Source organism: Flavobacterium caseinilyticum (genome assembly GCF_004349085.1).
GTDB lineage: Bacteria > Bacteroidota > Bacteroidia > Flavobacteriales > Flavobacteriaceae > Flavobacterium > Flavobacterium caseinilyticum.
In genome coordinates this window covers 57,672-115,342 of the sequence record NZ_SMFM01000009.1, presented here as the reverse complement: position 1 = coordinate 115,342, position 57,671 = coordinate 57,672, and the positions used below count along the sequence as shown (strand labels likewise).

General features: G+C 33.3%; 56 protein-coding genes and 2 pseudogenes (2 of these 58 cut by a window edge). 42 read left to right on the top strand and 16 right to left on the bottom strand.

From position 1 onward, the window contains the following. The 9 genes from E0F89_RS15250 to E0F89_RS15215 form a co-directional block, all read left to right on the top strand. A protein-coding gene (locus E0F89_RS15250) for an efflux RND transporter periplasmic adaptor subunit (RefSeq protein ID WP_024981662.1) crosses the window boundary here: on the top strand, positions 1–836 show its 3' portion. Its footprint begins 415 nt before the window's first position; only the last 836 of its 1,251 coding nucleotides appear in the window; its start codon lies beyond the left edge, outside the window; the stop codon is at positions 834–836. A 61-nt stretch (positions 837–897) separates the two neighbouring features. Beyond that, the gene (locus tag E0F89_RS17185) at positions 898–1,071 is read left to right on the top strand and encodes a hypothetical protein (protein WP_165930050.1); all 174 of its coding nucleotides are present in this window, start codon (positions 898–900) and stop codon (positions 1,069–1,071) included. Next, entirely contained in the window at positions 1,052–1,726 is a 675-nt protein-coding gene (locus E0F89_RS15245; protein ID WP_086454894.1) for a DUF1345 domain-containing protein, read from the top strand. The genes E0F89_RS17185 and E0F89_RS15245 overlap by 20 nt, the downstream gene beginning before the upstream one ends. A 194-nt stretch (positions 1,727–1,920) precedes the next feature. Then, on the top strand, positions 1,921–2,178 hold the full coding sequence (locus E0F89_RS15240; protein WP_024981664.1) for a heavy metal-binding domain-containing protein: 258 nt from the start codon (positions 1,921–1,923) through the stop codon (positions 2,176–2,178). A gap of 290 nt (positions 2,179–2,468) precedes the next feature. Next, the gene (locus E0F89_RS15235) at positions 2,469–3,101 is read left to right on the top strand and encodes a phosphatase PAP2 family protein (protein ID WP_086455356.1); all 633 of its coding nucleotides are present in this window, start codon (positions 2,469–2,471) and stop codon (positions 3,099–3,101) included. Positions 3,102–3,380: 279 nt separating this feature from the next. After that, positions 3,381–5,342: an LTA synthase family protein gene (locus E0F89_RS15230; protein ID WP_131910602.1), complete on the top strand. Its 1,962-nt coding sequence runs from the start codon at positions 3,381–3,383 to the stop codon at positions 5,340–5,342. Positions 5,343–5,403: 61 nt separating this feature from the next. Continuing rightward, positions 5,404–6,273, top strand: a complete 870-nt coding sequence (locus E0F89_RS15225; RefSeq protein ID WP_131910601.1) for a bestrophin family protein — start codon at positions 5,404–5,406, stop codon at positions 6,271–6,273. 10 nt (positions 6,274–6,283) lie between these two features. After that, complete coding sequence (locus tag E0F89_RS15220) at positions 6,284–6,751, top strand: MgtC/SapB family protein (protein ID WP_086452997.1); 468 nt, start codon at positions 6,284–6,286, stop codon at positions 6,749–6,751. Between the two features lie 36 nt (positions 6,752–6,787). Continuing rightward, positions 6,788–8,884, top strand: a complete 2,097-nt coding sequence (locus tag E0F89_RS15215) for a heavy metal translocating P-type ATPase (protein WP_131910600.1) — start codon at positions 6,788–6,790, stop codon at positions 8,882–8,884. A gap of 237 nt (positions 8,885–9,121) precedes the next feature. Here E0F89_RS15215 and E0F89_RS15210 read toward each other — a convergent pair whose 3' ends face one another. From E0F89_RS15210 to E0F89_RS15190, 5 genes are all read right to left on the bottom strand, one after another. Continuing rightward, positions 9,122–11,092 carry a protein-disulfide reductase DsbD family protein gene (locus tag E0F89_RS15210; protein WP_131910599.1) on the bottom strand — a complete coding sequence of 657 codons (1,971 nt, stop codon included), beginning with the start codon at positions 11,090–11,092 and terminating at the stop codon, positions 9,122–9,124. Between the two features lie 155 nt (positions 11,093–11,247). After that, a complete protein-coding gene (locus tag E0F89_RS15205; protein ID WP_113634451.1) occupies positions 11,248–12,054 on the bottom strand; it encodes a hypothetical protein in 807 nt (268 codons plus the stop codon). Between the two features lie 2 nt (positions 12,055–12,056). Continuing rightward, a complete protein-coding gene (locus E0F89_RS15200; RefSeq protein WP_225876014.1) occupies positions 12,057–12,584 on the bottom strand; it encodes a heavy-metal-associated domain-containing protein in 528 nt (175 codons plus the stop codon). Position 12,585: 1 nt separating this feature from the next. Then, positions 12,586–13,074: a TlpA family protein disulfide reductase gene (locus tag E0F89_RS15195; protein WP_113634453.1), complete on the bottom strand. Its 489-nt coding sequence runs from the start codon at positions 13,072–13,074 to the stop codon at positions 12,586–12,588. A gap of 28 nt (positions 13,075–13,102) precedes the next feature. Beyond that, positions 13,103–13,465: a heavy-metal-associated domain-containing protein gene (locus E0F89_RS15190; protein WP_086452991.1), complete on the bottom strand. Its 363-nt coding sequence runs from the start codon at positions 13,463–13,465 to the stop codon at positions 13,103–13,105. A 1,227-nt stretch (positions 13,466–14,692) separates the two neighbouring features. Here E0F89_RS15190 and E0F89_RS15180 point away from each other — a divergent pair. From E0F89_RS15180 to E0F89_RS15055, 26 genes and pseudogenes are all read left to right on the top strand, one after another. After that, positions 14,693–15,061 carry a hypothetical protein gene (locus E0F89_RS15180; RefSeq protein WP_086452989.1) on the top strand — a complete coding sequence of 123 codons (369 nt, stop codon included), beginning with the start codon at positions 14,693–14,695 and terminating at the stop codon, positions 15,059–15,061. 153 nt (positions 15,062–15,214) lie between these two features. Then, a complete protein-coding gene (locus tag E0F89_RS15175; RefSeq protein WP_131910598.1) occupies positions 15,215–16,060 on the top strand; it encodes a DUF3347 domain-containing protein in 846 nt (281 codons plus the stop codon). Positions 16,061–16,080: 20 nt separating this feature from the next. Further along, positions 16,081–17,133, top strand: coding sequence for a YncE family protein (locus E0F89_RS15170; RefSeq protein WP_131910597.1), 1,053 nt, complete (start codon positions 16,081–16,083; stop codon positions 17,131–17,133). Between the two features lie 103 nt (positions 17,134–17,236). Continuing rightward, entirely contained in the window at positions 17,237–17,863 is a 627-nt protein-coding gene (locus E0F89_RS15165; protein WP_099715379.1) for a heavy metal-binding domain-containing protein, read from the top strand. Between the two features lie 190 nt (positions 17,864–18,053). Continuing rightward, on the top strand, positions 18,054–18,788 hold the full coding sequence (locus E0F89_RS15160; protein ID WP_099716324.1) for a DUF3347 domain-containing protein: 735 nt from the start codon (positions 18,054–18,056) through the stop codon (positions 18,786–18,788). Position 18,789: 1 nt separating this feature from the next. Beyond that, positions 18,790–19,260 (top strand): heme-binding domain-containing protein, encoded by a 471-nt coding sequence (locus tag E0F89_RS15155; RefSeq protein WP_131910596.1) that lies wholly within the window; start codon positions 18,790–18,792, stop codon positions 19,258–19,260. Positions 19,261–19,265: 5 nt separating this feature from the next. Continuing rightward, positions 19,266–20,564, top strand: coding sequence for an efflux RND transporter permease subunit (locus tag E0F89_RS15150; protein WP_131910595.1), 1,299 nt, complete (start codon positions 19,266–19,268; stop codon positions 20,562–20,564). Further along, on the top strand, positions 20,561–22,498 hold the full coding sequence (locus E0F89_RS15145) for an efflux RND transporter permease subunit (RefSeq protein ID WP_131910594.1): 1,938 nt from the start codon (positions 20,561–20,563) through the stop codon (positions 22,496–22,498). Before E0F89_RS15150 ends, E0F89_RS15145 begins: the two co-directional genes overlap by 4 nt. Next, the gene (locus E0F89_RS15140; protein WP_099715376.1) at positions 22,485–23,738 is read left to right on the top strand and encodes a TolC family protein; all 1,254 of its coding nucleotides are present in this window, start codon (positions 22,485–22,487) and stop codon (positions 23,736–23,738) included. Before E0F89_RS15145 ends, E0F89_RS15140 begins: the two co-directional genes overlap by 14 nt. 2 nt (positions 23,739–23,740) lie before the next feature. Continuing rightward, a complete protein-coding gene (locus tag E0F89_RS15135; protein WP_099715375.1) occupies positions 23,741–24,988 on the top strand; it encodes an efflux RND transporter periplasmic adaptor subunit in 1,248 nt (415 codons plus the stop codon). Between the two features lie 2 nt (positions 24,989–24,990). Beyond that, on the top strand, positions 24,991–26,205 hold the full coding sequence (locus E0F89_RS15130; RefSeq protein ID WP_131910593.1) for an efflux RND transporter periplasmic adaptor subunit: 1,215 nt from the start codon (positions 24,991–24,993) through the stop codon (positions 26,203–26,205). A gap of 165 nt (positions 26,206–26,370) precedes the next feature. Next, positions 26,371–26,847: a 5-fold beta-flower protein gene (locus tag E0F89_RS15125; RefSeq protein ID WP_131910592.1), complete on the top strand. Its 477-nt coding sequence runs from the start codon at positions 26,371–26,373 to the stop codon at positions 26,845–26,847. Between the two features lie 130 nt (positions 26,848–26,977). Then, entirely contained in the window at positions 26,978–27,538 is a 561-nt protein-coding gene (locus tag E0F89_RS15120) for a helix-turn-helix domain-containing protein (protein ID WP_131910591.1), read from the top strand. A gap of 472 nt (positions 27,539–28,010) precedes the next feature. Next, positions 28,011–28,322 (top strand): heavy metal-binding domain-containing protein, encoded by a 312-nt coding sequence (locus E0F89_RS15110; RefSeq protein ID WP_131910589.1) that lies wholly within the window; start codon positions 28,011–28,013, stop codon positions 28,320–28,322. A gap of 82 nt (positions 28,323–28,404) precedes the next feature. Continuing rightward, positions 28,405–28,965, top strand: coding sequence for a helix-turn-helix domain-containing protein (locus E0F89_RS15105; RefSeq protein ID WP_131910588.1), 561 nt, complete (start codon positions 28,405–28,407; stop codon positions 28,963–28,965). Between the two features lie 78 nt (positions 28,966–29,043). Then, positions 29,044–31,581: a heavy metal translocating P-type ATPase gene (locus E0F89_RS15100; protein ID WP_131910587.1), complete on the top strand. Its 2,538-nt coding sequence runs from the start codon at positions 29,044–29,046 to the stop codon at positions 31,579–31,581. Positions 31,582–31,615: 34 nt separating this feature from the next. Next, positions 31,616–32,860 (top strand): hypothetical protein, encoded by a 1,245-nt coding sequence (locus tag E0F89_RS15095; RefSeq protein WP_099715372.1) that lies wholly within the window; start codon positions 31,616–31,618, stop codon positions 32,858–32,860. Between the two features lie 11 nt (positions 32,861–32,871). After that, entirely contained in the window at positions 32,872–33,936 is a 1,065-nt protein-coding gene (locus E0F89_RS15090; protein ID WP_131910586.1) for a Vgb family protein, read from the top strand. Positions 33,937–34,049: 113 nt separating this feature from the next. Beyond that, a complete protein-coding gene (locus E0F89_RS15085) occupies positions 34,050–34,760 on the top strand; it encodes a PepSY domain-containing protein (protein ID WP_099715370.1) in 711 nt (236 codons plus the stop codon). A 67-nt stretch (positions 34,761–34,827) separates the two neighbouring features. Then, positions 34,828–35,697 carry a DUF2911 domain-containing protein gene (locus tag E0F89_RS15080; protein WP_099715369.1) on the top strand — a complete coding sequence of 290 codons (870 nt, stop codon included), beginning with the start codon at positions 34,828–34,830 and terminating at the stop codon, positions 35,695–35,697. 28 nt (positions 35,698–35,725) lie between these two features. Beyond that, entirely contained in the window at positions 35,726–36,211 is a 486-nt protein-coding gene (locus E0F89_RS15075) for a DUF305 domain-containing protein (protein ID WP_243699535.1), read from the top strand. Positions 36,212–36,250: 39 nt separating this feature from the next. Further along, a complete protein-coding gene (locus tag E0F89_RS15070; protein ID WP_220485218.1) occupies positions 36,251–38,842 on the top strand; it encodes a multicopper oxidase domain-containing protein in 2,592 nt (863 codons plus the stop codon). 205 nt (positions 38,843–39,047) lie between these two features. Beyond that, positions 39,048–39,395 carry a four-helix bundle copper-binding protein gene (locus tag E0F89_RS15065; protein WP_099715367.1) on the top strand — a complete coding sequence of 116 codons (348 nt, stop codon included), beginning with the start codon at positions 39,048–39,050 and terminating at the stop codon, positions 39,393–39,395. 86 nt (positions 39,396–39,481) lie between these two features. Continuing rightward, positions 39,482–39,904, top strand: a complete 423-nt coding sequence (locus tag E0F89_RS15060) for a membrane or secreted protein (RefSeq protein WP_099715366.1) — start codon at positions 39,482–39,484, stop codon at positions 39,902–39,904. 45 nt (positions 39,905–39,949) lie between these two features. Continuing rightward, positions 39,950–40,042, top strand: a pseudogene (locus tag E0F89_RS17495) (heavy metal-binding domain-containing protein); the annotation flags it as partial. Beyond that, positions 40,042–40,485 carry a universal stress protein gene (locus E0F89_RS15055; RefSeq protein ID WP_158234602.1) on the top strand — a complete coding sequence of 148 codons (444 nt, stop codon included), beginning with the start codon at positions 40,042–40,044 and terminating at the stop codon, positions 40,483–40,485. The pseudogene E0F89_RS17495 and the gene E0F89_RS15055, both read left to right, overlap by 1 nt. Positions 40,486–40,654: 169 nt before the next feature. Here E0F89_RS15055 and E0F89_RS15050 read toward each other — a convergent pair whose 3' ends face one another. The 4 genes from E0F89_RS15050 to E0F89_RS15035 all read right to left on the bottom strand — a co-directional run bounded on the left by E0F89_RS15050 (position 40,655) and on the right by E0F89_RS15035 (position 42,610). Further along, positions 40,655–41,029, bottom strand: coding sequence for a DUF4136 domain-containing protein (locus E0F89_RS15050; RefSeq protein ID WP_086452971.1), 375 nt, complete (start codon positions 41,027–41,029; stop codon positions 40,655–40,657). Beyond that, positions 41,016–41,288 (bottom strand): DUF4136 domain-containing protein, encoded by a 273-nt coding sequence (locus E0F89_RS15045; protein ID WP_086452970.1) that lies wholly within the window; start codon positions 41,286–41,288, stop codon positions 41,016–41,018. The genes E0F89_RS15050 and E0F89_RS15045 overlap by 14 nt, the downstream gene beginning before the upstream one ends. 65 nt (positions 41,289–41,353) lie before the next feature. After that, positions 41,354–41,905, bottom strand: a complete 552-nt coding sequence (locus E0F89_RS15040) for a hypothetical protein (protein ID WP_086452969.1) — start codon at positions 41,903–41,905, stop codon at positions 41,354–41,356. 96 nt (positions 41,906–42,001) lie between these two features. Then, a complete protein-coding gene (locus tag E0F89_RS15035; protein WP_086452968.1) occupies positions 42,002–42,610 on the bottom strand; it encodes a c-type cytochrome in 609 nt (202 codons plus the stop codon). A 489-nt stretch (positions 42,611–43,099) separates the two neighbouring features. Between E0F89_RS15035 and E0F89_RS15030 the strand changes: the two genes are divergently transcribed. The 5 genes and pseudogenes from E0F89_RS15030 to E0F89_RS15010 all read left to right on the top strand — a co-directional run bounded on the left by E0F89_RS15030 (position 43,100) and on the right by E0F89_RS15010 (position 46,834). Next, positions 43,100–43,480, top strand: coding sequence for an ArsR/SmtB family transcription factor (locus E0F89_RS15030; protein WP_099715364.1), 381 nt, complete (start codon positions 43,100–43,102; stop codon positions 43,478–43,480). Continuing rightward, the gene (merTP, locus tag E0F89_RS15025; RefSeq protein ID WP_099715363.1) at positions 43,477–44,109 is read left to right on the top strand and encodes a mercuric transport protein MerTP; all 633 of its coding nucleotides are present in this window, start codon (positions 43,477–43,479) and stop codon (positions 44,107–44,109) included. Before E0F89_RS15030 ends, merTP begins: the two co-directional genes overlap by 4 nt. An 81-nt stretch (positions 44,110–44,190) precedes the next feature. After that, positions 44,191–45,849 (top strand): mercury(II) reductase, encoded by a 1,659-nt coding sequence (gene merA, locus E0F89_RS15020; RefSeq protein ID WP_099715362.1) that lies wholly within the window; start codon positions 44,191–44,193, stop codon positions 45,847–45,849. 35 nt (positions 45,850–45,884) lie between these two features. Then, positions 45,885–46,196, top strand: a pseudogene (locus tag E0F89_RS15015) (heavy metal translocating P-type ATPase); the annotation flags it as partial. Between the two features lie 314 nt (positions 46,197–46,510). Beyond that, on the top strand, positions 46,511–46,834 hold the full coding sequence (locus tag E0F89_RS15010) for a helix-turn-helix domain-containing protein (RefSeq protein ID WP_099715361.1): 324 nt from the start codon (positions 46,511–46,513) through the stop codon (positions 46,832–46,834). A gap of 400 nt (positions 46,835–47,234) precedes the next feature. On the opposite strand, the gene E0F89_RS15005 is transcribed toward E0F89_RS15010, so the two are convergent. From E0F89_RS15005 to E0F89_RS14995, 3 genes are all read right to left on the bottom strand, one after another. Then, complete coding sequence (locus E0F89_RS15005) at positions 47,235–49,787, bottom strand: PAS domain-containing sensor histidine kinase (RefSeq protein WP_131910584.1); 2,553 nt, start codon at positions 49,785–49,787, stop codon at positions 47,235–47,237. 613 nt (positions 49,788–50,400) lie between these two features. Continuing rightward, positions 50,401–50,883: a hypothetical protein gene (locus E0F89_RS15000; protein ID WP_131910583.1), complete on the bottom strand. Its 483-nt coding sequence runs from the start codon at positions 50,881–50,883 to the stop codon at positions 50,401–50,403. 285 nt (positions 50,884–51,168) lie between these two features. Beyond that, positions 51,169–51,417: a hypothetical protein gene (locus tag E0F89_RS14995; RefSeq protein WP_131910582.1), complete on the bottom strand. Its 249-nt coding sequence runs from the start codon at positions 51,415–51,417 to the stop codon at positions 51,169–51,171. A gap of 210 nt (positions 51,418–51,627) precedes the next feature. Between E0F89_RS14995 and E0F89_RS14990 the strand changes: the two genes are divergently transcribed. Then, entirely contained in the window at positions 51,628–52,767 is a 1,140-nt protein-coding gene (locus E0F89_RS14990) for a saccharopine dehydrogenase family protein (protein ID WP_131910581.1), read from the top strand. A 173-nt stretch (positions 52,768–52,940) separates the two neighbouring features. Here E0F89_RS14990 and E0F89_RS14985 read toward each other — a convergent pair whose 3' ends face one another. Beyond that, positions 52,941–53,795: an EamA family transporter gene (locus E0F89_RS14985; RefSeq protein WP_131910580.1), complete on the bottom strand. Its 855-nt coding sequence runs from the start codon at positions 53,793–53,795 to the stop codon at positions 52,941–52,943. 180 nt (positions 53,796–53,975) lie between these two features. Between E0F89_RS14985 and E0F89_RS14980 the strand changes: the two genes are divergently transcribed. Beyond that, complete coding sequence (locus tag E0F89_RS14980; RefSeq protein ID WP_131910579.1) at positions 53,976–54,971, top strand: metal-dependent hydrolase; 996 nt, start codon at positions 53,976–53,978, stop codon at positions 54,969–54,971. Positions 54,972–54,990: 19 nt separating this feature from the next. Here the strand turns inward: E0F89_RS14980 and E0F89_RS14975 are convergent, their stop codons facing one another. From E0F89_RS14975 to E0F89_RS14965, 3 genes are all read right to left on the bottom strand, one after another. After that, positions 54,991–55,584 carry a 2OG-Fe(II) oxygenase gene (locus E0F89_RS14975; protein ID WP_131910578.1) on the bottom strand — a complete coding sequence of 198 codons (594 nt, stop codon included), beginning with the start codon at positions 55,582–55,584 and terminating at the stop codon, positions 54,991–54,993. A gap of 406 nt (positions 55,585–55,990) precedes the next feature. Beyond that, positions 55,991–57,454, bottom strand: coding sequence for an AAA family ATPase (locus tag E0F89_RS14970; RefSeq protein ID WP_131910577.1), 1,464 nt, complete (start codon positions 57,452–57,454; stop codon positions 55,991–55,993). 85 nt (positions 57,455–57,539) lie between these two features. After that, positions 57,540–57,671: the 3' end of a vWA domain-containing protein gene (locus E0F89_RS14965; protein ID WP_131910576.1), read on the bottom strand. It continues 987 nt past the right edge of the window; 132 of the gene's 1,119 nt are visible here — the last part of the coding sequence; the start codon falls outside the window, past its right edge; the stop codon is at positions 57,540–57,542.

Below are 57,671 nucleotides of genomic sequence, written 5' to 3'. Positions count from 1 at the left end.
AATACAATCGCCAGAAGACATTAACTGATGAAAATGTAAACCCTAGAAAAGTACTTCAGGAAGTAAAATCAAAACTAGCTGTTGAAAGAGCCAGAGCAAAAGCTGCAAAAAACAAATTGCAAGCCCTGAATATGAGTACAAGCGGATCAAGTTTGGTACCGATAGTTTCACCAATATCCGGTTATGTTGGAAAAATCAGCATTGCCAAAGGAGCATTTGCCGAAACAGGAATAACCCTTTTTGAAGTCGTGGATAATAGCCAGATGCACTTGGACTTAAACGTTTATGAAAAAGATTTGGAATCAATTTCTGTGGGGCAAACGATAGACTTTATTTTGACTAATCAAGGAAACAAATCCATTAAAGGAAAAATATTTGGTATCAATAAATCCTTTTCAAATGAAAGCAAAACCGTTGCTGTTCACGCCAAAATTAATCCAGCTGATTCCAAAGATTTAATTTCTGGAATGTATGTTTCTGCCAATATCAATATTAAAAATGCAACCGTCCCTGCCCTACCCAAAGATGCTGTTGTAAAAAATGGAGATAAATACTTTGTCTATATCCAAGAAGAACACGAAGAAAAAGCCACAGGTAAAAAAGCAGAAGCTCACGAACACAAAGAAGGCGAAGCACATTCTGAAGAAGCTGTTGGCGAGGAAGAAGGACACAACGAAGTACATTTCAAAGCAATAGAAGTTGTACCAGGAACAACAGATTTAGGGTATACCGAAGTGAAATTTGTTGAAGCAATTCCTGCCGATGCAAAAATTGTAATTAAAGGAGCTTTTTATTTACTGTCTGCTATGAAAGGTGGCGGTGAGCATACACATTAATAAGTAGTTTAAGAAGCATTAGTAAATTTTATTCACAACAATAGCTCGAATCGAACGAAGTGTGATAAAAAATATCCTAAAACGTTATGGGCAATTAGAAAATTTAAGACTATCTAAAACTGCTAGTATTATTTGTATTGGCGGTTGTGATAGTAAATTAATTGATGAAGACTATGCCCCCAAAATAATATTAGAAAAATCATTAATTGCTGAATATGAAAACAACAAAATATAGTTTTCTGCGAAATACTAGCGGAATAAAAAAGATAATAATTTGTCTTACCTTATCATTATTGTTGTATTTCATTTTACTGTTTTTTAAAATTGATATTAAAAACAGGATAATTTTATCCTGGGATATCTTTTGTCTTTCTCTAATTATATTTAGCTGGGCATTGTTTTTTACTACCACAAATAAAGATCTATGTGAGGTGGTAGATCGTCAGGATGATGGACTTAAAGTGATTTTTACGATAGTGCTCATTGCTGTTTGTGTTAGTTTGTTTGGTACTTTACTTCTTTTAAAAGGTACAGAAGAATCGTCCTTTAACAGAATATTTGATGCAATCGTTTCATTATCGCCCATTTTAGTGTCGTGGACATTGCTTCATACAATTTTTACAATTCGGTATGCACACTTATATCACGACCATAATCAATTAAAAACGGGTAGTAATGTTGGAGGTATCAAATTTCCTTGTAAGGAGGAGCCTGATTATATTGATTTCGCCTATTTCTCATTCGTAATTGGTATGACATTTCAAGTTTCAGATGTCCAAGTAAGCTCAAAGGTTATCAGAAGATTTGTTTTGTTGCACAGTCTAATTTCATTTGCGTTCAATACAATTATTGTGGCACTGACTATTAATAGTATTGCCAGTTTTAAATAACTATTTAATATAAAAAATTTAGAAAATGAACAAAAGACTCAATTGTTGGAAGTGTGTATTAATGCTTTCAGGTTTGCTTGGAATGGCTACCATTTTTTCATAATAACATTAACGAAGGATCAAATTAGGGTTTTAAATAATTCCTATTTGCACTCTCTTTTATATAATTTAAGAAACATTTTAAATCTAATTTGATGAAAAAATTAATCATACTAGGAATTATAAATATTGCAATAATGACGATTGTTTTTTCCTGTAAAGAAGAGAAAAAAGTACAAAAGGTTCATATTCACAAAAAGGCAGAAGCCCATAAGATAGTCTACGAATGCCCTATGAAATGTGAAAAAGGGAAATTTTATGACATTTCTGGAAAATGTCCTGTTTGCAAAATGTCATTAATAAAAATTGAACACGAAGAAAATAAAAACCATTTAGAACATAATCATAAATAACTAAAAAAGAAACACCAACACAAATATGATGCAAACAGTAAACAGCTTTGGTGCAGACAGGAAGAAAAAATAAATCACCAAACAAACAATCAGGTTGTTCTATTCACAATGATTCAGAAAATCATTCTGATGATGTTCATAAACGCTAAAGCGAAAGAAATGTCTGCCGAAGATAAATAAAACGGCTGTTCGCACGATCTAGAGCACAAGCATTAAAAAGTAGAACATAAATGAGTATTGTTTTCTGTATCCATTTGCATTATAAAAATTTTGATTAAAAAGACAGAAGAATGAAAAACAAAATAAATTTGTTACAAATAACCAATTTAGCGGTGTTGTTTTTTTGCATAAACTTTGCAAATGCCCAGAATTTAGACATTGATGTTTTAAGAAACATAAATCATAATAGGAACAAATCACTGGATCCAGCATCAAAAGGAATTACAAATAGTCTAGCTCCTGTAAGTATTGGAACTCCAATTATTATGTACTCTGTCGGATTGATAATGAAAGATAGTACAGTCAAAAAGAAAGCTATTTTTATTGGAGAAGCCTTTTTGGCTTCAGGATTTATAACATTTGCTTTAAAAAAAACAGTAAATAGAGAACGACCATTTGTAACTTATCCAGATATTGAGCAAGTTACAACAGCAACCGGACCTTCTTTCCCATCAGGGCACGCTTCTTTAGCTTTTGCAACTGCCACTTCCTTGAGTATGGCGTATCCAAAATGGTACATTATTGCTCCTTCGTTTGCGTGGGCAAGTGCAGTAAGCTATTCTCGTATGGTATTGGGTGTTCATTATCCAAGTGACGTGTTAGCTGGCGCAATCATAGGAAGCGGATCAGCTTATCTTTCCTATAAATTGAATAAATGGGTTAATAAAAAACAGAGGAAAAAAATCCCACAACTTTGGGAATAAATAGTTCTTTTTATTTAAAATCAAATACTTATGTTTTATATATAGTAAAAATAAAAAGGTTACAAACATTCTAAAACGAAAGAAATACCCAACATCTGCAATGAAGTCTTTAAAAAACTTAAACCTATCCCAAACTGCCAGTATCATTGATGATTTTGAAAACTATTTCAAGGCAGTAGAACCGATTAGGCAATGCTTTTAGGAAGTACATTTCTTTTAATAAAAGATGAAGGAGAAATGGTCTCTGGATTCTCATAACTAAAAATACAATTTAAAAAAATGAAAAATATATTTAACAAACGATTTTCATTACTATATTCATTTATATCAACTTATGTTCTGATTTCTTTCGGGATAAGAATTTCCCTTTATGCTTTATCATTTGATGATATTGATTTTTCTCTTATTTCAATTATCAAAATTTTCAGTTTAGGATTTTTCTTTGACCTATCAGTAGCTTTGTTTTTTTCTACAATTTATTATTCATATCTACTTGCTTTACCTTCAAAACTTGTCGGTGGCATACTTGATAAGGTAATTACTTATTTTTTAATGGGTATTTTACTATTCATTAGTATTTTTTCTTTTGTTGCGGAATTTCCATTTTGGGAGGAATTCAATACAAGGTTTAACTTTATTGCTGTTGATTATTTAATATATACTTACGAAGTTTTTGAAAATATAAATCAATCCTATCCAATCCCATTAATAATTTTGGTTCTATTTACTTTAATCTTCATTATATATGTCATTTATAAGAAGAAAAATGTTTTTAGGGAAACATTCACAGAAAAACCAAAATTTAAAGAAAGGCTTTTTAATGTTTTACCTTTATTACTAGTAACATTACTTTTCGCTTTTTTTGCAAAAAATAAACTTGCAGAATGGAGCATCAATAATTATGAAAATGAATTAAGCAAAAATGGTGTTTTCTCTTTTTTTTCAGCATTGCATTCAAACGAGTTAGATTATACAACATTTTATAAAACATTGCCTAACAAAGAAGCATATAAAATAGTAAAAAAGGAATTGCTTCAAAACAATCAAGAATTTACAAATCAAGAAAAAGATGCGATTACAAGAAACGTAAGTGGCTCAAAAGAACAAGCCCCTAACATAGTTTTAATTGCTATTGAAAGTTTTAGTGCCGATTTTTTAAAACAATTTGGAAACCAACAAAATCTAACACCTAATTATGAAGCATTAGCAAAAAACAGCATATTCTTTACTAATATGTATGCTACAGGTACAAGAACTGTTCGAGGTATGGAAGCACTCACTCTCTGCGTTCCACCAACACCAGGAAACAGTATTGTAAGAAGACCAAATAATGAAAGTATATTTTCAATAGCTACGATATTAAAAAAGAAAAATTATGATTTAAGTTTTATATATGGAGGCGATGGCTATTTTGATAATATGAACACTTTTTTTGGCGGTCAAGGGTTTAATATAATAGATAGAAACAGAGGAAATCCGCTATCTGATAATATTAAAACAAAACGATTTGCAATAGAAGACAACGAAGTAACATTTGAAAATGCTTGGGGAATTTGTGATGAAGATAGTTATACTCAATCTATAAAATATGCCAATATAAATTCAAAAAAAAACAAACCTTTTTTTCAATTTATAATGACAACATCTAACCATAAACCCTATTCATTTCCTAATGGAAGAATAAATATGGTACAAGGAAGTAGAGAAAGTGCAGTAAAATATACTGATTTTGCTTTAGGACAATATATCAAAAAAGTGAAAACAAAACCTTGGTTTTCAAATACAATTTTTGTAATTGTTGCTGACCATTGTGCCAATAGTGCTGGTAAATGGGAAATAAATATTGAAAATCATCATATTCCAGCAATGATTTACAATTTGAATAATCAAAAACAAAAAATCAATAAACTTGTATCGCAAATTGACCTAATGCCAACAGTATTTGGATATTTGAATTGGAATTATCAAACAGAACTTTATGGCAAAGATATTAATATAATGAAACCTAATGAAGAAAGAGCTTTAATTGGAAATTATAGAACATTAGGATTATTAAAGAATAAATATTTTACAGAAATAAATGACCGAAAAAAAGTAAATAATTATATATGGGATGCAGAAAAGAAAATAATGAAAAAAATAGAAAATAAAAATTTAATTGATTTAGAAAAATTAACTGTTTCTTATTACCAAACTGCGAGTGAACGATTCAAAAATGGTAAGATGAAACAAAGTAATTAATTATAAATGATTATGTTTTTGTTCTAGATGGATTTTGTCTAAATAATTAAAAAATTAATTTATGCTATTAAATAAAAGAATATCAATATTCACATTTTTGAAACAAATAAAATTTGACATAACTGCCATTCTAATCTATGCTATAGTAGTAGGAATTGCTGACCAGTACGGTTTTCTGTCAAAAATAGAAATACCAATTGCTATGAGTGCCATAATCGGAACTGCATTATCATTATTACTGGCTTTTAGAACAGCCCAAGCTTATGAAAGATGGTGGGAAGCAAGAATAATTTGGGGTGCAATAGTAAACGATTCAAGAACTTTAATACGTCAAGTAAAGCAATTTTTACCAGAAAAAGACACTAAAATTGTGCAGGATTTTGCGTACCGTCAAATAATTTGGTGTTATGTTTTAGGAGAATCGTTGCGAAAATTATCGTATTCAAAAAAAGTATACGACTATGTTAAAGAACATAAATTATCAAAAAACAACATCCCAAATGCAATAATTAATCAACATAGTGAAGCACTATCTAAACTAGAAATTAGCGATTTCAAGCAAATACAGATTGACAGTACTTTAAGTCGCTTGTGCGACTCTATGGGAAAATGCGAACGTATTAAAAACACCGTTTTTCCAAAATCATACAGCTTATTGGTACATTTTTTTATTTATGTTTTTGCCACGCTTTTACCATTTGGGTTAGATGATAAATATGTTTTAGTAGAAATATTTTTAACAGCTTTGATACCTATAATATTTATAGCCATAGAACGAACGGCAATTATATTACAAGATCCGTTCGAAAATGTAACAACCGACATTCCAATGACAAGTCTTGCAATAACAATAGAAATAAATATTAAAGAATTGATAGGCGATACAGATTTACCAATTGTAGAAAAGCCAAAATCGTTTTATATAATGTAATATATAAATTATGGATATAAATGCAGAATTAATTATTGTTTCCAAACTGATTGTCTCCTTTTTATTAGGAGGATTTATTGGTTTAGATAGAGAAAAACACTGTCAAGATGCAGGAATAAGAACGTATGCAGCCGTATGTATTGGCGCAACTTTGTTTACAGCTATTACAGCCCATTTGGTAAATAACCCAGCGGATACTTCAAGAGTAATTGCAAATATTGTAACAGGCGTTGGTTTTCTAGGTGCTGGAATTATTTATCGCAATTCTACTGCAGGAACATCACACGGATTAACAACAGCAGCAACCGTATGGTGTACATCAGCAGTTGGTGTTGCGGTAGGATTAGATATGTTTATTATAGCTATAATAGGTGCTTGCGCATTGTATTTTCTACTTTCATTACACCATCAAAAATGGTATATAAAATGGAAGCAAAATATGATAATAAAACACGGTAAGGAAAACGAAAATGATTAAATAAAATATTCTTAATTAATTTAAAATGATTAAAAAATGAAAAATACAGATCCAAAACACAAGCACACTTATGATGCTCAAGGTAAAATGACTTGCTGTTCACAAGAAGAAAAAATAAATAAAATGGCAGATAAGCAGGTAAAAAAGAAAACTAAAAAAGAAAGCTGTTGTAGCAACGAACACGATGATACAAAGGCTAAAAAAATAGTAAAGGACCAGCACAATCACGATGAGCATTCGGATGATGACGGACACGACCATTCAGGCGGTAATCAAACGACGTTTCAAATGTTCTTGCCAGCAGTTATAAGTTTTGTGCTATTACTCATTGCTATTGGTTTTGATAATTATTTTCCACAAACTTGGTTCACTGGCTGGGTCCGTATTTCTTGGTATGTAGTAGCTTATGCTCCTGTTGGTTTTCCGGTAATAAAAGAAGCTTTTGAAAGCATACGTAAAGGCGAAATCTTTTCAGAATTCCTATTAATGAGTATTGCTACAATCGGAGCATTCGCTATTGGTGAATATCCCGAAGGTGTTGCCGTAATGCTATTTTATGCCGTTGGCGAAGTATTTCAAACACTGGCAGTTCAAAGAGCAAAAAACAACATCAAATTATTGTTGGATCAAAGACCAGATACCGCTACAGTTATCAAAGAGGGCAATACTATTGATAAAAAAGCAGCTGAAATTGTCATTGGAGAAATAATCCAATTACGCCCAGGAGAAAAATTAGCACTCGACGGAAAATTACTTTCAGATAATGCTTCCTTAAACACAGCAGCATTAACAGGAGAAAGCAAACCAGATACAAAACAAAAAGGAGAAACCGTTCTTGCAGGAATGATTAACCTGAATACAGTTGTTCAAGTCGAAGTGACAACGGCTTACACTGATAGTAAGTTGTCAAAAATCCTTGAGATGGTGCAAGATGCCACGGCTAAAAAAGCACCTACCGAACTATTTATTCGAAAATTTGCTAAAATATACACCCCAATAGTTGTGTTTTTGGCAATCTGTATTTGTTTAGTTCCAATGATATTCATAGAAAATTATATCTTCAACGATTGGTTATACCGAGCTTTAGTTTTCTTGGTTATTTCCTGTCCTTGTGCGCTGGTAATTTCTATTCCTTTGGGATATTTTGGAGGTATTGGTGCAGCAAGTAAAAATGGAATTTTAGTAAAAGGCTCGAATTTTCTAGATATAATGGCATCTATTCAAACAGTAGTTATGGACAAAACTGGAACGCTGACCAAAGGCGTTTTTAAAGTTCAAAAAGTGGTAGCCGTTGATATTCCGGAAGCTGATTTAATAAAATTCACAGCAGCATTAGAAACCAAATCCACACATCCGGTAGGAACTGCTATTATTGAATATGCCAAAGGTTCAGAAAAAGAGGTAACAGTTACCGATGTCGAAGAAATTGCAGGACACGGATTGAAAGGTAATGTAGAAGGAAAAGAAATATTGGCAGGAAATGTAAAATTAATGAAGAAATTCAATATCAGTTACGATGCTGAAATCGACAACACACCATTTACAATAATAGTTATTGCCATCAATCAAAAATATGCAGGATACTTTCTAATTGCTGACGAAATAAAAGAAGATGCAAAAACAGCTATCGAAAGTTTGCATAAAATAAACATCAAAACCGTAATGCTTTCGGGAGATAAACAAGCCGTTGCAGATGCTGTTGCAAAAGAATTAAATATCGATCAAGCCTATGGCGATTTGTTACCTGAAAACAAAGTAGAAAAAGTAGAAGAATTGAAAAAGCAAAACCTTAAAATTGCCTTTGTTGGTGATGGTGTAAATGATGCGCCGGTTGTAGCCCTTGCCGATGCCGGAATTGCAATGGGTGGTTTAGGAAGCGATGCCACTATTGAAACTGCAGATATTGTTATTCAAAATGACCAGCCTACAAAAATTTTTACAGCTATAAATATTGGTAAAAAAACAAAACAAATAGTGTATCAGAACATTGGATTAGCATTCGCTGTAAAAGCAGTTGTTTTGGTTCTTGGTGCAGGAGGTTTAGCTACAATGTGGGAAGCCGTTTTTGCAGATGTTGGTGTGGCTTTATTAGCTATTTTGAATGCAGTTAGAATACAGCGAATGAAGTTTTAAATCTGATATTAATAAGAAGCGTCCATTAATAGGGACGCTCTTTAAAATATTTATGATTTTTTTGGAGGTGCTTTTCCTCCTGCACAACAAGAACCATCTACACTACAAGATTTTTTCTCATTAGAGACTAGAACCATTACCCAATAAAATCAAAGTATTTTAAAAGTTATTATTTTTAACCCTAAAAATATTGCGTTATAAAAAAAGCTGTCCAAATCATTTTTAGACAGCTTTTTTCTATTTTTGAAACTGTTTAATGCCATATTTCAGCCATTGTTCATATTCAGTAATGTCTGGCATATATCCAACTGGTTGGTTTAAACTTTTCTCTTTTGTATCCAATATGATATAATACGGCTGAGCGTTTGCCTTATAACGAGTGATTTGGAAATCACTCCATTTGTTTCCTATTGATTTTATCTTTTTGCCAGTTTCTTTAGAGACATATTGTTCCTCGATAGGCAATTCTCTTTTGTCATCAACATATAGTGAAATAAGAACTACTTCATTATTTAAAATAGATAAAATGCGAGGATCCGACCAAACATAATCTTCCATTTTTCGGCAATTTACACAAGCAAATCCTGTAAAATCCAAGAGAATAGGTTTGTTTACACTTTTGGCATAAGCCAATCCTTTTTCATAATCGGTAAAAGCCATAATATCATGTGGTCCTTTATGTGCTCCGTCTGGTAATACTATTGCTGATGTAGATTCTCTGTTTGAGCCGCCTACACCGTATGGAGATTCACTATAGGTCATAGGTGGAGGAAAGCCACTTATTAATTTTAATGGAGCACCCCATAAACCCGGAATAAGATATATTGCAAATACCAATACCACTAGTCCAACAGATAATCTTCCTACTGAAATTGAAGACGAAGGAGAATCATGTGGCAAGGTTATTTTTCCGAATAAGTAGAATGCCAAAGTTCCAAATATAGCAATCCAAATGGATAAAAATATTTCTCTTTCAAACCAGTGCAATTGCAATACTAAATCGGCATTAGACAAGAATTTAAATGCTAAAGCTAATTCTATAAAACCTAAAAATACTTTTACTGTATTTAACCATCCGCCAGATTTTGGTAATGTATTTAACCAACCTGGGAACATGGCAAATAACATAAAGGGTAATGCTAAAGCAAAAGAAAAACCTAACATCCCCACAATTGGTGCTATACCACCTTTGGAAGCTGCTTCGACTAATAATGTTCCGATAATTGGTCCTGTACAAGAAAAGGAAACTATTGCAAGAGCCAGCGCCATGAAAACGATTCCTAAGATTCCACCTTTATCTGCTTGACGGTCCACTTTATTTGCCCAGGAATTAGGTAACATAATTTCGAAAGCGCCTAAAAACGATAATGCAAATACAACCAATAACACAAAGAAAATAACATTGAACCATACATTGGTTGATAATGCATTTAGTGCATCGGCACCAAAAATTAAGGTAATTACAGTTCCTAGAAATACATAAATCAAGACGATTGAAATACCATAGATAATGGCATTTTTAATTCCTTTGGCTTTGTTTTTGCTTTGTTTTGTAAAGAAACTTACTGTCATTGGGATCATTGGAAACACGCAAGGAGTAAGCAATGCCGCAAAACCAGATAAGAAAGCAATAAAGAAAATCATATATAAACTAGAATCAGATTCATTAGATTCTGGTTGTTTTTCTACCGCAGTATTTGCATCAGCTTTGGTAGTTTTTTCGTTTGCAATATCGGAAGCCTGGATTTCTTTTGCTTCAAGCGTTTTAAGATCAAACTCAAAATATTTTGTTTCGCTGATACAGTTTTCCATGCAAACTTGGTAAGAAAGCTCCACTTGTATAATTTCCTTTTCTGGATTAATCTGTTTGATTAATTGGGTAAAAGTAACTTTATCGGAAAAGAAGATTTCATCGACACCAAAGATTTCATTAAACTCTCGTTTGGTTTCACTTTCGGTTGCTTTTCCAATAAATTCATAATTGCTTTTGTTATCATGAAAAATGAATTCGGCAGGAAGAGGACCATCTTCAGGTGTAAATTGAGAATATACGTGCCAACCTGCTTCGATATTACCATTAAAAGTAAGTACATATTCTGAGGTGGATTTCTTCTCGATTCTAGGTTCCCATTTCACAGGATTTATAATCTGTGCCTGGACTTTGACAAAAACAAAGCCCAAGAGTAATAAATAAAAGATTTTCTTCATTTTATAAGTTTAATCAGAACGATTTGTTCTGGTGATAATTTGATTTTACACGTGTCATTTCCCGATAAGCCATAGGAAGTGTTTCGATGGTCTTTTGCCATCGAAACACTTATTTTATGAACTTTAGATTTAAATTAAAATCTTGGCGAAGTAATTTATTTGGTCACATTAAAAAAAGTATATTCCAGTTTTAAGAAAACACCATCAGATGTGGCACGTTGCATCGAGCTATACAATTCTTTTTTGTATGCAAGGTCAATTCTCGCCTGACTGTTAATGATAAACTGAATCGAAGGAACTACATCCAGATATGATTTTCCGTTTTCGGTTATCGTTTGTCCAGTAAATTCCAGCATCGCATTGATGTTGGTTTGTTTAAAACTTGTATAATTTTTTGGATACATTAATTTCCCTACTGAGAACGTATAATTTACTGCGCTGTTACCCAAAAAATCCGGAAAGCTATAATCACTGTTATTAAGTGCCCGCGCGTAACTTACAGAAGAACTTATGGCAACTTTATGGATTAACTGAGTAGCTACCAGACCAGCTTCGTAACCAGAGTTTCCTCCCATTAAGTCTATAGCTTCCTGATTAATAAAAGAGTTATTATAACTGTATCGTCCAAAGGCAGCCATCCTAAAATGACTTTGTAAATCATCTACAGAAAAGAAACGATATTTAGCATAAAAACCACCACCTTTAAGTCCCAATCCATTTTCTTGGTTACTAAGAAAAGCTGAGGTACGAACCATGATATTTTTATTTATTCCCCAAGTAACTTCGGGCGTTAAATTATACATAGACCCACTTTCCAGTTGATTTTTCATAAGAGATTGACCAACCCGAACCCCAATAGAACCCGCCGGAACATTACTAGCGGGTTCGGTTACTACAAATAATTCCTGTGCATCTATTTTGAATGAAACAAGTAATAAGAAAACAATTGATAGATATTTCATTTTTATAAGGCTTTTAAATAATAATCATTTTCATTTTCCGTGGCATAACCAGGATATTTTGAATATGATTTAATTAGTTTTTTATACTCTTTTTGGGTTACAAAACCTTTATCCAAAACTCTGAATTTTGCTTCTGTATCAGCTACTGCGTTTTTAGTATCTATAAAAGTATACGTAACATCATCGATTTTTACTGTTGCATTATCTTCAATTTTTGGAGTATCAAACTTTGCGGTCAAGACCATAGAACCTACAAAAAAACCAGCTTTCTCAACCGCATTTTTCAACACTTTAGGTTGTAATGTATTGTTTTTCTTAAAGTAAACAGTAAAGGTATTGGTGTTTAAATCGGTACCAATACTATCAACTTGAGTTAAGGATTTTAACTGTTTGTTTATAGCATTAGAACACATAGAGCAAGTTAATCCTGTTGCCATTATTTCGGCTTTAGTGATTTGAGAATATGATTTTACACCAGTTAATAATACTAAAAGTGTAGCGGCTACGAATTTTATATGTAATGTTTTCATTTTATTTTTTGTTTTTTTTGATTTGAGCAATTATTTGTGCTTCGGTTGGGTTTATGGCAATCAGTTTTCCTGATGCATCAAAAAGATAGGTTTCAGGCAGTGCTTCAACTCCAAAAGCCACAGCCGTTTTGGCATCAAAACCTTTCGGGTCGATTAATTGCTGGTGTTTCATTTTGTCTTTTTCAATGGCTTTTAACCATTTTGATTTATCGATATCAATTGAAATTCCAACAATTTCAAAATTCTGACCTTTGTATTGGTCATACATTTTTACCAATTTTTTGTTAGCCATTCGGCAAGGTGCGCACCATGATGCCCAAAAATCTACCAAAACTGTTTTTCCTTTAAAAGTATTTAGTTTAACTGTAGCGTTCTTATTGTTTTGAAGCTGAACATCTGGAAAAGAATCTCCTATTTTTATTTGTGCACTTGCTATAGAAACAGTTGCTATCAGGGAGAGTAATGTGATTATATTTTTTATTTTGAACATGAAATTTAATTTAAATGATTGATTATGATTACTCCGCTTTTTTAGGACTTGCTTCTCTATCATATTGGCAACATCCATGCAATTCATCGTAAACAGCATTTGGGGCACTAAATTTTTCATTGTCATATCCAGCATCTGCAACACGTTTTAGTATGGCATCAAGATTGGTTTTCTTAGTATCGTAGGTAACTGTAGCGGTTTTGGTGTTCGTGTCCCAATTTACTTTGGCAACTTTATCAATGTTTGCAGCCGTTTCAATAGTTTTTTTGCACATGCCACAATTACCATTGATTTTTACGGTTTCAGTTGTTTTGTTTTTTATTTGCGCGCTGGCGAAAGTGACTGATAGCAATAGAGTCATTGCCATCAATAATTTTTTTATTGAGTTCATTGTTTTTATAATTTTGAATGAATTAATCCTAGAGCATGACAGAAACCATAGTATTTAGAGCTATGAATAGCGTTGATTGGATTAATATTTAATGATTTTTTAAGCCATAAAACAGGCTTTGGATTAGACAGATTTGTAACTGTCAGGAAATGAATCTAGCTTATTTTAGGTGGAAGCCAGATAGAACGGAAATCTGAAGAAATAAAGATTTCTGAATAATAGTAATTTTGTTTCCTTTCTGAAAAACTAAAAAGAGAATTATTTTCTGTTTGGAAAGAAAGTATCGAGGAATAACCGCAGTAAGCAGTTGGGCAACCACAAGAATTACCTACACAGCTATTATCGCAATTGTGTTCTTTCTTATTAGAATCTTTTTTCTTGCAACAGTCTTTTACTGTAAATTCTTTTTTACAACATGGCATTTCTTTTTTTGTCCCATGCGCATAAGTAAGCGTTGGTCCCAAAAGAAAACCAAGCATAACGAGTAGCAATATGTAGAACTTTTTTGTCATACTGGGCACAAATCTACAATTTTATTAGCTGACTCGAATGTTAATTTTTTTGTAAATGTTCTATTATAATTGATTCTTCAATTATGTTTAGTGACACCCCGCTGAAATAAAAACAGTTTAATTAATTGATAATCAGTATTTTTGTTTTTAGGACTAAAAGATCGTTTTTAATTTACTGAACACTTGTAACATGTAGATTAGTAATTTTTACAAATTAAAAGAAATATAATTGTTGATTATGAAACCAGTTAATTGATAACGTATCCCAACTGAAGAACTGGAAATTCATCGCTTTTATTCCACAAACGGAAAGAATTGATAAAATTATCGATGGATTTGAATAGTCATATATCTTCCATGAAATTACATTAAAAGCTAGTGAATTCAAATTTCTAACTTTAGATTATGATGAGAAAACTCAAAATTTCGATATAATAGTTTTCCTGAAAAACTAAAATTTATATCAACTGGCTCAAATACCAGATAATAATGAGGAATTAATCCATTTATATGATTTAAATTTTTACATAGATGAGATTAACACTCATAACAAAGATTTAAGTAGTTTAGTCTTCATCTATTTGCTTCCCTAATAATACTTTTAATGAGAATATAAATCAAAACAAAATAGTAGTGATGAAATTTTTTTAACAAGTCTTTATTGAAAATTAAGATTATTTCTCTAACTTTGTCCAATATTAGATTTTCTATACAAATGAAAAAGTTTCACATTTTATTAATCGTTGTACTTGGCTTCTTCTTGATGCCAATGGTAACTTTTGCGTGTGGAAACAATTCAGAAAAACAATCTTGCAAAAAAGAAATCTCTTCTAAAACAGATAAAAAAGATTGTTGCGAAGGTGATAATCATTCGAAGAATAAAAATCATAAAGGTTGTGGAGGAAAATGCAGCCATTCTAAATGTGGTTGTGCTTCTTCTTGCAACACATCTGTTTCTATTAATGAATTGAACTTTAATAAAAATATTTTTAATTTCTTTTCAGAAAAACAAAATTTTTACAATTACGAAACCTCCATTTCTTCTGGTTTCAATTCTTTATGGCTTATACCAAAAATAGGCTAAATTTTAAATTTGATAGCCATAATTGTGTCAAATCAAAAGCAATTATTGCTTTAAATCATTTACTTTCTCAGTTAATTTCATTTTCAAAAGGCTGGCTTTGTTGTGCTGTCATTTTGTTCTTGTTTAACTAATTCAATTTAAAATTATTTTACAATGAAATCACTAAAAAAAATAGTGATGGCAATAACTCTATTGCTATCATTCACAGTGTCTAATGCGCAAATCAAAAACGCTAAAACTGAAACCGTAAAAATATTCGGGAATTGTGGAATGTGCGAAACCACCATAGAAAAAGCAGGAAGTCTCAAGAAAATTGCCAATGTTGATTGGAATAAAGACACCAAAATGGCTACGCTTACTTATGATGCTAAAAAAACCAATCAGGATGAAATCTTAAAACGTATTGCACTTGCGGGTTATGATAGCGAAAAATTCCTTGCTCCAGATGCTGCATATTCAAAACTTCCGGGATGTTGTCAATACGATCGTGAAGCAAAAGTTGCAGTAAAAACGGAAACAAAATCCGAAGAAACTAAAATGGAAATGAACGACCATTCTACAATGACTGAAAACCAAGGAACAGACCAACTAAAACCAGTTTTCGATAATTATTTTTCATTGAAAGATGCCTTGGTAAAAACAGATAGTAAAACGGCTTCTGCAAAGTCAAAAGATTTTTTAACCGCAATCACTGTCGTAAAAATGGAAACATTGAAAATGGATGTACAAATGACTTGGATGAAAGTTTATAAAGATTTAACTGCTGATGCAAAAAATATTTCTGAAACACAGGATATCAAAAAGCAAAGAGAACTTTTCAAATCATTATCTAAAAATACGTATGAGTTGATAAAAGTTTCAAAATTTACTGAACCGGTTTATTATCAATATTGCCCGATGCAAGATGCCAATTGGTTAAGTAAAGAAAATACAGTTAAAAATCCTTACTACGGATCACAAATGTTGAGTTGTGGTAAAACAGTAGAAACAATAAAATAATAAAATTAAAACTTTAAAAAATGAAGAATATATCTTTTACCGCATCAATAATTGGAGCAATACTTTTATCATCTTGTAATAAAGATGATAATATGGATATGACAAATGCAGCATTAAACGTTAATTATCCAGCAGCGTATGTTGTCAATGGTGAAGATGCAACAATTTCAGTAATCAAATTATCAACTAATGAAGTTACAGGTACTATTCCATTGATGGGAACCGGTACAGATATGATAATGTGGCCACACCATATTTCTTCACATTCAAATCATCTTGCAATTGGAGTTCCGGGAATGGATTTAAGCGCAGGACACGCAGTGACAGGAACTATGTCGGGTAAACTTGTTGTTATTGATGCAACAACTGGTTCAATTGTTAAAAAAATGGGTTTACCTGTAATGAACCACAATACTATTTATTCTCCAAATGGTGCAGAAATTTGGGTGCCTCAAATGGATATGAACGGAAAAGTATTGGTGTATGACGCTACAACTTATGCGTTGAAAAGTACAATTACTGTAGGTATGATGCCTGCAGAATTAACTTTCTCTTCGGACGGGACAAAAGCCTATGTTGCTAATGGCGATGATGATAACGTTTCAGTAATCAATGTAGCATCAAAATCAGTAGTTGCAACGGTTACAGTTGGTAACAATCCTGTTGGAGCTTGGACTGGTACAGATGGTAAAATGTATGTTGATAACGAAGACGGACAATCTATTTCTGTTATAAACGTAGCTACAAATGCCGTTGACCAAACTATTATTTTAGGATTTATGCCTGGAATTGCCTCACACAACGGAACAAAAAGCGAATTATGGGTTTCAGATCCAATGAATGGAAAAGTACATTATTGGACTTGGGATGCTGGTATGATGATGTGGATGCACGGTGGCGCTTTTAATACGGGTGCTGGTGCTCACGCAATTTCTTTCACTATAGACGGAAACACTGCCTATGTAACCAACCAAACAGCAAATACAGTTTCTGTTGTAAATGTTACCAATCATACCGTTACTAAAACAATCAATGTTGGTAAAAAACCAAATGGGGTTGTAATAAAAATGTAAACTATTAATTTCTAAAATATCAAATGTAAATTTGATAAACGATTAAAATGGCTTGCAATTGATCAGTGTTAATATTATAAACAATTAATTAAAACTGTAAAAAATGAAAAATCTAATTATCGTACTAAGCGTATTCTTAGCAGTTAGCACAGTAGCATCAGCTCAAGAAGCTACAAAATCTTCGCAAAAGGAAGCTCAAAAAACAACTTATACTTGCCCAATGCATCCAGAAGAAGTGAGTTTAATAGAAGGAAAATGTAGCAAATGTGGAATGACAATGGTAAAAACCACTGAAAAAATAGATACTCACGCTACAAAAGGCAGTCAACCTAAAACTAAAATTGTAACAAAATATGTTTGTCCAATGGACGGCTCAACTTCTGATACCGAAGGGAAATGTTCTAAATGTGGAACTAGGATGGTAAAAATTACCGAAAAGATCGATACTCACGCTACAAAAGGCAGTCAACCTAAAACTAAAATTGTAACAAAATATGTTTGTCCAATGGACGGCTCAACTTCTGATACCGAAGGGAAATGTTCTAAATGTGGAACTGGAATGGTAAAAATTACCGAAAAGATAGATACTCACGCTACAAAAGGCAGTCAACCTAAAACTAAAATTGTAACAAAATATGTTTGTCCAATGGATGGCTCAACTTCTGACAAACCGGGGGAATGTCCTAAATGTGGAATGGAAATGGCTAAAACGGAGGGAAAGAAAAAATAATCCAGTCGCATAAATTTTAAATTTCCTTTTAGTTTAATTCAATGCACATGATACCAATAATAAGGATGCAATGATTTTAATGACCCTATAAAATGAAAAAATTAATTTCTATATAAAAATGGGTTTTCAAAAAAATATTCATCAAAAAATGTTGCAAATACCAACAATATCAATTAAAAAAAATAATAAAATGAAAAATCTAATCCTTTCAGCCATAGCGATGGCATTTGTACTAGTTTCTTGTAATCAAAAAAATAAAGAAGCTGCAACAACTAATTCGGAAACAACAGAGAGTACCTCGCAATTATACGCGTGTCCAATGCACCCAGAGGTTACAGGAAAAAAAGGTGAAAAATGTTCAAAATGTGGAATGGAATTAACCGAACCAGTTGTACAAAATGAAGCAGCTCATGATCATACTGATGGTAGTCATAGTCATAATGATACAACAACAGTTGAAGTTAATACTGAAGCTACATCGGTTACCCAAACAACATTTTCAACAAGCGAAATAATCTCTGGTTATTTAAAACTCAAAAACGCACTCACAAAAGACGATACAAAAGGAGCAGCCAATGCGGGTAAAGCATTATATGCAACTTTCAATAAAGTCAATACTAATGCAATAGATCCAAAATTGAAAACAGAATATATTGATATTGCTGATGATGCTAAAGAACACGCAGAACACATTGGTGATAATGGTGGGAAAATTGACCACCAAAGAGAACATTTTGCGATGTTGAGTAAAGATGTGAATGATTTGATAAAAATATTTGGAGCAAAACAAAAACTATATCAAGATTTTTGTCCTATGTATAATGAAGGAAAAGGGGCTATTTGGATAAGTGAAAGCAAAGAAATAAAAAATCCTTACTACGGTTCGAAAATGCTTACTTGTGGTTCTATGAAAAAACAATTATAAAATGAAAAAAATCATCAAGAAAATACTCATAATCGGGTTTGTTATTTTTTTGTTGATGCAGTTATATCAACCTGCTCGTAATGAAAGTTATGAGCAGGAATTAACTGCAAATTTCACAAAAATGTACGATGTTCCTAAAAATGTTGAAACTATTTTACGGACATCTTGCTACGATTGTCACAGTAACAATACTAATTATCCATTATATTCTTACATTCAGCCAGCACGGTTTTTTATGGAGGAACACATTAAAGATGGTAAGAAGGATTTGAACTTTAATGAGTTTGGAAAGTACTCCAAGCGAAAACAAGAAAACAAATTAGAAGCTATCATCAAACAAATAAAGTCTGATGAAATGCCCTTAGCGTCTTACACGTTACTTCATAAAAATGCAATAGTAACACCTGCTCAAAAAGAGGAAGTAATCAATTGGATAAATAAAATAAAAGATAGTCTTTCATTAGAAAACTAAATGTCATGGTAGAAAAATTAATATCATTCTCTTTAAAGAATAGATTTGTTGTCCTTCTCGTTTCGGCCTGCTTATTAGCTTGGGGTATTTATAGCGTACAACAAAACCCCATAGATGCCATTCCGGATTTGTCCGAGAATCAAGTTATTGTATTTACAGAATGGATGGGAAGAAGTCCACAGGTTATAGAAGCTCAAATAACGTACCCTTTGGTTTCAAACCTGCAAGGAATACCAAAAGTTAAAAATATCCGCGGTGCATCTATGTTTGGGATGAGTTTCGTATATATCATCTTTGAAGATAATGTAGATGTGTATTGGGCAAGAACTCGAGTGTTGGAACGGTTGAATTATGCCCAACGATTATTGCCTCAAAATGTAGTGCCCACATTAGGACCAGATGGTACTGGAGTTGGCCATGTTTTTTGGTATCATTTAAAGGCTAACGGTATGGACTTGGGAGAACAAAGAGCTTTACAAGATTGGTACGTGAAATTTGCATTACAAACGGTTCCCGGCGTGGCTGAAGTAGCATCATTTGGGGGTTTTGAAAAACAGTACCAATTAGTGTTAGATCCCTTGAAAATGCAGTACTACAATGTGAGTATGATGGAAGTGATGAATGCAGTCAAAGCAAATAACAATGATGTTGGTGGTCGAAAATTTGAGATGAGTAATATGTCTTACATAGTAAGAGGTTTAGGGTACATAAAAAACATAAAAGATGTAGAAGACATTGCCATTAAAAATTATAATTCAGTTCCAGTAAAGGTAAAAGACATTGGTTCGATACAAATGGGTGGAGATTTACGTTTGGGAATTTTTGACGAAAATGGAACAGGTGAAGTTGTAGGAGGAATTATAGTCATGCGTTATGGTGAAAATGCAGATAAAGTTATAAAGGCAGTTAAATTAAAAATGAAAGAAGTTGAAAAAGGATTGCCTGAAGGCGTTACTTTTAAAACGTCATATGACCGAAGTGAATTAATAGAAAAAGCAATCGCATCTGTTAAAGGTACTTTAATAGAAGAAATGATTGTTGTTTCAATTGTTATACTACTTTTTCTTTTTCATTGGCGAAGTGCTTTAATTATCTTAATACAATTACCTATATCTGTGGCTATTGGCTTTATTTTGCTTGAAGCCTTTGGGATATCATCTAATATTATGTCATTAACTGGAATTGCATTAGCTATAGGTGTTGTCGTCGATGACGGAATTGTAATGGTGGAAAATGCGTATAGGACAATTTCGGAGAAACAGGAAGAGATGGAGAGTAATCAAAATAATTCAGAAATAAAATGAAAGATAAAATAAAAAATATATTCAAAAAAGAACATGACCCCTTATCTTCTGAAGAAAAGTTACAGCTTATAGAAAAGTCTTCAAAATTAGTTGGTCCAGGTGTCTTTTATTCAACACTCATTGTGATAGCTTCCTTTTTACCTGTATTTCTTCTCACGGGTATGGAAGGTAAATTATTCAGCCCATTGGCTTGGACAAAATCGTTTATACTTATAGTAGATGCTTTTTTAGCCATTACCCTTACTCCTGTTCTAATTAGTTTTCTGCTCAAAGGCAAACTTCGTCCAGAAAACAAAAATCCAATTAACAAAAAACTGGAAAGCATCTATACTCCTATTTTAATTTTTTGTTTAAAATGGAGGAAAACAGTATTAGGCATTAATATAATTGCGCTCCTGATTGGTGTTTTAATGTTTACCCGTTTAGGCACAGAATTTATGCCACCTTTAGACGAAGGTTCCGTACTTTTTATGCCTGTAACATTGCCAGACGTATCCAATTCTGAGGTGAAAAGAATTTTACAAGTGCAAGACAAATTGATAAAATCGATACCCGAAGTGGCTCATGTTTTAGGAAAAGCCGGACGTGCTAATACAGCAACCGACAATAGTCCAATAAGCATGATTGAAACGATTGTTTTACTAAAACCCCAAAACGAATGGAGAGAAGACAAAACGAAAGCCGATATTGTTAATGAAATAAATAATAAACTTCAAATTCCAGGAGTTACGAATGGTTTTACACAGCCCATCATTAATAGGATTAACATGCTTTCTACTGGTATTAGAACCGATGTAGGAATAAAGATTTACGGAGCAAGCTTAGACACTATCAATGTTTTATCTCAAAAAATAAAAAAAGCCCTTGAAGGTACTTCTGGCGTAAAAGATTTATATGCGGAACCGATTACTGGCGGAAAGTACATCGATATCGAGGCAAAAAGAGAGGCCATTGGCAGATACGGACTTACAATAGATGATATAAACAATGTGGTAGAAGCGTCTATTGGTGGAATGAAACTTACTACAACCATTGAGGGAAGGCAACGATTTTCTGTAAATGCAAGATATGCTCAAGAATACAGAAATAGTATTGAGGCCTTGAAAAAACTCCAAGTTCAAACAATGGAGTTTGGTCCTATTCCATTAGAAGCCGTTGCCGATGTAAAAATAAGCGATGGTCCTCCAATGATAAATAGCGAAAATGCAATGCTACGAGGCAGTGTCCTGTTTAATGTGCGAGAGCGTGATCTAGGAAGTACGGTAAAAGAAGCGCAAAAAAAATTGAATGCAATGATCACTAAAATGCCAAAAGGCTATTATGTGGAGTGGAGCGGACAATGGGAAAACCAAATCAGAGCCAATAAAACATTAAGCATGATTTTACCTATAGTTGTCATCATTATTTTCCTCATTCTGTACTTCACCTATCATTCTATGAAAGAAGCACTGATTACAATGATAACCGTACCGTTTGCTTTGATTGGAGGAATTTTTATGGTCTATTTTTATGGAATAAATTTATCCGTAGCCGTTGCAGTTGGTTTTATAGCATTGTTTGGAATGGCAATCGAAACCGCTATGTTAATGACTATTTATTTGAATGAAGCGATGAACAAAATGGTAGAAAAACACGGGAACAGTGCAGCAACAATCACAGAAGCAATTTTGAAACAGTACATTATTGACGGTTCTGCCAAAAGATTAAGACCAAAATTGATGACCGTTTCCGTTTCCCTATTTGGATTAATCCCTATCCTTTGGGCAACAGGAACTGGAGCCGATGTGATGTTGCCAATTACGGTTCCACTCATTGGGGGTACAATTACCTCAACAATTTATGTATTATTAGTAACTCCTATAGTTTTTGAGATGGTAAAACTTCGAGAATTAAAAACAAAAGGCAAAATAGAACTTATAGATGTTAAAGAATAACTGTTATATCGCAATAAGCTGTTTGATTTTAAGTACTGCTAATATGGCGGCGCAAACACTTTCGTTGGATGCTGTTTTGACGAATATCAAAACAAATAATCCACAACTAAAAATGTATGATGCTGATATTCAAAGTATGGATGCAGCAGCAAAAGGAGCAAAAAGTTGGATGCCTCCGCAAGTGGAAACGGGTTTTTTTATGACGCCTTACAATAGTAAATTATGGAAAGCCGATGAAATGGGGCCTGGTATGGGATCTTACATGGTTGGTGTTACACAAATGATACCGAATGCTAGAAAACTTAAGTCTGATTTCAATTACATGAATGCAATGTCATCTGTTGAAAAAGAGAATAAAGGTTATACAATTAATCAATTAAAGGCACTGGCAAAAACGAATTATTACCAATGGCTGGTATTAAATAAAAAAATAAAAATTGCGGATGATAATTTATTGCTCTTAGACTATATGATAAAAAGTATGGAAATACGCTATCAGTATAATATGGATAAATTGCCAACCTATTACAAAGCAAAATCGCAATACGGTGCATTACAAAGTATGATTGTAATGTTACAAAACGATATTTCCCAGAAGCGAATTATGCTAAATACCTTGATGGCTAGAGATAAAAACACTTTGTTTGAAATAGATGAAACCTATAAATTAAATGATTTTGATACCATAAAAGCAGATACAACCTCACTTTCCCAAAACCGAAGTGATGTTAAAGCTATTGAAAAAACAATGGTATTAAATCAATTAAAAATTGAAACCGAAAAAGCAAAATTATTACCAGAATTTGGTGTCAAATATGACCATATGTTTGCCTTTGGAGAACAGCCAAAACAATTCTCTTTAATGGGAATGATTACTATTCCCATGCCTTGGTCAACAAAAATGAATAAAGCCAATATCAACAGTTTTAAAATCAAGAATGAAGGTCTCAACTGGCAAAAGCAAATGATTTTGAATGAAGCAGCAGGAATGATTTCGGGTATGAATACAGAATTGATAAACCTAAAAAAACAATATGATATTGCTGAAAAAAATATCATTCCTGCCTTAAAACGAAACTATGATACTGCAATATTGGCTTGGCAGAATAATACGGGAGATTTATTTGTAGTATTGGATGCTTGGGAAGCGTTAAATATGGCACAAATTGATGCTCTGGATAAATTGCAAAATATTTTAAGCACACAAGTAGAAATCGAAAAACAACTAGAAATCAAATAATTATGAATAAATATTTAAAATATAGTTTGGTTTTAATCGTAATTTCTAGTATAGGATTTGCTATCTATTTCTTTCCAATAAAATCAGACAATCACTTGGAGAATTTACATCAAAAAGAAGTATACACCTGTTCTATGCATCCCCAAATTATTCGCGACAAACCTGGCAATTGTCCTATTTGCGGAATGACTTTGATAAAAAAAATAACAGAAAGCCAAGCTGAGGAAGACAATTCTATTGATAATCTTTTGAAACCTACTGATAATTTTATCGTCGGGAATTATCAAACTACAACAGCTAAAGACACGACATTAAGCAGTGAGGTAGACTTACCTGGAATAGTGTCTTATGATCCAAATTCATCAGTAAATATTGCTGCTCGAATAAGTGGAAGAATAGAAAAAATGTATGTCAATTATAAGTACCAAAAAGTAGCTAAAGGACAGAAATTATTTGATTTATACAGCCCTGAATTATTGACAGAACAGCAAAATTTTATTTATTTAGTTTCCAATGATTCCGATAATACCTCAATTATTAAAGCCTCAAAGCAAAAATTATTGCTTTATGGAATGACTAAAAATCAGATAAATTCATTGTCTTCCTCCAAAAAAGTAAATCCTCAAGTTTCAATTTACAGTCCAGCTTCTGGAATTATTCAAGGAACAGAAAAAATGGATAATACAAGCAATTCGACGATGCAAAGTACAAGTAATAATACAGAAATATTAAATATAAAGGAAGGTAACTACATAAAAAAGGGAGAAGTCGTTTTTAAATTAGTAAATACAGATAAAGTATGGGGTATCTTTAATGTTAGTCAAGGGTACAATAGTCTAATCAAAACCAATCAAGCTATCAAAATTGCTACAGAATTAGACAAAAATGAATTCATGGATGCAAAAATAAATTTTATTGAAACTCAATTTAATCCAGCAGATAAATCCAATAGAATTAGGGTATACCTAAACAACATTAAACTAAAATTCCCAATAGGTCTGCGATTACAAGGAATTGTGAAAACAAATTCAGTACAAGGGGTTTGGCTGCAAAAACAAGCATTAGTGAGTATTGGCAACAAGAGAATAGTTTTTATAAAAAAGAATAATGGCTTTAAAGCAACTGCAATAAAAGCAGGAATTGAAATAGATGATTTTATTCAAATTATCAGTGGAATTTCCGTTGAGGATACTATTGCTAAAAATGCACAATATTTAATTGATAGCGAAAGCTTTATTAAAACCGAATAATTATGAAAACGATAAATATAATAGGAATTCTATCAATACTACTTACTGTATGTATAGCTTGTAATACTAAAAACAAAGAAGACCATAGCGCACATAAAAGTAAAGAAACTGTTTTTTACACTTGTTCTATGGATCCTCAAGTAAAGGAGGATAAGCCTGGGAAATGTCCCATTTGCCACATGGAGTTAACTCCAATAAAAAGTGACGACACAGCTGCAAACGAGATAAGCTTGAGTAAACAGCAGCTCCAATTGGGGAACATCATCACGCAAACTGTCGCAACAACTCAAAGCAGTTTAGAACAAAATTATACAGGGGTTTTAACAATTAATCAAGAAAAAATTAACACCATTTCTGCTAGAGCAATGGGGCGAATTGAAAAGTTATACTTCAAAACGGTCGGCGATTATGTGGCTAAAAATCAAGCCGTATATCAATTGTATAGCGAAGATATTGCCATTGCTAAACAGGATTATTTCACGGCATACAAACAACTATCAATGCCTGGCGATTTTGGAAAGAATGCCCGAAATATGCTCAATGCAGCAAAACAAAAGCTGCTATTCTTTGGTTTAACCAATGCCCAAATTGAAAGTTTAAAAACCAGTAAGGAAGTTTCTCCTTATACCATTTTTTATAGCACTGCCAGTGGAACAATATCGGAAATAAGTACCACAGAAGGCAGTTATGCAATGGAAGGTTCTAGCATCATTAAATTGGCGGATTTAAACAGTCTTTGGTTAGAAACACAAGTAAACGTAAACTATGCCAAGAATCTAAAAATAGGACAAAAAGCCCAAATAACGTTTGCCGATTTTCCTGATAAAACCATAAATGCGCAAGTTTCTTTTATCAATCCGGAAATAAATCCAGATACTCGTCTACTTTTAATTCGATTGGAAATATCAAATCCAAATTTGCAACTAAAACCCGGGATGCAGGCTATGGCAAAATTAACACAATCTAATCTAAAAGGATTGTATATTCCTGTCGATGCAGTTATCAGGGAGGAAAACGCTTCCTATATTTGGGTTGAAAAAAGACCGGGAGTATTTGAAAACCTAATGGTCGAAACTGGAATAGAAACCAATGGGATGATAGAAATCAAATCTGAAATAGATAGTACAAAAAAAGTGGTAATTACAGGCGCCTATGCTATTAACAGTGAATATAAATTCCGTAAAGGCAGTGACCCGATGGAGGGAATGAAAATGTGATATTTGTAAAGAATAAACGACGAAAATATCGTAAATTTAATAAAGAATTCTGATCTGGTTTCTGTGACTATAAATGCTTTAAAATTTAGAAAATAAAAATCGAGCAACAGCGAAACTGAAGACCGAGCAACAGCGGAACTGAAGAATAATTAAATACAATTTATTATGAAAATTCAAAGATTAATTTCGACAAAAACAGTTTCATTACTAACAATGTTTTTAATGATTATCTCGTTAAGTGCCAATGCACAAACTAAATCGGACTCCAACCCTACTGAAAAAATTTACATCAATAAAAAGGGTGAAATTCACGATCACGGTTGGAATAAATTAGGATTTATTACCAAAGACAATATCGTGAAAGATAACAAAGGTAAAACTGTCTATTTTATTGATGGAAACGGTAATGTTATTGATTCCAATGGAAAAAAGATGGGAATGGCTAAAAAGAATGGTTCGTATTACAACATAAAAGGCGAAAACGTGGTTAATATTGGAAAAACAGAAGGGGAAAAGTGCGAAATCCTAGATCCACAAGGTCACAATATGGGTACCGTGCATAAAAATTACAAACTCCACGCCTGTGCCGCCCATTGCTTATTGTTGGAGAAAAAGATGAATGATGAAAAATCGAAAAATTAATTTTTCAAACAAATGGTTCGATTTGCCGCGAACCATTTGTTTTATAGCACCATCAACAGCGAATATATTTTCAGAAAAGGAGCCGACCCAATGGAGGGAATGAAGATGTAAAAAAACAAAAAGAAGATCAATGGAATTGTACATAAAAAATATGGTTTGTAATCGTTGTAAAATGGTAGTAAAATCCGAGTTAGAAAAACTTGGACTTACTATTATTACTGTTGATTTGGGAAAAGTAGAAATTTTTGAAGAAAATATTGAAAATCAAAAACAAAAATTAGAAAAAAGTTTGCAATTACTTGGTTTTGAATTATTAGACAATAAAACAAGTAGAACAGTTGAACGAATTAAAAATTTAATTATTGATTTGGTTCATAATCAAAATACAAAATTGAAAATTAATTTATCTCAATATTTATCCAAAGATTTATTACAAGATTACAACACAATGAGCCATATTTTTTCGGGAGTTGAAGGAACAACAATTGAACATTTTTTTATTATCCAAAAAATTGAAAAAGTAAAAGAATTATTGCTTTACGACGAATTTTCAATAAGTCAAATTGCCCATAAAATGCAGTATAGCGATATAGCACATTTAAGCAATCAATTTAAAAAAGTAACAGGTTTTACACCAACAGCATTTAAAAATTTAAAAAACAAAACCCGTATTCATATAGAAGATTTATAAATTATACAAATTAAAACTAAAGTTGTATAACAATCTAAGTAAAGTAATCATTGAATTTTGTTAAGTAGAAATTAATCTACAACTAATAAATAAATACAATGAAAAATGTTCAAGTAAGTATCGAAGCTTGTTTAGCCTGTATGGTTGAATGTGAAAAATGTGCTGATGGTTGTCTAACAGTTAAAGACCATTTAGAATGTGTGAAATTGTGTCGTGATTGTGCCGACATTTGTGCCCTTTGTGCAAGATTATGTGCGAGAGGTTCAAAATTTGCCGATGCACTTTGTGCATTATGCGTAAAATGTTGTGAAGATTGCGCCAACGAATGCAGTAAACACGATATGGAATGTTGCAAAAAATGCGCCGATGCTTGCAAAAAATGTGCAGAAGCTTGCAAAATGTAAAAAGTAATCAATTTAATACTAAATGCTTATCAAAAGCATTTAGTATTATTTTTAAAAAAGCAGAAAAAATGAAAAAAGTAATTCTTTCAACCGTAATAATGGCATTTGTATTGGTTTCTTGCAATCAAAAAACTAAAGAATCCACAACAGATCATTCAAATATGATGAGCAATGACACTACAATGATGGATAAAAATGATGCTATGATGAGTAATGATACTACAATGATGAATAATAAAACTAAAATGATGAACAATCAAACAAACATATACGCCTGCCCGATGCACCCGGAAGTACAAGGTAAATTAAACGACAAATGTTCTAAATGTGGGATGAAACTAACCGTTCCTGTTACTAAAAAAAAGGAAGAAATCAAATAGCACTTCATCTGGGCAAAAAACTCTAAATTAACCTTGCCATTGTGTTAGCAGGGTTAGTTTATCTTTAATTAAATCGTTTACTATGAAACTTTATATCAAAAATATGGTTTGTAGCCGTTGTAAAATGGTAGTAAAATCTGTATTTGAGAATATCAGAATTAATCCAATTTCAGTTGAATTAGGTGAAGTCGAATTAAAAAATGACATTAACGAAAATCAAAAAAGCGAATTGTTAAAAAAACTTCGTGCCATTGGCTTTGATTTAATTGGCGATAGGAAAAGTAAAACAATAGATAAGATTAAAACATTGATTATTGATTTGGTTCAAAATAAAAACAATGATTTGAAAAGTAACCTATCCAGTTATATTTCACAAGAACTCCATCAAGACTATAACACCTTGAGTAATCTGTTTTCGGAAGTTGAAAATACTACTATTGAGAAGTATTTCATCAATCAGAAAATTGAGAAAGTAAAAGAATTGATTATTTATGATGAATTATCTTTAAGTCAAATTGCCTACTCTTTAAATTATAGTACTGTTTCGCATTTGAGTAATCAATTCAAAAAAGTAACTGGCTTTTCGCCAACCTACTTCAAGAACATAAAAACCATTAAAAGAAAGCAAATAGAAGATTTGTAAATCTTGCATATCATACACAAAATTGTGCAAATGCAAAAAACAGTTATGATAGAAATTTGTATTAAAATAATATAAAAGATGATACATACTTACAACATTACCGGAATGACTTGCGATGGTTGTCGAACCAAAGTCGAAAAAACATTGAATTCAATTGATGGCATTGAATCTAAAGTTTCATTAAACCCACCAATAGCAACTATAACTATGGCTAAACACATTCCAACTACACAATTGCAAGAAGCATTAGCAACAGCTGGGAAATATACCATAGAAATGACCAATGGTAAAGTTTCACAGCATTCTACAACGAATGAAACTACTGTAAAATCGTGTTGCTCCGCTCATTCTCACAATGATAAAAAAACAATCGAAGTGACTAGCAATACCAAAGGAAAATACTATTGTCCTATGCATTGTGAAGGCGAAAAAACGTATGATAAAGCGGGGGATTGCCCTGTTTGTGGAATGCATTTGGTAAAAGAAGCAGAAGTTGAGGTAAATAATACATTATATACTTGTCCAATGCATCCCGAAGTTATTCAAGACAGACCTGGTTCCTGTCCTATTTGCGGAATGGATTTAGTAGCGATGGAGCCGAGTGATAGCGAAGACCAGAAAACCTATAAGGATCTGGTAAAGAAAATGAAAATCGCAGTAGTATTTACAGTTCCCATTTTTGCCATTGCAATGATAGAAATGATGCAAAACAATCCGCTAGAAAAAATAATGAGGGTTCAATATTGGAATTGGGTACAACTTATTTTGTCCATTCCAGTAATTTTTTATGCCTGCTGGATATTCTTTGTTCGTGCATTCAAGTCTATTGTTACTTGGAACTTGAATATGTTTACCCTTATCGGAATTGGAACTGGAGTTGCTTTTTTATTCAGTTTAGTAGGAATGTTTTTTCCTAATATTTTTCCAAACGAATTCAAAACGGAAACTGGAACAGTACTGCTCTATTTTGAAGCTACAACTGTAATATTAACTTTAGTTTTATTAGGACAGCTATTAGAAGCAAGAGCACACAGTCAAACTAGCGGTGCCATAAAAGAATTATTGAAATTAGCGCCCACCGAAGCGACTTTGGTTATCGAAGGAGGGGACAAAGTAATCTCGATTCACGACATCAAAAAAGGAGATTTATTACGAGTAAAACCGGGAGATAAAATTCCAGTAGATGGAAAAATTACTGATGGAGAAAGTACTATAGATGAATCTATGATTTCAGGAGAGCCTATTCCTGTTGATAAAAAGATTGATGATTCAGTTATAGCGGGAACCATAAACGGAAATAAATCCTTTGTTATGATTGCCGAGAAAGTTGGTTCGGAAACCTTGCTTTCGCAAATTGTTAAGATGGTAAATGATGCGAGCCGATCCAAAGCACCCATTCAAAAACTCGCGGATAGCATTGCAAAATATTTTGTACCGATTGTAGTTGTAGTTTCTGTCTTAACCTTTTTTGTTTGGGCAAAATTTGGACCGGAACCTGCCCTAGTCTATGGTTTTATCAATGCCATTGCAGTATTAATAATTGCCTGTCCTTGTGCTTTGGGATTAGCCACACCAATGTCGGTAATGGTCGGCGTAGGTAAAGGAGCACTATCAGGTGTTTTGATAAAAAATGCTGAAGCATTAGAGAATATGAACAAGGTAAATGTTCTGATAACTGATAAAACAGGTACCATTACCGAAGGAAAACCTTCTGTCGAAAAAGTGTTCTCCTTACAAAATGACGAAAATGGGCTATTGCAAAATATCGCTTCTTTAAATCAGTACAGCGAACACCCATTGGCGCAAGCCGTAGTCAATTTTGCAAAAGCAAAAAATATTTCATTAATCGAAGTCAACGATTTTGAAGCCATTGCTGGAAAAGGAGTTATTGGGACGGTAACCAATAAAAAAGTGGCCCTCGGAAATAAAAAACTAATGGAACAAGTGAACGCCACAGTTTCTGATGAATTGGAAAATAAAATTGTAGCCGAACAAAAACTAGGAAAAACAGTTTCTTATATTTCCATCGATGGGGTTGCTTTGGGTTTTGTAACCATTACAGACAAGATAAAAGAAACAAGCAAAGAAGCAATAAAAGAACTGATGCGTCAGGGTGTTGAAGTAATAATGATAACGGGCGACAATGAAAACACCGCAAAAGCCGTCGCTGCCGAACTCGATCTTAGTTCATTCATCGCAGGAGCCCTCCCCGAAGACAAACTAAATGAAATTAAGCGCCTCCAATCCCTCGGAAAAATTGTCGCGATGGCAGGAGACGGCATCAACGATGCCCCTGCATTAGCACAGTCAGACATCGGAATTGCCATGGGTACCGGAACTGACGTGGCGATAGAAAGTGCTAAAATAACTTTAGTAAAAGGCGATTTACAAGGTATTGTGAAAGCCAAAAAATTGAGCCACGCAGTAATGAGTAACATTAAACAAAATTTGTTTTTTGCCTTTTTCTACAATGTTTTAGGTGTGCCAATTGCAGCCGGAGTTTTATATCCATTTTTCGGGATTTTACTTTCTCCTATGATAGCAGCTTTGGCAATGAGTTTTAGTTCAGTATCCGTAATTGTAAATGCGTTAAGATTAAGACGTTTGAAACTTTAGAACATGTGAATAGAAATTTATATGGTAAATTAAAATGAATAACCTTACTCAAATAGTCCAACAATACAAAACCGATGCCGAAAGTGTTTATAATACTTGGTTTGTCGATAACGACCAAAGGCTAAAAGCATTTCGAACCATTCGTAGAGGAATTTTACAAGTCATTGACGATATCAAAGACAAGACTTTTCCAAATGATTTTAAAGGGAGTAGTTTAGAATTTGTGTTGAGTTGTATTGCAGAACAAAAACAAATTTTTGTAGGTGTGGCACATCCTTTTTATTGGAAACCAAAATTAAGAATTCCAGATATTTACGAAAATCCAAACAATAAAATTGCTTTCGGCCAATTTCTCGAAAACTGCATCAATGCCAAAACCGAAGAACAGATTATAAAAGAGATTGTTAAATTGGATGAGTTAAAAATAAAAGGTTTAGGTCCGGCGGTAGCCAGTATTTTATATTTCTTGCACCCCACTTGGTTTCCGCCATTCAATACGGCAATTCTCAACGGATTTAATTTTTTATTCAAAGACAAAAAGAAGTTAGGAAGTTGGACAGAATATTTAAAAATCCGAGAAACATTAATTGAAACTAACAGCAAACACAAAGCAGAATTATCTAACGATTTAGGAGCGATTGCCGGATTGTGTTTTGAGATTGGAACACAAAAAATGCTAATTGGTAACGATGAATATTTAAGCGAAGACGAACGCACAAAGTTCGAAAAGAATATACTAAAACGCCAAAAAGAAATTCAGGAAGAAAAATTAGCAGAAAACCTTCATAACGAAATGCAATACCATTTGTTAAAAATTGGCAGTTCATTAGGTTACGATGTTACTCCGGCCAGTAATGATAAAAGCAAAGCATTCAATGGTCAAAGTTTTTCGTTTATATCAATTAGTAAATTTCCTGAATTACCAACAGATAAGGACACCCAAAATACGATTAAACTCATTGATGTACTTTGGTTTAAAAAAGGAACAAACAAAATCATTGGAGCATTTGAAGTAGAAAAAAGCACCAGTATTTATTCAGGTATTTTACGTTTATCCGACTTGTATTTTAGTATTTCCAATGGCGAAGAGGTATTTTATATCATCATTCCAAACAGTCGCGAAAAAGATGTGATACAACAATTGAATAGACCTGTTGTTAAAAATTCAAAAATGAATATCAAATACATACTATTTTCAGAATTGCGAAGTCAATGTGATGCGATTTGCAAGTTTGGTTCAGATTATTCCATTATGGAAAAAATAGCAAAATCAACTTAAATAATAAAAAAATGAAAAATCTTGTAGTACTCAAAAAATTTCAGATTATGGTAGTATTAGTAGTGGCTGGCTTAATAATTGGCAGCTGCAATAATCCTAAAAAAACAATGCAATTAGCAAAAGTATACGTAGCTAATGAGGATGGAGGTAGCATTTCTGTTATAAACCTTCAGGACAGCACAAAAAATACAGAAATATCAATTAGTGACTCTTCAGGAATGATGTTTATGGCTCATAACGTACAAGTTGCACCTGATGGAAAATCTGTTTGGGTGACGGCAATACCTATGGATAGTACAGCAACAAACCAATTGATAGTAATCGATCCAAACACTAATTCAATAAAAAAGCGTATTGAACTTGGTAAGGATTTACATCTGGCTCATGTAGTTTTAGATAATAAATCTGAATATGCTTATGCAACTGCAAATGAAACAAATCAGATATTTCAAGTCGATGCTAAAACATATAAAATAACTCAAAAATTTGAGTTAGGAAAAGGATATTTACCACACGGTTTTAGACATCAAAACGGAAAACTTTATGTTGCAAATATGGATGCAAAAAGTATGTCGATTATTACTATTTCTGATGGCACAATAACAGACATTCCACTGGGAGGAGTGGCTGTGCAAGTTGCAACTACACAAGATGAAAAATTTATTTTTGCGAGTTTGTATGATACTAAAGAAGTAGTAAAATATGATATTAAAAATGCTCAAATAACAAGAATAAAATTGCCAAATGATGCGCAAGGTCCAATTCAATTATATGCCACGCCAGACAGTAAATTGTTATATGTAGCCGATCAAGGGGAAACAATGGGTAGACCTGTTTCAAATAAAGTTTTTGTAATTGACATAACAAGTAACAAAGTTATTAAAACGATAACCGTAGGCAATAAAGCGCATGGTGTAGTGATTAGCAAAGACGGAAAAACAGTTTATGTAACCAATAGTGGTGACAATACTGTTTCAGTAATAGAGGTGGCAACTCAAAAAGTAATTAATACAATTGCAGTAGGCAAAAAACCGAATGGTATAAGTTATTTGTCCGAAACGGGCGGAATGGAATAGAAAATTAAGCTATGAATATTCAAATATATTCTGTTTTAAATAAGTGAAATTTTAATGCGATTTTTAAGGTTGGTTCAGTTTATTTAACAATTAAAAAAAAAATTAAAAGGTAAATGATTAAAGGAAAAAAAGTAAAATGGATTAGAAAATCTCACCGATATTTAGGAATATTTTTAGGTCTTCAATTCTTAATGTGGACCATTAGCGGTCTGTATTTTAGTTGGTCTAATATTGATGATATTCATGGAATTCAATTTCATAAAAAAGGAATTGTTGCCGAGTCGTTTTCAGGTTTAATAAGTCCTTCCCTACTTCATCCTTCGATAGCAATTCAATCTATAGAATTAAGGGTAATAAATAATCAACCTTTTTATTGGGTTAATGACAAGATGCTTTACAATGCCAAAACAGGAGACTTAAAAAAAGGAATCACTAAAGAAGAAGCATTAGCAACTGCGGATAAAAATATTGTATCAGGTTTAAAAGTAAAAGAAATACAACTTATTAAAGAAGTAGGGAAACACCATGAATATAGAGAGCATTTACTACCTGCCTATGTTATTTCATACCAAGAACCAAATAATTTAAAGGCTTATATTTCAGCAAATGATGGAGCTTTTCAAACGATTAGACACCGCGATTGGAGATGGTTTGATTTTTTATGGATGACCCATACCATGGATTATGAGGGTAGAGACAATATGAATAATATTGTTTTGCGACTATTTTCATTATTAGGGTTAATAACCGTTTTAAGTGGTTTTTTACTTTGGTATATCTCATCGCCTACTATTAGAAAAATTTGGAGGAAAATAAAAAAATAATTTAAAATAATAAAAAACAGTAAAATCAATTTAAAATCAATTTAAAATCAATTTAAAATCAAAAACCATGAAAAAAATAATTCTAATACACTTCTTTATTTTACAAGCTTTAATAATTTCGGCACAAGAAAAAGTTCAAATAAAACTAACTTCTGCAAGTCCATCTGCATCATTTGAACAAGAATTGGGTAGCACAATAATCAAAGTTTCTTACAGCAGACCACTAGCAAGAGGCAGAAAAATATTTGGTGAATTAGTACCTTTTGAAAAACTCTGGCGAACTGGCGCTAGTGATTGTACTTCAATAACTACCAACGAAGATATTGTATTTGGAAATACTACTTTAAAAATGGGTAGTTACTCAATATTCACAATACCTTCTAAAAAGGAGTGGACAATAATTGTAAATACAGATACTACATTACATGGAGAAACCGGATACGATGCCAAAAAAGATGTTTTTCGTTTTACAGTTCCAGTAGAAAGCATACCCAATTTATATGAAACATTTACAATCGAAATAAATGATGTTAACAGTAAAGGGGAGGGATTTCTAAAAATAATATGGGAAAATTCGATGGTGAAAATTCCATTGAAAAGCAAAGCAGATGAAAATATTTTAGCAGTAATAGATAAAAACATCATTAAAGAAAAAACTCAAGATGCTAATTTATTATTTCAAGCAGCAAACTATTATTACAGTACAAACAGAGATTCCAAACAAGCAATAGCTTGGCTTATTGAAGCCGAAAAATTAGATCCACAAAATTTTTACTATCCTAATTTGAGACAAAAAATAGCAACGGAACTAAAAGACTATCCAAGTGCAATTGAAGCAGGTAAAAAAGCTTTATCAATAGCAGAATTAAAAAAAATGAAAAGTGTTGAATCACTTAAAAAACAAATTTTAGAGTTGGAGTTACTATTAAAAAAATAAATTAATTTTAAATCAAAAAATTATGGCAATGAAACACACAACAGAAGAGCATTCAAAAGAATTAAGTTTGACTATGTACAAGAAATTAGCGATTATGATAGTGTTATCATTTATAGCTATGTACATACTAATGTATGCAATGGTAGATGTTTTTGCCAATGTAATACCCAATATAAACCAATTTTACATGGCTGGACTGATGACCATGCCGATGCTCATAATTGAACTTCTAGTGATGGGTAGCATGTACGGAAATAAGAAATTAAATATTTCACTGCTTGTCACTGGTTTTATTGCTTTGATTCTATTTTTTGCAGGTATTAGGCAACAGACGGCAGTTGGGGATAAAGAATTTTTAAAATCAATGATACCACACCATGCCGCAGCAATATTAATGGGAAAAGAGTCATCGGTTACCGACCCTGAAATAAAGGAATTAATTAAAAATATTATTACCAGCCAACAGGCAGAAATTGAACAAATGAAAGCAAAGCTTAAAGAATTAGATAAATAACTCCAAAATAATTTGTAAATCAATTTTAAACTTAAAAAAATGAAAAAAATTATAGTATTAATATTCATCATGTCTATTTATTCCTTTGCCCATGCACAGGATATGAAAGGTATGGATATGTCAAAAAAGGAAAAGGCGCAAAAGGTGCAGCCCACAACGTATACCTGCTCAATGCACCCCGAAATTCACGCTGACAAACCGGGAAAATGTCCTAAATGCGGAATGACGTTGATAAAGGAGAAAGCTAAAACGGGTAAAAAAACGGTGGTGAAGAAGCATGATGAAATGCAAATTCCCATGAAAAAGACTTCTGAAAAGAAGGGTAGCATGGACAATATGAAAACGGATGCTAATGCTTCACATCAAAATCATAATATGAGCATTATGGATATGACAAAAGCAACTCTAGAAACCGTAACTAAAATTGAAAACAACACACCACCAAGAACAGTGCGTTACGATTTATATGTGCGAGACACCATCGTAAATTTTACAGGTAAACCTAAAAGAGCCATTGCTGTAAACGGACAAATACCGATGCCTACACTTACATTTACCGAAGGCGATACCGCTGAAATTTATGTACATAATGAACTGGATGAAGAAACATCGTTGCATTGGCACGGTTTGTTTTTACCTAACAAAGAAGATGGTGTGCCAAACTTAACACAAATGCCAATAAAGCCCAACACGACACACAAATATACATTTCCGATTATCCAACAAGGAACACATTGGTACCACAGCCATTCAGGATTGCAAGAACAAATCGGAATGTATGGTTCATTTATTATGAATAAAAAAACGGATGATCTAACTTTTAGAAAGGGTATTGATGATTTGCCAACCGTTCCTATAGTATTGAGCGAATGGACAGATCTAAATCCAAAAAATGTACATAGAATGTTGCACAACGCAAACGATTATCCAGCAATCAAAAAAGGAACAACCCAAAGTTATACAGAAGCCATAAAGCAAGGTTATTTAGGTGTTAAATTAAAAAATGAATGGAAAAGGATGAATGCAATGGATGTAAGCGATGTATTTTACGATAAAATCCTTATGAATGGTAAGCAAAGTACGGATGTGAAAAGTATTGATGGAAAACCTTTAAAAGCAGGTGATAAAGTACGTTTACGCGTATCTAATGGTGGGGCTTCTTCCTATTTTTGGCTTACTTATGCCGGTGGAAAAATAACGGTAGTTGCAAATGACGGTAACGATGTAGAACCTGTAGAAGTAGATCGATTAATTGTTGGTGTTTCTGAAACTTACGATGTTCTAGTTACTATTCCTGCCGATAAAACTGCTTTTGAATTTTTAGCCACCACCGAAGATAGATTGTATTCAGCTTCTTATTTTATTGGGGATGGTATCAAACAACTTATTACACCTCTTCCCAAGCTTAAATATTTTGAGGGAATGAAAATGATGAATGGGATGATGAAAATGAACGGCGATTTAGACGATATGGGAATGAATATGTCCTACAATCAAATGGATATGAATGTAGTAATGTACCCAGAAATTACCGGAGAACAAAAAAAGAAAAGCGATAAAAAAATGAAGGATATGAAAATGACCGAAGCCGATTATAATAGTAATGCGCTTTCGGATATTACTACCTTAAATTATGCAATGTTAAAATCGCCAACTAAAACGATACTTCCTAAAGATGCACCAGTAAGAGAATTAAAATTTGAATTGACAGGAAATATGAACCGTTATGTTTGGAGTTTAGACAACAAAGTGGTTTCCGAAGCGGATAAAATATTAATTAAAAAAGGCGAAAATGTTCGCATCACAATTCACAACAATTCTATGATGCGACACCCAATGCACTTGCACGGTCACGATTTTAGACTATTAAATGGTCAAGAGGATTATGCTCCTCTAAAAAACGTTGTGGATATAATGCCAATGGAAACCGATGTATTCGAATTTAATGCCAATGTAGAAGGCGATTGGTTTTTCCATTGTCATATTTTGTATCACATGATGAGCGGAATGGGCAGGGTTTTTAGTTATGAAAACCAAGCACCAAATCCCGAAATACCAGATCCTAAATTAGCACGACGAAAATTGTTTGCTGACGATAGAGCTTTTCACTTTATGGCAGAAAATGATTTTGCAACAAACGGAAACGATGGAGAAGCTATGTATCAAAGTACACGTTGGAGTATTGGAACAGAATGGAGATTAGGATACAATGATATGCACGGTTATGAAACCGAAACTCATATTGGAAGATACATTGGAAAAATGCAATGGTTAATGCCTTTTATAGGTTTTGATTGGAGATATAGAAAAGGGGGAATAGACAATCAAGAAAGAAATCTTTTTGGGCAAACCAATACCAAAGACAACAGAGCTGTTTTTAGTGCAGGGGTTAATTACACATTACCAATGCTTATAGTCGCTCAAGCCGAAGTTTTTACCGACGGAAATGTACGTTTACAGTTTGAACGAAAAGACATTCCAGTTTCAAAAAGACTACGAATGAATTTAATGTGGAATACCGACAAAGAATATATGGCAGGTTTACGCTACATTGTCAAAAGAAACTTTGGAATCACTACACACTATGATAGTGATATGGGAATGGGATTAGGTGCTACTTTTAATTATTAAGAAACTCAAATTTCAAATTTGTATGGAGGATGCTTGTTCTAAAAGACAAGCGTCCTTTTTTTGCAATTACATTTTTTACAAACCAATATACATTCCTGATAATGTGTGAATTATATAATTTTTATTAGAATTTCACAATACTTTTTCAAGTTAAAAAGCTACCTTTAAACTGCGAAAATTAATTCGCAATTTAAATTTAAAAAAGATGAGTCATCAAAAATTTAAAGATTGTATCGATGCATGTTCAGAATGTGCAGTAGAATGTTCGCATTGCGAAAGTGAATGCTTGAATGAGCAAGACGTAAAAATGTTAGCGCGTTGCATAAAACTAGATCATGATTGTGCAGCTATTTGTTTATTTGCAATGCAGGCTATGGCAAGCGGAAGTGAGTTTACGGAAAAAATCTGCAAATTATGCGCCGAAATTTGTACAGCTTGCGCCGAAGAATGTGAAAAACATGCACACATGGAGCATTGCAAAAATTGTGCGGAATCCTGTCGAAAATGTGCTGTTGAGTGCAGTAATATGAGTAAGTTAAGCACCGTAAAATGAGTAAAATGTGAGTATTTCAATCTCTTAAATAAAGTTTCGTTTAGAGGAATTATTTAAGAGATTTTAAACAATCAAAATTATAAACTATGAAAACATTACAAAAAATCACATTAATTATTGTATCGATTGGTTTGTTTACATCGTGCCAATCCAAAACTGATGTAAATCAAATTCTTTCAAATTCAGATACAAAAAAGGCAATTATGGATACTATTGCTAACAATAGCGATATGTCTAAAGATATGATGCAAGCAATGATGAACAGTAGTAAAGGAAAAATGATGATGACAAATCACGAAAATATGATGAAAATGATGAAGGATAATCCAGCTATGATGAAAGGAATGATGACCGAAATGATGGAAGCATCTAAAACAGATACTACGATGATGTCTGAAATGTGTAAATCGATGATGGATAATCCTAAAATGATGGATATGATGAATGATAAAAAAATGCAATCACACAAAATGACTGGAATGGATAAAAATATGGATATGTCCAAATAATACAAATACAAACAACATTAAAATATAAAAAAAATGGAAACTCAAAAAACGTATACCTGCCCCATGCACCCAGAAGTTACTTCGGATAAACCCGGAAAATGTCCCAAATGCGGAATGAATTTAATGGAGAAAAAAGAATGAAAATTCTACTAGCAACCGATGGTTCAAAATATAGTAAAACAGCAATTAATGAAATTGCCAACAGGCCATTTCCGCCCAAAACCGAAGTGTGCATTCTTGCCGCATATGAAATTACCTCCATTTTAAACACTTTAGAACCAATGGGTGTTTCTCACGAATACAATGCGAAATTTGATGAAAACGCATTTAAAAATGCAGAAAAAAATGCAAAAAGTGCAGCCGAAATTCTTGAAAATAAAAATCCAAATCTGTTAGTAACCACAAAAATAGTTGCAGGTTCACCAAAAAGTGTAATACTTAACGAAGCCGAAAAATTTAAAGCCGATTTGATTATAGTTGGTTCACACGGATATGGAGCAATCGAGCGTTTTGTTTTAGGCTCTGTTTCGCATTCAGTTGCGTTACATGCAAAATGTTCGGTAGAAATTGTTCGTAAATAAAAAACTTAACAATGGACAAACACATTTCCATTTTGTAGTACGGTATTATTGAACTTACTGTTAGATTTAAGAACCTAATGTAAGTTCGTTACTGAAAATATATTGTGAAAAAGATTTATATTCATTAATTTTTCTTGGTCTGTTGTTTAATTCATTACCAATAGAGAATCTAATTTTTTTTCGGACGCTTGTGTCCATTAATAGGTTTTATGGGATAATTATCAAGAATGTCATACACAGCAGGATGTAAGTTATCCCCAATATAAGATGGGTCATATAAATCCCCTTTAGCAGTTCCTGTCCATACAAGTTTATTCAGTTTCCTGTCAATTATATTCAGCGTGATTGCGCCTTCTGTATATTCGACCTTTTGGGTTACATAAGTGGTATAGTTGTAATTATAGTGATGGAGGTAATAGTGATTGCTGGGATAATGATAGTAATAGGGGTTGTGATAATACCAACCCGAAGGATAAGTGTAACCAGGAGTACTGACTGATTTCTCCTTTTTAACGGCAGTGATAACTAAGTCAAGAAAAAACATCCGGTGTATCAATGCTTATTTTGTATCCTCTCTCTCCCATGCAATGAGTGAAATAGTTGCGTGTATTGTTGCGAATAATCTGATTATTGTATTCGCCTTGAGCTGTGTCTTTATTCGGTAGCCACGCAAACGTTTTGTATTTTGTAAAATCAACACTGCGATCATAATCGGAAGTGATTTTCGTATAAACCCCGCATCCGGCAATAGCGAGGAAAAGAAGACCAATTAAATAGTTAAATAATTTTCTATGTGTTTTCATGTTTCTATTTTTTTATGCAACACTTTCTTAGTGAAGCTATTGTTATTTGATTTGAATGGATTTCATTAGTTTGATTTCTTAAGTACAGTCTGAAAAATTTGTATCGTTATTTCATTGTTCCATCCTTCTGGCAAATCGATCCCAAAATCACTTAAACGCAATTTAAAGTTGAGTGTAAGTAAACAGGAAATGGTTTCGTTACTTGCAATGTGTATAAGCAATCCGTTTATATATATTCTTTTCGCCTTTCCATTCAAATGCAACTCAGCTTCAAAATTTAGTTTGTGATCTGGATGTTGTAATGTCTCCACGTAAGGAATGTTCAGTTGTCCTTTCAGGACTACCTGCCCCATGTTTGAGTTGATAAGCTTCACATTCAATGAATCTGTTTTAGTACGTAAAATAGCTGGATTAAACGTTAGTTCCATTACAGCAGTTTCATAATTGATTAAAACAAACAAACGATTGCTATAGGCTATTATTATGGAATCTCTGTACGAGCCAATAACCTCTATACTTCCTTCCCGGGTTCGGTATCTTTGCTGTGCCTTAGCTGAAAAGCTCCATAGTAGTAATACTATAGTGCATATCCATACTGTTTTTAGAATTTTTGCCATTACTTTTTGCTTAATTGCGAAATATATTTGTATGTAATTGCTTTTCTGAATCGGTTATTATCATTTGAATTATTTATGTTTTTTTCATTCATTTTCCTAATGATTTTGCCCTTGGTGTTCCATCATTTCGCCTGAATTTTTCAGAGAATTTACATAAACATAAACCGAAAGGATTTCTTCTTCGCTTAAAATGTTTTCCCATGCTGCCATTGCAGTTCCCTTCATTCCTTTTTTTATGAGGTATATTCGCCCCTGATCTGAATAAAATGATGAATGTTCAGGGTCAGTAAAATCGGCTGGCTTTGGTTGTAATGTTGCTGCTCCAGGACCATCGCCTTTACCGCCACTTCCATGACAAGTAAGACAATATTTTGTGAATATGTCTTTACCTTGTGCAAGTTGTTCCTCTGTGCCGAGAGATACGGACTGATTATATTTTTCGCCCAATTCCTGTTTTAACCATTTGCGCGTTTCATTCATTTGTTGTGAATGCCCACTATGTCCATAGTTGTCATTTTCTTCTCCCTTTTGTTGAGGGTGGTTCTGTTCAATTTGTTCTTGGTTTTTTTCGGAATTTCGGCAAGAAGTAAGCATCAGCAGTGCATACATCAATGCGGTAATGATTACAAACTCGATTTTGGCAGTTCGGAGCAGTTTACACAGAGTGTGACTGAAGAACTCACCATATTGTTTAGATTTTTTCATAGTTCTGTTTTAGTTTTTAAATTAAACCATCAACGAAATACAAATTCTCGATACTTTTTACTAAAAAACACTTGAATTAGATATAAAACACTATTCTTCAGTGATTTAATATAAATTTACGATTTATTTAAGTATGTAACTTGGAATTTTTTATTTTTTTATTTCCACAAATAAATAATATATATCATGCTGTAGGAATGATTAACTTCATAAAACGATTACGAGTTTTAGGATCTTTCCATCCTGCCATTACCGTCACCTCTCTCTAATAACACTTTGTCAATGCTTATAATGACTCAAGTCAAAGTATTTACCGATGGTAATTTGAGTACAGTTTGAATGAAAAGCAATACTAAATCATTTACTTTAAAAATTGAAGTATTCATTTCAAAGTAAAATGTTAAACTTATTTTTATTATTTAAGCATTTGCTTAAATAATAAAACAATTAACTACATTTGTTTAGTATTCAATTTAAACAATTACAACAATGGACAATAATCAAACGTGTATAAGAGTTTTGGCTGATAAAAATCAAATCAATACCTGTAAAAACAAATTAGAAAATAACAGCAACGCTTTTGAACAATTGAGTGGTTTATTAGCATTAGCTGGCAATGAAGTACGACTAAAAATAATGTTTCTTCTTGAAGAAGAAAATGAACTTTGTCCTTGCGACCTTGCCGATATTTTAGAAATGAGTATTCCTGCCGTTTCACAACATCTACGCAAAATGAAAGACGGAAATGTTATTGAAGCAAGACGGTCTGGCCAAACTATTTTTTATTCTCTAAAATCAGAACAATTACAAATACTTCGTCCCTTTTTTAAATACATTATTAGTCAAAATTCAAATTTAGAACTCATATGAACACAAATTCAAAATCAGGAAAACTTGCTGTAGCAAGTATTTTATCAGCAGTGACAGCATCACTTTGTTGCATAACGCCCGTTTTAGCTCTTATTTCTGGAGCTTCTGGCGTAGCATCAACGTTCTCGTGGTTAGAACCTTTTCGCCCTTACTTAATTGGAATAACTGTTTTGGTATTGGGCTTTGCTTGGACTCAAAAACTAAAACCACGAACGACCGAAGAAATACAATGTACTTGTGAAGAAGAGGATAAAATACCATTTGTGAAAACTAAAAAGTTTTTAGGCATTGTAACGGTGTTTACTTTTTTAATGATGGCTTTCCCATACTATGGACAAGTTTTTTATCCAAAAGCGGACAAACAGCTAATTGTTGTTTCTTCTGATAATATACAAGAAGTAAAATTTAATGTGAGTGGAATGACTTGTGCCAGTTGCGAAGATCACGTTAAAAATGAAATAAACAAATTACCGGGAATTGTAACCGTTTCTGCTAATAGCAACGAAGGAATCGCAGTTGTAAAATTTGACAATAGTAAAACGAACAAAGAGGCTATCATAAAAGCTATTAATACCACAGGTTACAAAGTATCAGGAGAAGTACCAACATCCGTAAATCCTCCACACTGACAAACTGGACACGTTTGTGGTCTAAACGGTTGCAAATAATTTTTTTGACTCTATTATTAAGCATTTAATTAAAATAAGAAAATGAAAACAGAAAATATAAAACTCGATATCGCAGGAATGACCTGCGACCATTGTGCCACAGGCATTGAAAAAATGCTTACCAAAAATGAAGGAGTAACAGAAGTAAAAGTGAGTTATCAAAACGGCAGTTGCGAATGTTCTTTCGACCCTTCTAAAACTAGTAAAGAAGAAATTATCAATACTATTAACAGCACAAAAAATTATAAAGTAGCTCATACTGCTGAAACTAAATGTTGTAATACAAACGCAAACCACTTCGATTTAATTATCATCGGTGGTGGTTCGGCGGCATTTTCGGCAGCTATAAAGGCCGAAAGTTTAGGATTATCGACCTTAATGGTAAACGGTGGTTTAGACTTTGGCGGAACTTGTGTAAACGTAGGTTGTGTCCCTTCTAAAACCCTTATTCGTGCAGCGGAAACAGCTTATCACGCAACACATTCCAATTTTTCGGGCATCAAACCCAAAGGTGTTGCTATAGATTTTGCTCAAGTAATTAAAGACAAAAAACAATTGGTAGCCACGCTCCAGAAGAAAAAATATATGGACGTGGTAAGTGATTTTCATAACCTGAAAATGCTAACGGGTTGGGCAGAATTTTTAGATACTAAAACCATTGTGGTCGATGGTAAAGTAAAATATACGGCTCTAAAATTTATCATTGCCACAGGAGCAACTACCAATATTCCAATTATTGAAGGGCTAAACGAAGTAGGTTTTCTTACCAACGTTTCGCTTTTTGATTTAGAAGAAAAACCCGAAAGCATGACCATTATGGGGGCTGGTTATATTGGTTTAGAAATTGCTATGGCTTACAATCGTTTGGGCGTAAAAGTGCGTATCATCGAGTTTACTGATCGTGTGTTGAGAACACAAACGCCCGACATCAGTGAAGCCTTGGAAACACAAATGCGTAACGAAGGTATAGAAATCCTGCCAAATTTTAGAGCAGTAAAATTTGATAAAAAAGGAAATGAAACCATTATCCATTGCAAATGCCCTGACGGTTCTTTTACACAAATTATCGAAAAAGGAAAAGTTGTAGTGGCATCTGGCACAACACCCAATATGCAAAAATTAGGATTGCAAAATATTGGTTTGGAACTTGCTAAAACAGGGCACATTTTGGTTAACGAAAAAATGGAAACCAATTTACCTAACATCTATGCAGTAGGCGATGTTACCAACACGCCTGCATTTGTTTACACGGCAGCCTTTGAAGGTAAAATTGCCGTAGAAAATGCTTTTACGGGAGCCAATAATGAAGCCGATTATTCTTCCTTGCCTTGGGTAGTTTTTACCGATCCACAAGTAGCAGGAGCAGGATTGGACGAAGCACAGGCAGAAGCCCAAAACATTCCTTTTGAAGTAAGCAAATTAGAATTAAATAACGTTCCAAGAGCTATTGCAGCCAATGACACAAGAGGATTTATCAAATTAATACGAAATACCGAAACCGATAAATTGATTGGTGCTAGAATTGTTGCTCCCGAAGGTGGCGAACTCATTCAGCAATTGAGTATGGCTATCAAGTATAATATAACCGTAAAAGAATTGGCAGAAAGTTTTTATCCTTATTTAACATTAGGCGAAGGCATAAAACTAGCAGCCATCACTTTCGGAAAAGATGTTGCCAAATTGAGCTGTTGTGCTAGTTAAATTTTAATATGAAAAACGCGACTACAATTCTATATGATGCACAAGTAATCGCTTTGGTCGATGCAGGAATTGCCAAGGGAGATTTAGGAAGCGATGCCACTATCGAAACTGCCGACATTGTTATTCAAAACGACCAGCCCACGAAAATTTTTACAGCAATAAATATTGGTAGAAAAACAAAACAAATCGTTTGGCAAAACATTGGGTTGGCATTCACAGTAAAAGCAATTGTAATGGTTCTTGGTGCCTGAGGTTTAGCCACCATGTGGGAAGCTGTTTTTGCCGATGTTGGTGTGGCTTTATTAGCTATTTTGAATGCAGTTAGAATACAGCGAATGAAGTTTTAATTTGGTATAGCTATTTTACAATTAATTATTAACATGAATCAAGGATTGAATCTATAACTTAAATTCGAAATACTTACTTGGAAATATTTTCTAATTTTTCCAAATCTTCAATAAAATAGTTCGACATTTGTTTGGACGGGGCTACTTGACCGAACAGTTCGAACCAACATTTCTCCTTAATGGATTAGATTTCTTATAGTCCTTTAACCAGTAATCATTGGAAATTAAAAGCCAAACTCCCCCTTTAAAGGACATGTATTATCTCCAATGTTGGTATTAAATACTTTTACATGAGATTTAAATAACAGATCGCCATGAAGCCATTTACTTTCGACCAAATACCCGTAATGATGAACAAAATTCATGATAAATTAGAGCATTTGGAAAAACTTATTATAAGAATCTCTAATGTAGAAGAAAATAAAGAAGAAGTTCTAAACATTCAAGAAGCATCAAAACTTTTAGATCTATCGGTATCAACAATCTATAGTAAAGTATGTAAAAGGGAAATCCCAGTTAATAAACAAGGTAAACGTATTTATTTTTATAGACATGAGTTAATGAAATGGATTAAGTCAGGTCGGGTAAAAACTTATTTAGAAATCCAAAATGATATTGAAAAAAGGTCAAAAATCTAATATTTAGATTTTTGACCTTTTACTTTTTAACCTCCATCTATAAGTACTCTAATCATACATCACTTAGTTTTTTTTTATGTCAGTGTTATAATCAATATTCAAAGTTTATAACTATTTTTGTATAAACAACTCCCATGAGTTATGTTATCTTGATAAGGATATCTTTGTTTTATTTTGCGATATTTTGCTTTAAATTGTACCATAATTGTACCACTGAAGTTTAAAACTCTATTAAAGTAAGGAAAGTTATTTTCTGCATCGGCAAATAGCAAAACAAAACATCACTAAACAACAATAAAACAATCGAGTTAAAACATTGATAATAAATGTGTTAACTCGTTTTAATTTGTATTTACTTTTGGAAATTAGATAGATTTCCGTTATTCTAAATCACCTAAATTTATGCTATCTTATTCAAAGAGCCAGTAATTGGTAAGGTGAAATAAAAGGACGAACCTACACCTTCTTCACTTTCAACCCAAATTCTGCCGCCATTTTTTTCTAAAAATCCTTTTACAAGTAACAATCCGATTCCGGCTCCTTTATCGTGTTTTCTTTCTTTTGACAACGAGTCCATCTGAGGAGTAAAAAGATTTTTCTGTATTTCTATTGACATGCCAATTCCGGTATCCTTTATTTCAACAATAATTTCATTACCGCTCTGTGTGGCGGTGATTATGATTTTTCCATCAGGGCGGGAATGTTTGATGGCATTTGAAACGATATTTTGAATAATAGAGAGCAGCATTTTTCCGTCAGCAAATACGGTGGTATTTTCTTCAATTTCGTGACAAAGGCTAATAGTGTGCATTGCAGCCGTGTCCTTTAAGTTATCAAAAACTTGATTTACATAGTTTGCTAATTTGATCTGAGCGGGAGAAAATACATCCGATGCATATTTTATTCGGGCCCATTCCACAAGGTAGTCCAGCATATTTAACTCTTTTATTGCTGCTTCATACAAGAGTGTCAATATTTCCTTTCTTTGATTGGGATTCATTACTTCTACATGGGCTTGCAGATGTTTTGCTGCGCCTATAATTCCGGTTAATGGGCTTCGTAAATCGTGTGAAAGGATGGCCAGGATACCGTCTTTGTGCGCGATTAGTTCTTCTTTCTCTTTGAGATCAGTATTTGCAGTCCTGAGTGCCGCGTCCTTTTTTTCTTTTTCTTCAATTTGAAAAATTAGTTCTATGTTGGCTATACTTAACTGGGTGGCCCTTTTTTCGCTTTCTTTATTTTTAAGCGCTAGTTCCTGGTTAAGGAGTTCCAACTCTCTGGATTTTTGCTTTACCTTCTCTTCAGCAATTTTGCGTTCTGTGATGTCCTGATAGGACGTTATCGTATAGCTTTGATTACCAATTCTGATCGCCTCATAAAAAAGAATGGCATAAAATGTTTCTCCGTTTTTTCGGGTATACTGAATCTCCAAATTGTTCATGGTATTCCCTTGCTTCAATTTTAGCAGCAATGCTTCCGTATCTTCAACAGGCAATGCCTGCAATTCATCAAGAGTACGTTTTTCACCAAGAGATTCCATGATGACAGCTATTACTCTGTTGTACTCATCCGGCGCTATCAAGCTTAATTGCTCTGAAGTATGACCGATTACTTCCTGCTCAGAATATCCAAAAGTATCATAAAACAAAGTATTAGCAAAAGCTATTTTATTGGATTTTACCTCGCTCAAGGTCGTGGCAACCGGGCTGTTGGCGAATATTTTTAAAAACCGTTCTTCGCTTTCTTTTAGTTTATCTTCTGTAATTTTACGTTCGGTAATATCTTTTAAAAAGCCTATAAAAAAATCCTTTTTCTTGAATTGAAAATGTGAAATACTTAATTCTACCTGTATTTCGGAATTATTTTTTAGAAGAGCAGCCATCTCAAGGGGCTTATTTAAAACAGAACCTTCTCCCGTGGCCAAAAAATGTTTCATTCCGTTGCTATGTGCTTCACGATACCGTTCGGGAACAATTAGATTGTGCAGAGGCTGCCCTATTGCTTCCTCAGCGCTCCAGCCAAAAATCTCTTCTGCTCTGGGATTCCATCTCGTAATATTTCCGGCATCGTCAATAACAGTCACGGCATCAGGAGCCCTTTTGAAAATTGTCTGGATTTGCGTTTCGCTGTCCTTGAGTTTTTCTTCTGATTGTTTTCTTTCGGTAATATCCCGTGTAATTTTTGCATAACCCCGAAAATTATTTTCGGCATCATACAAAGCACTAATAATAACATCGGCGAAAAAAGTAGAACCATCTTTACGCACACGCCAGGCCTCACTTTCATACCGCCCAAGCTTTTTAGCCATTTTCAGATTCGTTCCGGGCTCATTGCCCTCAATTTCCTCTTTTGTGTAAACAATAGAAATATGTTTTCCAATAATCTCACGGGAAGTATATCCTTTAATACGCTCGGCTCCTTTATTCCATGTCTTAATATTTCCATCGGGATCAAGCATAATAATGGAGTAATCTTTTACATTTTCTACAAGAAGCCGGAAACGTTCCTCACTTTCTTGTAATTGCTGTAGTTTTTTTTCCAGTTCTTCAGCCTGGACCTTCATTACATTTCTATTTTTATTACGGGCAGAAACATCAGTAAGAATAACACTTAACATCGTTTCATCCCCAAGGTCAAAAGTATTTGTGGAAATGATTACCGGCATAACCATGGTAGCATGATCATTTAAGTGAATTTCGTTGTTTACAGGACCTCTCAGACTTTGCTTGTACAAATCATCAAATTCAGCTTTTGAAATTTCCGCGATATAATTATGAAGTTTTGTTCCCAAAACCTGATTCGATGGCAGACTTACCATCTCTGCAAAACTCGGATTACAATAGAGAATAATACCTTCCTCATTCACAGTAGCAATGCCTTGGGGCATTCTGTCAACTAATATGGGATACATTTCCAATTGATTTTTTATGTGTTGCGATTGCTTGTTTCCCATCTTCTCTGAATTAATATTATATATGATAAAACGATCAAAATCTATGATTAAATCAATTTTATCGGGACGGAAGGTACATTGACCAACTAAGGAGACCGAGCGATTTAACAAAATATTATGTTAATTTTCGGGAAACTTAGTTGTAATTCTTATTGAAGTGGCGGGTTTCAACAGCGAAAATAAATAGCAATAACGGCCACATTTTTATTATATGACCGCTGACACATTGATCAATTGAATGCTTTTTTTCTAACTAAAAAAGGTGTTTTTAAGGTTTGATATTGCTATAATATCGCATGTTCGCGTAAATTTTATAACTTTCGCCTCTATTAAAACCAAATATTATAATCAGGCAATTATAATAGATTATAAATAGCAGCCTTTTTCGAAAGTCTTACAAGAGTAATAAAATATTTTTAAAGTACTCCAGGAAGCAATGACAAGTTTTACTTCCAACAAAGTGATGTGGCTAAGCTTAAATAGTTTAAAGTTTACTCTTATAATAGAATACTTAAACTAATTTAAGCCTCACACATCTTATAATATCTTAATTTATCTGGTTATGAAAACCAGAGATAAGGTTGAAAGATCTAAACTAATGCCAATTATTTATCTACTTATCACTACATTGAACGGTTGCAAGTTTAAATTTAACACGTTCAAAATCAATAGGTGAGCCTTTGACGAAATAGGAAGCACCCATAGTGGTTTGTATTTTTCCATTGCCTAAAATAAGTTCGTCTCCTCGTTTTAGAAACGCCATAGGATTTTTAAATGTTATTTTTTTATTATCGCCTTCAATAAAAGTATAGCTGGCAAATAAAGTATCTCCTCGGAATTCTCCAGCAATTTTTCCTGTCTTTTTAGGCATTTTGAAAAATTTCATATCCATATCACCGGTTATTTCTCCGTTTTTTAACGTGTTCAATTTTAATTCAATGGTATCTTGTTCATACAAGGCCCTGTAGCATTGGATACTGATGGGTTTTTCAGCCTGGACTTTAATTTTATCTTTGACTTTTACATTTTGATTTTCTTTACAGCTTTGAAATCCTAAACAAGCAAACAGCAAACAAAGAAGAACTGGATTTTTCATAATAGTAAGTTTTTAATTAATAATTGTGGTAATACCTATTGCTAATTTACGCAAAAAAAGCGATTATTCGTTGCGTTTTATTTACATTTAAATTATAAATCATATAATTTCATCATTCTTACCAGCAGTAAACATTGCTTGAAGTGCAGGTTAAGTTAGTAAAACGACTCCAAATTTAAAGCTGAATATTTTGCAGGCGTTGGCAGTTTCGCAAAATCCTGAAATCAGCAAAAGTATAACGTATAATAATAGAAATAATCTGATTTTAATTATGCGGCAGAGAAATTATATGGGTTCTTCCCCTCCATCTCGAATGCACGCCTTCACTTTTCCGTTGTATTTTTCAAGTAGCCTTGTTCTAACAGTTTGAAGAATAAAGAAAATTTTATCGGTACGTTTGCTTGTTACCGGATTGATTTTTATTGATCTATTTTGCATTTGAAACCATTTTAAGTGATTTTCCAATAATGAAAAGAGGGAATAAGCCGTTATATTGATATTAGAAAAAGACAGTTTTACTTCTTTGGATATCATAAACGAAAAATTTTTTATCAACAAATTTAACACTCCGTCAAGACCATTAAATGGACTACAGAAATCCTATGCGAAGATGGAAAAAAAACTTATTTTTAGAAGCATTTATTGTTTCTAGGGTTTATTCACTTTCTGACAATGCTTACTTAGGATTGGTAATTTAAATTAGAAGTCAAATGCTTAACCAATAAAAAACAGTATATTTAAAATATGAAAAAACATCACACTATTATTATAGCAGGAGCCGGCGGTATTGCCGAAGCTGTTGGTTTGATACTAATGGAATGGAGCACCGTAGCGCCAACTATTTTCATTGGTGATCGAACCCATTCAAAAGCAAAAAAAGTCGCTCAATGGATTCAAGAAGGAACAACAAAAAATGGATCAGTCCAGGATTTTCATCTTGCAGAAAATGGTTTAACTGAGGAAATGAAAGCAATACTGAGTCAAGGAGACATTATTCTTGACTGCTTGCCGGGTAGCCAAGCACCTAGAATAGCGCAATTTGCCAAAGATTACAACCTGCATTACGCCAACCTAACTGAATATGTTGCTGAAACCGAACAAATAATAGCTTTGGCAAAAGATGCCAAAACTGGTTTTGTACTTCAAACCGGCTTAGCCCCAGGATATATCGATTTACTAGCCAATGGGCTTTTTCAACAATTTTGCAAGGATTTTGAAGTAGATGCTGTAGATAAGCTGGAATTTAAAGTTGGAGCGCTGACCAATCATGCCGTTGCACCACATTATTATGGTTTTACCTGGAGCCCCGTGGGTGTTGCTACTGAATATGTAAAGGACACTATTGTACTTCGGGATTTCAAAAAAACAAATCGACCATCATTATCTGAAAGAGCCGCAATCATTATTGACGGAATCACCTACGAGGAAGATCTCACCTCCGGTGGCGCTGCGGATTTGCCAGATGCGTTGTCGGGAAAAGTACGTTCACTCGATTACAAAACATTACGTCATCCCGGACATTATGCGTGGATACAAACGCAACTAGATGATTTAGAAACAACAGATACAATTAAAAGCCTACAAGAAAAAATGGAAGCCATAATTCCACATGTTGAGGATGACCAAATTATTTTGTATGCTGCCGTAGAAGGGAAAGATGCATCAGGAGTTTTACGACGACGAGAAATTGCCAAGCGCATTATTCCGCAAATTGTTGGGAAACATCAATTACGGGCAATACAAACTACAACTGCAGCGCCATTAGCCCAAGTCGCACAACTTTTGCTGGAAACATCTCTTAGCGGAGTGATTCTCCAAAGCCAAATTGATCCGATAGCATTTTTGAATGGTAATTATATTGTACCCGTTTACGGTAAAGTGTAAAAATACAGAATGATTCCGTAAAATTAAAAACATAAAAAACATCGATTTTATGCATTTAATTTTATGGGATTTTTATTCGCCTTTAGTACCAATTTTAAGCTGATACTTTAAGAACCAGCGCAATCAAAAATCAAAATTTATTTAAGAAAACTGTTATAGCGACAACTTGTCCTTTAAATAGTCTGCGAGATTACGATTAAAATAATCGCTAGTAAAGCCAGAAAAAGTCCAGCGAAATTCATTTTAGATAGTTTTTCCTTAAAAACAAAAATCCCAACAAGACTTCCAATCACAATTACTCCCATGTTCATACCGGCAAAAACCGTTGAAGGATTTTCCGCGAAGGCTTTATGCGCTTTTAGATAAAAAAGTATGTTTCCAAAATTGAAAACACCTACTAAACCTCCAAAAATAATATTTTTGAAGTTTAATGGAATTTTAGTTATTATCACGTCATAAATAACGGCGCTAATCATGGTCAATAACGCGATTCCAAAAACTACAAATAATGACGTAGTATATGGCAAAGTAGTGTGAAGTGCAATTTGCTTGAAAAGGATGTCTATAATTCCAAATCCAAGTAAAACTACCGCTGGATAGATCCATTTATTTTCTGTTTTTTCGGAAGGTTTAGCAAGAATTAGTAACAGTGCCGGAAATGCTACCAACAGCGCAGCTATTTTTAGTGTATTAAAATCCTCTTTGAATAGCAGCCAAGCAGCTAAAATGGGAATAAACAAGGAAAGCCTTTGGGCAGCATCTGTTTTTACAATCCCTACTTGTTTAATTGAAGCCGCCAAAAAAAGAAAGATAGCAGGCAACAAAATCCCAAGAGGGATATAAATTCCCCAAGGTGCCAAGGTTACTAAGTTTGTTACATCAGGACTGAAGAAAAAATAACAAAGAATAAGCGCAAATACATAATTCCAAGCAACAATTTGAACAGGACTGATTTCATATCTGCGAGCCACTTTAAACAACACTCCAACGGTGACACTGCAAATAATACTTAAAATAAGAAATAACATAGTAAATTTTTAGAGCGCAAAATTACCATATATTGTCCTTTCAAATGCTGCTTTTATAAAATTTTAATATGAATTTCCGTTCTTCATCCCAATTATTGCTTGCACTAAATGGTTCAATGAATAACAAACATTTAGATTCGTGTCATTAAGATATTCCATGATTTCCACTACTTTTGCATTATGGATTCTTTTACTCAAATCGCTTTAGGAATTGCAGTTGCCGAAGTTTGTGCTGGCAAAAAACTTAAAAACAAAACGGTTTTATACGGTTCAATTCTGGGAACAATTCCAGATTTAGATATTGTTGTGGGATTAATTTTAAATCCTGTAGATGCAGTCCTGATTCACCGTGGCATCAGTCACTCCCTTTTTCTTTTTCTATTTTTATCGCCTTTATTGGGTTGGCTTATTTCAAAAATAGAAAGGGACAAAATCAACGTCATGCAAGCAACAGCAATGGCATTTTGGTGTTTGTTTACCCATGTTTTATTGGATATGTTTACGTCTTGGGGCACACAAATTTTATGGCCATTGGACTATCGGTTTGCTTTAAAAACCATTTTTGTAATTGACCCGCTGTACACCATTCCGCTTGTCATTGCATTGGTTATGGTCTGGAAACAAAAAGACACCATACTTCGTAAAAAATACATCATCAGAGGGTTATTCATCAGCAGTTCCTATTTGCTTTTGTCCTGTTTTATAAAAATATACGCCTTGAACCAATTTGAAAAAGCGCTATTAAAACAAGGAATCCACTATTCTGAAATTATTGTAAAACCCACCGCTTTCAACGTCATTTTGTGGAATGCTAACGTAGCTACTTCTGAGAATTACTTATTGGGAGACTACTCTCTTTTTGACACACAACCCATTTCGTTCACTGCTTACAGCAAAAATAAAAATTTAGAATCCCAGCTAATAGGCAATTCGGATTTCGAAAAACTGAAGAAAGCCAGTGAAGGCTGGTATATCATTTCTCAAATAAATCAATCTTTATACTTCAATGATTTGCGCTTTGGACTGCTAAATGACAACCCAAAAAACCCACAATTTGCTTTCAGTTATGAATTTATTGCAAACAAAGCTGAACTGAAAGCAATAGAAGTTCCAAAAAGTAAAAGAGACGGGAAGCGATTGCTTCAAAAAATAGTCACGCGGATGAAGGGAAACTGAGTATTTATTTTTTAAAATATTAATCACTCTTCAACCATCCTGTAATGCTCATTCGGGTATTTTGGGTAACCAAAACTTCATGAACTAATTCATCACTTTTAAAGAAAACGGTTTTGCCCTGAGTGGGTGAAATTTTTTGATTGTTATCCAATTGATGAATCAGTAATTCACCGCCGTCACTTTCTTGCCAATTGCTATTCAAATAGCTAATCATCGAGTATTTCCGACTGGGATTATTTTTGAATTGATCCAAGTGCTTTAGATAAAAATCACCCGATTCATACAACGAATAATGAAATTCATAACCCGTTATTCCGGCATAACAACTCTGGTTCAAATAAATAATAAAAGCTTCTATTTGGGCAAAGAATTCGTTTTCGAATGCGTTGTTGTGCTTTTTATCCAACCAATAAATAGAATCGCTTCGTATCGCGCCATCATAAGAAACCTTCTCCGAGTTGCCAATTCCAGCTTCCATCAACAGACTTTTTTGATTTAAAACAATTAAGTTTTGCTTTAGATTATTAGCCAATTTGGTGCTCAAAAAATGTTCAGATATCCCCACTTTATTTTCAATGTAAGAGGCAATTAAATCCTCAAAGCTATTTTCCATGACATTTGCATTGACTGAAAATACCGCCAACGGGACAAGGTAGACTAATAAAAATCGTTAAAGACTGATTCTGAAATAAATAAAAAATTAAATGGTAATTTTTTCCTTTGCTCATATAAATTGAAAAAGCACGATTTCAATTTTAAACAATTAAGTCATTTAAGAAACTACAAAATAGAATTACTTAAATGACTTATATGGTTGGGTCTAGGTGCCTAAATCAAAACTTCAATTTACGCTACATAATTTTCCTGCGAGTACTTTTTAGGCATTTTGGATATTGTAAATCAATCTTAAATGATCAAATGACAGTCCGTGGTAAAAAATAAATAAACATAGAAGTCATTTAAGAAACTACAAAAAAGGAATTTCTTAAATGACTTATATGGTAAAAAAACTATGTTCTTTATAGTTTACTAATAAAACTTCCGTAGATATCCTTGAACTGATATCCTTCAGAAAAGCGGTCTTTGCTCAATTTTTTATATTCCACCAATCCCCAAAGAATAAATTCCTTCATGAAAAATTTATCTTCTTTTTCCAATTGCGGTTGGTATTTCTTGATTAAAATTTCAAGCGGAACAATACTTCCCAAAATTCTTTCGTATTCTTCATCAGAACAATCATCTAATAATTCGAAACCGCTTTCGGCAAAAAACCATTCGATGATATCCGTATAGGCATTTTTGACACCTTCTTTTTCTAACTTTTCAATTTTCGGAAAATAAGCCGGGAAAAAAGTATGAATCGCATCGCCCAATAAATGTTGCGCTACAGCGGCAGCTCCCTCCTGCTCTCCTTCATAAACTAACTCTACTTTTCCGGTGATAGCAGGAATAATTCCCATAAAATCGGATAAACGCAATGTTGTTTTATCAGCTCCTGATTTCAGTGCTCTTCTTTCTGCGGTACTTAATAAGTTTTCAAAAGCAGTAATACTCAATCGAGCACTCACACCGCTTTTATTATCAATATATTCGCTTTCTCTTGCTTCAAAACTAATTTGTTCCAATAAATCCCTTGCTAATGACGGCACGTAAACCATATCATTTTGCGTTACATCCAGTTTTGCTTCCTGTTCTGTAATCGTTCTGGCAATTTTAATAGTTTCTGGATAATGCGTCAGGATTTGAGAACCTATCCTATCTTTTAATGGCGTTACAATACTACCACGATTGGTATAATCCTCAGGATTTGCCGTGAAAACAAATTGCATATCGAGCGGCATTCTTAATTTGAACCCGCGAATTTGGATATCGCCTTCCTGCAAAATATTAAACAACGCTACCTGGATTCTCGCTTGCAAATCAGGTAATTCGTTGATTACAAAAATACAACGATTCGCTCTTGGAATCATCCCGAAATGAATCACACGATCATCTGCATAGGACAGTTTTAAATTTGCCGCTTTTATAGGATCAACATCTCCAATCAAATCCGCAACGGTCACATCTGGCGTAGCTAATTTTTCAAAGAAACGATCACTTCTATGCAACCAAGAAATCGGAGTTTCATCGCCTTTGGTTTCAATAATATCTTTTGCAAAACGGGAAAGTGGCTGCAATGGATCATCGTTAATTTCGGAACCTGTCACAAACGGAATGTACTCGTCTAGCAATTCAATCATTTTGCGTGCCAATCTGGTTTTGGCCTGACCACGAAGCCCCAACAAATTGATGTTGTGGCGTGACAAAATAGCGCGCTCCAATTCAGGAATCACCGTGTTTTCAAAACCGTGAACTCCTTCAAAGGTTGGTTTTCCCGATTTGATTTTTTCTCTAAGATTAGAACGCAACTCATCTTTAATGCTTTTGCTTTCGTAACCTGATTTTTTTAATTCTCCGAGTGTTTTTATATTTTCTATTTTCATATTGCTTTTAAAATTGTTATTGTTATTTATTGTCAATTTGTTCTCGACTGCGCTCGAACTGACAACTGAGACTGTAAACTATCTTCTATTTAATTCTCTTCTTTCGATTGGTTTCATAATCTTCAAAAATCATTTCTCCCAGTCCTTTTAATCCGGTATAAAATGCTTTACCTTGATTTGACTCCGTGAATTTATTTACGAATTTTTGCAGATACGG

Bases quoted from the DNA above. Each gene is read 5' to 3' on its own strand.
- E0F89_RS15245 (WP_086454894.1), top strand. From the start codon at position 1,052: ATGAAAACAACAAAATATAGTTTTCTGCGAAATACTAGCGGAATAAAA.
- E0F89_RS15240 (WP_024981664.1), top strand. From the start codon at position 1,921: ATGAAAAAATTAATCATACTAGGAATTATAAATATTGCAATAATGACG.
- E0F89_RS15235 (WP_086455356.1), top strand. From the start codon at position 2,469: ATGAAAAACAAAATAAATTTGTTACAAATAACCAATTTAGCGGTGTTG.
- E0F89_RS15230 (WP_131910602.1), top strand. From the start codon at position 3,381: ATGAAAAATATATTTAACAAACGATTTTCATTACTATATTCATTTATA.
- E0F89_RS15225 (WP_131910601.1), top strand. From the start codon at position 5,404: ATGCTATTAAATAAAAGAATATCAATATTCACATTTTTGAAACAAATA.
- E0F89_RS15220 (WP_086452997.1), top strand. From the start codon at position 6,284: ATGGATATAAATGCAGAATTAATTATTGTTTCCAAACTGATTGTCTCC.
- E0F89_RS15215 (WP_131910600.1), top strand. From the start codon at position 6,788: ATGAAAAATACAGATCCAAAACACAAGCACACTTATGATGCTCAAGGT.
- E0F89_RS15210 (WP_131910599.1), bottom strand. From the start codon at position 11,092: ATGAAGAAAATCTTTTATTTATTACTCTTGGGCTTTGTTTTTGTCAAA.
- E0F89_RS15205 (WP_113634451.1), bottom strand. From the start codon at position 12,054: ATGAAATATCTATCAATTGTTTTCTTATTACTTGTTTCATTCAAAATA.
- E0F89_RS15200 (WP_225876014.1), bottom strand. From the start codon at position 12,584: ATGAAAACATTACATATAAAATTCGTAGCCGCTACACTTTTAGTATTA.
- E0F89_RS15195 (WP_113634453.1), bottom strand. From the start codon at position 13,074: ATGTTCAAAATAAAAAATATAATCACATTACTCTCCCTGATAGCAACT.
- E0F89_RS15190 (WP_086452991.1), bottom strand. From the start codon at position 13,465: ATGAACTCAATAAAAAAATTATTGATGGCAATGACTCTATTGCTATCA.
- E0F89_RS15180 (WP_086452989.1), top strand. From the start codon at position 14,693: ATGAAAAAGTTTCACATTTTATTAATCGTTGTACTTGGCTTCTTCTTG.
- E0F89_RS15175 (WP_131910598.1), top strand. From the start codon at position 15,215: ATGAAATCACTAAAAAAAATAGTGATGGCAATAACTCTATTGCTATCA.
- E0F89_RS15170 (WP_131910597.1), top strand. From the start codon at position 16,081: ATGAAGAATATATCTTTTACCGCATCAATAATTGGAGCAATACTTTTA.
- E0F89_RS15165 (WP_099715379.1), top strand. From the start codon at position 17,237: ATGAAAAATCTAATTATCGTACTAAGCGTATTCTTAGCAGTTAGCACA.
- E0F89_RS15160 (WP_099716324.1), top strand. From the start codon at position 18,054: ATGAAAAATCTAATCCTTTCAGCCATAGCGATGGCATTTGTACTAGTT.
- E0F89_RS15155 (WP_131910596.1), top strand. From the start codon at position 18,790: ATGAAAAAAATCATCAAGAAAATACTCATAATCGGGTTTGTTATTTTT.
- E0F89_RS15150 (WP_131910595.1), top strand. From the start codon at position 19,266: ATGGTAGAAAAATTAATATCATTCTCTTTAAAGAATAGATTTGTTGTC.
- E0F89_RS15145 (WP_131910594.1), top strand. From the start codon at position 20,561: ATGAAAGATAAAATAAAAAATATATTCAAAAAAGAACATGACCCCTTA.
- E0F89_RS15140 (WP_099715376.1), top strand. From the start codon at position 22,485: ATGTTAAAGAATAACTGTTATATCGCAATAAGCTGTTTGATTTTAAGT.
- E0F89_RS15135 (WP_099715375.1), top strand. From the start codon at position 23,741: ATGAATAAATATTTAAAATATAGTTTGGTTTTAATCGTAATTTCTAGT.
- E0F89_RS15130 (WP_131910593.1), top strand. From the start codon at position 24,991: ATGAAAACGATAAATATAATAGGAATTCTATCAATACTACTTACTGTA.
- E0F89_RS15125 (WP_131910592.1), top strand. From the start codon at position 26,371: ATGAAAATTCAAAGATTAATTTCGACAAAAACAGTTTCATTACTAACA.
- E0F89_RS15120 (WP_131910591.1), top strand. From the start codon at position 26,978: ATGGAATTGTACATAAAAAATATGGTTTGTAATCGTTGTAAAATGGTA.
- E0F89_RS15110 (WP_131910589.1), top strand. From the start codon at position 28,011: ATGAAAAAAGTAATTCTTTCAACCGTAATAATGGCATTTGTATTGGTT.
- E0F89_RS15105 (WP_131910588.1), top strand. From the start codon at position 28,405: ATGAAACTTTATATCAAAAATATGGTTTGTAGCCGTTGTAAAATGGTA.
- E0F89_RS15100 (WP_131910587.1), top strand. From the start codon at position 29,044: ATGATACATACTTACAACATTACCGGAATGACTTGCGATGGTTGTCGA.
- E0F89_RS15095 (WP_099715372.1), top strand. From the start codon at position 31,616: ATGAATAACCTTACTCAAATAGTCCAACAATACAAAACCGATGCCGAA.
- E0F89_RS15090 (WP_131910586.1), top strand. From the start codon at position 32,872: ATGAAAAATCTTGTAGTACTCAAAAAATTTCAGATTATGGTAGTATTA.
- E0F89_RS15085 (WP_099715370.1), top strand. From the start codon at position 34,050: ATGATTAAAGGAAAAAAAGTAAAATGGATTAGAAAATCTCACCGATAT.
- E0F89_RS15080 (WP_099715369.1), top strand. From the start codon at position 34,828: ATGAAAAAAATAATTCTAATACACTTCTTTATTTTACAAGCTTTAATA.
- E0F89_RS15075 (WP_243699535.1), top strand. From the start codon at position 35,726: ATGAAACACACAACAGAAGAGCATTCAAAAGAATTAAGTTTGACTATG.
- E0F89_RS15070 (WP_220485218.1), top strand. From the start codon at position 36,251: ATGAAAAAAATTATAGTATTAATATTCATCATGTCTATTTATTCCTTT.
- E0F89_RS15065 (WP_099715367.1), top strand. From the start codon at position 39,048: ATGAGTCATCAAAAATTTAAAGATTGTATCGATGCATGTTCAGAATGT.
- E0F89_RS15060 (WP_099715366.1), top strand. From the start codon at position 39,482: ATGAAAACATTACAAAAAATCACATTAATTATTGTATCGATTGGTTTG.
- E0F89_RS15055 (WP_158234602.1), top strand. From the start codon at position 40,042: ATGAAAATTCTACTAGCAACCGATGGTTCAAAATATAGTAAAACAGCA.
- E0F89_RS15050 (WP_086452971.1), bottom strand. From the start codon at position 41,029: ATGTTTTTTCTTGACTTAGTTATCACTGCCGTTAAAAAGGAGAAATCA.
- E0F89_RS15045 (WP_086452970.1), bottom strand. From the start codon at position 41,288: ATGAAAACACATAGAAAATTATTTAACTATTTAATTGGTCTTCTTTTC.
- E0F89_RS15040 (WP_086452969.1), bottom strand. From the start codon at position 41,905: ATGGCAAAAATTCTAAAAACAGTATGGATATGCACTATAGTATTACTA.
- E0F89_RS15035 (WP_086452968.1), bottom strand. From the start codon at position 42,610: ATGAAAAAATCTAAACAATATGGTGAGTTCTTCAGTCACACTCTGTGT.
- E0F89_RS15030 (WP_099715364.1), top strand. From the start codon at position 43,100: ATGGACAATAATCAAACGTGTATAAGAGTTTTGGCTGATAAAAATCAA.
- merTP (WP_099715363.1), top strand. From the start codon at position 43,477: ATGAACACAAATTCAAAATCAGGAAAACTTGCTGTAGCAAGTATTTTA.
- merA (WP_099715362.1), top strand. From the start codon at position 44,191: ATGAAAACAGAAAATATAAAACTCGATATCGCAGGAATGACCTGCGAC.
- E0F89_RS15010 (WP_099715361.1), top strand. From the start codon at position 46,511: ATGAAGCCATTTACTTTCGACCAAATACCCGTAATGATGAACAAAATT.
- E0F89_RS15005 (WP_131910584.1), bottom strand. From the start codon at position 49,787: ATGGGAAACAAGCAATCGCAACACATAAAAAATCAATTGGAAATGTAT.
- E0F89_RS15000 (WP_131910583.1), bottom strand. From the start codon at position 50,883: ATGAAAAATCCAGTTCTTCTTTGTTTGCTGTTTGCTTGTTTAGGATTT.
- E0F89_RS14995 (WP_131910582.1), bottom strand. From the start codon at position 51,417: ATGATATCCAAAGAAGTAAAACTGTCTTTTTCTAATATCAATATAACG.
- E0F89_RS14990 (WP_131910581.1), top strand. From the start codon at position 51,628: ATGAAAAAACATCACACTATTATTATAGCAGGAGCCGGCGGTATTGCC.
- E0F89_RS14985 (WP_131910580.1), bottom strand. From the start codon at position 53,795: ATGTTATTTCTTATTTTAAGTATTATTTGCAGTGTCACCGTTGGAGTG.
- E0F89_RS14980 (WP_131910579.1), top strand. From the start codon at position 53,976: ATGGATTCTTTTACTCAAATCGCTTTAGGAATTGCAGTTGCCGAAGTT.
- E0F89_RS14975 (WP_131910578.1), bottom strand. From the start codon at position 55,584: ATGGAAAATAGCTTTGAGGATTTAATTGCCTCTTACATTGAAAATAAA.
- E0F89_RS14970 (WP_131910577.1), bottom strand. From the start codon at position 57,454: ATGAAAATAGAAAATATAAAAACACTCGGAGAATTAAAAAAATCAGGT.